This window comes from Actinomadura sp. ATCC 39365, assembly GCF_054392275.1.
Genome location: NZ_CP184335.1, coordinates 2757412 through 2809786, shown reverse-complemented (window position 1 = coordinate 2809786; position 52375 = coordinate 2757412). Strand labels below are relative to the sequence as shown.

The following is a 52375-nucleotide window of genomic DNA, read 5'->3' as shown; positions in this document are numbered from 1 at the left end:
AGCCCCAGCCACAGCGCTGGCTCGCCGGTCACCTCGGAGTTGGGGGTGGTTGTGACGTGGTTGGCCATGACGTCCTCCTAGCTGGCGACGTAGCCGCGGGTGAAGTTGTAGCCCTTGGACTCGGAGACGCCGCCCAGCGTGATCCAGACGGTCTCCCAGGGCGCCCAGCGGTTCGCGCCGGGCCCGTTGTTCAGGTGGTGGCCGTGCAGACCGCAGCGGTCCGGCATGTCGCGGAACAGGATGTGCAGCTCGCCGTCGACGCGGGCCGTCCCGGCGCCCATGTAGACCCGCAGCGTGTGTCCGGCCGGGAGCACGTCGGCGGGCTGGCCGTCGGCGACGGGGAGCGCGCCCGCGGCCAGCGTGGTCGTGTTGCACCGGGTCGTCCTGTTGTTGCCGTGCGCCCACGAGTCCTGGATCAGCAGGCCGACGACGGGCACGCCCGCCGCGCTGTCGTTGACGACGTCGACGAACTCAGCGTTCCTGTTGGCGGCCACGTCCGGGCCGTACGCGTTGTAGCCGATCGCGCCGATGTGCAGGCCCGGGATGTCGGCCGCAGCGGACGCCGGGTTCGAACCGGCCAGCCCGGCGGCGATGAGGACAGCCGCGAGGGTCGCGAGGATGCGTTTGAGCATGAGGTAGCTCCTTGGGTTGGGGGCCCGCCCGCGGCGGGAGAACGCGGGCACGAGCCCGCGAAAACAGGGGTAGGCGAACGCCTACGAGCGGTGCAGCAGGGCCTTGAACGCTGACGCGGTCTCCAGCACCACCTGGCCCGCGGAGGCGTGCCGGATGCTGACGCGCGCGCGGCTGGTCGCCGACAGGCTCAGGTGGGCGGCCAGGTTGACCTCGGCGCGGCCGTCCGCCGTGGCCAGCAGCCGGGCCGGCCTGTCGATCGGCCAGGCCACGTTGACCAGCTTGCCGTCGGCGTCGTGGCGGGTGATGGCCACCTCGACGGGCTCGCCCGCGGCGAGGCCGCGCAGCGCCACGTAGGCGACGACGTCGGCCCACACTGCGGCGTTGGGGGCGATGGACTGGCCGCCGGACGGGTGCCAGCCCGCCGAGTCCTTCCACTCGACGGTCCACCACGGCTGGAAGTCGACGCCGGACGGGACGACGATCTCGTCCTCCAGGCCGACGGACACGATCTCGGGCATGCTGTCCTCCGGTTCGGGCTGGCTCGGTGACGGTGGGGGCGCGTCGGGCAGCGGGGCGCCGGCGCGGACCCACGGGTAGATGGAGGGGCCGGGGCAGTCGGTGGAGTAGCCGTCGCGGTGGCCCTTGATCTCGGGCCCGGCGTTGCCGTGCTCGCGCAGGTAGGCGCGGGCGGCGTGGAATGCCCGCTTCATGCTGGCGGTGACCTCGGTGACGCCGGATGTGCCGACCAGCAGGAGGATGGCGTAGTGGCCGGAGTTGAGGCCGGGGCCGTTCGCGGCGGGCAGGACGTGCGGGCCGCGGCCGACCATGGCCCGGTCGTGGTCGCAGACGATCATGCTGTAGCCGATGTCCGCCCAGCCGTTGCCGTCCATGTGGCCGCGCTGGATGCCGCGCACGGCCGCCCTGCACGCCTCGTGGTCGGTCAGGGTGGCCGGGTTGACGTGCCCGCCCGTGTAGTGGGCCTTCACGCCCCGGGTGGAGCCGAGGTAGGAGCTGGAGCGTGGACGGCGGGCGTCCCACGCCGCGCGGCTCTCGATGATCGTCACTGGTCACGCTCCTAATCGGTTGGTTCGCAGCGGTAGGTGGCCGAGCCGGCCTCGACCGGCCGGCAGGTGTAGGTGGCACCGAGCCAGGTCCACGACAGAGAGCTCGGCGCCGGGCCAGGCTCACCAGGTGGCCCCTGGGGACCACGCTCGCCCTGTTCCCCCTGCGGGCCGCGCTCGCCGGGCGGACCGGAAGGCCCCGGGGCTCCGGGCTGGCCAGGAGAACCGGATGGACCTGCTCCCCCGGATGGGCCTACTCCCCCGGGTGGGCCGGACGGCCCCGGACTCCCAGGCACCCCATCGCGGCCCGGCGTACCGCGCGGGCCGGGTGGCCCCGCAGGGCCGGCAGGACCCTGCACGCCAGGCTCCCCACGGATGGCCACGGTCGGCGACACCAGCGGCGTGCCCCCGAGACGCTTCACCTGTTCGGCGAGGATCTGCCTGTCACGCTCAACCGCATTGAGCTGGGCGCGCACGTCGAGGATCAGCCACATGATGGCCGCGAGCAGGAGGGTGAACAGCATCGCGCCGAGCAGCGGCAGCCGCCACACCCGCCGCGGAGCCTCTTCCTCGTCGACGTCCGGGGCATCGTCCAGCGGCTCGAAGTCGAAGTCGTGGCGGTGGCGGCCCATCACGTACCGCCCCTCGACGTCAGCCACAGGCTGAGCAGCAACAGCACAAACGGGGCCAGCAGCGACGTGAACACCGACGTGATCAGCAGCTTGCGGTCGGCGAGCTTCTGCTTTTTATCCGCGTCCCACTCCGCGCGGAGCTTCGTGATCTCCTCGTCGTGCTCAGCCTTCAGCTCGGCGATCTCACGCTTGAAGTCGTCGAACTCCCTCTGAACGGCCTGCTGGTGAGCATGAAAAAGATCGGTAGGGACGACACGGTCCAGCCGGGCGTTCAGGTTGGCGAACCCTGACTCCAAGCTTCTCCGCAGGGCTTCCATGCTGCGATGAAGCTCCCATGGCGTTGGTGAATCGGGCACACGTCCCCCTCCGACTCCCGTGATCTGAGGGGCGCTGTCATGGTGCGAAGGTGTGCCACCCGCCTGTCCCCCTCGGCAGCGGGCGGCCCGATCGCGGGTGCGCGTCCAGCGCGATCAGGTGGGGTGCCGCCCCGCCCATCCTCGGAAGCGGGACGGCACGTCAAGAGCGCGACCATGTCCGGATCTGGACAAGCGCGCGATGTCAACCAGGCGCATGCTTGGAACGTCCCACTGCGTCCCCGATCAACGTCTGGAGTCGCTCTATGGGCTACCCGTCCCAGCCGCAAGGACCGTACGGCCAGCACCCCCAGCAGCAGCCCTACGGCTCGGGCCCGCAGTACCCGCAGCAGTACGGGTCCGGACCTCAGCAGCCGTACGGGTACGGCTATCAGCAGCCCACGCCCCCGCCGCCGCCCAAGCGCACAAACGTGGGGCTCATCGTCGCGCTGGCCATCGGGATCCCACTGCTCCTGCTCGGAGGGTGCGCCGCGGTGGTCCTGATCGTGGGAGACACCAGCACAGGCCGCGAAGCGCTGGTCACCACGGCGAGCTCACCGAACGCCGCGATGCCGTCGCGCCTGGCGGAGTCCGCCGCCCCCGAGGCGAGCGCTCCAGAAGCGAGCGCTCCCGCAGAGACGGCCGCGCAGGGCCCGACGACGACAGCGGTCGGCGACGCGCTCACCCTGCAGGGCTCCGACCCGGCGCTGAAGGTAACGGTCACCGTGACCAAGGTGGTGAATCCTGCGACACCCGCCGACGAATTCATGAAGCCCAAGCCCGGAAACAAGTTCGTCGCCGTGGAGCTGACGCTCACCAACGCGGGCACCATCGTCTACAGCGACGCTCCAACGAACGGGGCGCTGCTTATCGACGGCGAAGGGCAGCAGTACAGGACCACGCTCTTCCGGGTGCGCGAGGGACAGTCGCTCAACGGCTCGACGACGATCATCGCCGGGGACACCCGGCGGGGAGTCATCGCCTTCGAGGTGCCCGAGGCGGCGAAGCTGGCCAAGCTCCAGTTCGCGCTGAACAGCGGCTTCGCCGATCAGAAGGGTGAATGGACGCTGCCTTGATGTCCTCCGCCTCAGCGCGCCCCGCCCCGCCATCGGCTAGGTGCTAGTCCAGGCAACGTCCCAGCGCGCATTGCTGCTGAGGTCCAGCGACACTCCGCTGTTCTGATCCACGATGACTTCCGCGTAGTCGCCGACTGACATGAACACCATGCCGCTCAGATGAGAGACAGCCGCGGTTGTCGGCGACGTCCGGCCGTCCTGGTGGGTGTAGGTCGAACCGTTCAGGCGGAACAGGACGCGCCGATAGCCCGACGTGCTCGCCAACCCCCACTCGTTCCAATGATGGAAGGTGTAGTACCCGGCAGTCGCGGCGGTGTAGCGGGACGTGTTCGTGGACGTGCTGTGCCCGCCATCACGATCAACCTGTTCGGTGGGCCACGTGACCGCTGTGAGCGTGCCGGACGTCACCGATTGGATCCCCGTCTTCGTGAGGACAGCCAACGGCGGCGCCAGCAGGAAGTTCAGGCTGTCGCGAACGTCCACGTTCATCTTGGCCGCCGTCAACAGTTCACCGACGGTCCAGGTGCGCGGCACTGGGACAGTCGCCATCTAGACCTCCTGGCCTTGTTTGCTGCGGCACGCCTCACACAACTCGGCCGCGCCCAGCCGCAGGGTGCACGGAAGGCACGGCCAGCGCTGCAGCATGGACGGCAGACTCTCCAGGTTCGCCGTGAGGCGCTCCATGCCGTCCGGCCAGATGAGGACCGCGGTCAGCCCGAGCCCGCCGCCGGCGCACTCGGTGCACCAGAACCAGGTGGCTCGCTGCGGCAGGTTGTAAGCCGATCCGCACCCCCACGGGCAATCGACGATCCACCGGCCCTCATCCACGCGCGCGTACGCCCGCATTTCCGGGTTGTCGCCAGCGGGCCTAGGCACCAGGCCCTGGTGGGTGGCCGCCCTCCTTGAATCGGCGAACTGCCAGTACGCTTCCCAGGAGGTGAGCGGCTGCGGTGCTGGGATGCATTCCGCAAGGAAGCGCAGGCGCGCACGTACAACCACGTTCACCAGCCCAGATAGTTGTCGTCGAGGGTGCCGTAGGTCGGGTCGTCGAGGATGAACACAGGCGTGTCACGCTTCGGCGAGGTGTCGAACGTGAAGGTCCACGTCCCGTCTGTGATCACGTCCTGCACGCCCTCGCACCACAGGTCAAGAGAGGCGGCGGGAGCCTCCGCCGGCAGGCCGGTGATGGAGATGAGCTGCCCGATCTCGGAACCGAGCATCTCGTCCCAGACCGTTCCGAGGTTGTGAGCGCCCACAGAGATCTGCCCAGCGCGAGGCTGGGGATGGCCGTACGTGCTCAGCGTGTACGAGGCGCGGTCCAGCGCTTCTGCGTCGCTGAAAAGCAGGGTGTCGATGCTCGCGGCGTAGGTGCCGTGGTGCTCATCGATGGATGCTTGATCGATCACGCGCGTGACGGTCTGCCCGCTGCGGGACACCGACACGTCGTTGATCAGCAGTTGGTCGTCCATGGTGAATTGCAGGTCCGCCCCCACCTGGTCCGCGGCCAGGGTGATGGACGCTGCAGGCGGGAACTGGCGGCGGTTGCGGCCATGGAAGGTGGCCACGTCGTCTCCGGACATGAAGAACAGCCCGGCCTCGGAGAACGCTACCTTCTTGAACGCCTCCAGCGGTGATTGTTCCGTGGCCGGATGGCGGTCCATCAGTGACGATCCGGCGTCGATCGCGGTGGCTGTGACTCCCGCCCATCCCGCGATGCGTGCCGCGCGCGCCCCGGAGAGATCTCCAGCGAAGCCGTCGACCGCGTCCGCCATCGCCTGTACCTGCGGTTGCGTCAGTGCCGTGCTCCAGCCGGCCACGTGACTGAAGTGCCCCTGAGCAAGCTCGGGCGGGTCAAGTGCCGAACCGGGCAAGCCTCCTACTCGGAGGCGAGACATGGCCGGCCAAGAGCCTGTGGCTGCCGGGCTGGAGGTGATGGTGAGCGCTCCGTCCACGTACACCCGTAGCTGCAGCTGGCCGGCCGTGTACTGGGCGGTGACGACGATGAAGTGCAGGGTGCCCTGAAGGGCCGTGACAGCGGATGCGGCGAACGCGCCGGTAACCGTGCGAGCCCCGACCGACAGCGTGTTCGTGCTGGTCGAGTAGTTGAGCCTCAGGTGTACGGTGTCGGAGCCGTTGTCGAGGAACATGAGTCGCTCGGTGCTCGCGTCGGATGGCTGTGCACCGATGATGCCCCACAGGCCCACCGAGACGGCCGGCCCGTTGCCGAGAGGCGTGGTCAGCACCGGCACGGTGAGCAGTCGGCCATGCGCGGTGAATTGTGGCGTCAGCTGGACTCCGGTTGAGTTGTCGGGCCCTCCGTCGACCCCATACTCAAGGGTGCCGCCGATGCCGATGCCCTGCTGCGTCATGTCTGGCTGGGCTGTCACTGCGTGGTTGCCGCCCTGAGTAGCCCCCTGCGGCTCCCCCAGCGGGTAGTAGAAGACCGGTCCCGTGGCCAGGGTCTGCTCGGCGAGCGCCTGCCGGACCTTGTCGCGAGACAGCAGCTTCTGTCGGTCAGTGGCGGTGATTTGCGCTGTGCCCAGGACGCCGTTGGTCCAGGCGTGCGGCCACCGGTCGATGAACCCTGTGAAGCGCCTGTACTCGTCGCCTGGAGACGCCCAGGTAGTCGGCGAGGCTGCTCGCTCGAACTGCCACGCCGAGCTGAGCACGGCGGCCGACGTTCCCGCTGTCATCGCCACGAACGTCGGCCGCGCGAACACGGCGTTGGCCGGCGCTGCCGCCGACAAGGAGACAGCCTGAAACGAGGTCGTGAGCGCCACCGTCGAGCCGGTGTTCTCGCTGAGGAACGTGCCGTTCTTGTCGTACCAGCGGATGCGGCAGGCCATGCTCGCGGCGTTGGTCTCCCTGCGTGCCTGGCAGCGCAGGCTGTATGTCGAGCCAGCTACCACGTAGATGGCCTCGTCTGTGGCCGTGGCCGTGCTGGTGGTGCTCAGCCGGATGAAGTCCCCCGTCGCCCACGTCCCGGACCAGCGGATGGAGGACGTTTGTCCTGCGGGTGCGGTCGCGTTCGTGGCTAGCGTGCCCGTTGTCGCGGAGAAGACGGCTGCGTTGGAGCCTTCCGCCTGGCCCTTCAGCAACAGGTTGACGGACCCCTGCCAGCGCGCCCTGATCCGGATCGGCCTGTTCAGGGTGACGTTCGGGTAGTACGGCGAACTCGTGCGCCCGGCGGTGAAGCGGCCGTCGCTGTTGTTCAGGGCGAGCGACAGTGTGCCGGGCTGCACCTCGTCCAGCTCGTGGCTACGCCGCCGCGAGATGCGGACACCCTCCTGCCACTCCACGAAGTCGGAGACGTCCTGCCACAGCGGTGACCCGTCGGAGGAGTCCTTCGTGAACGCGATCTCGCAGATGGTCTGCGGCATGACCGTCATGCGCCCACCGCCCCTAGATTTCCGAGGTTGAAGCCTCTCCCCTTGGCCTCGTTGAGGGCGCTGATGAGCAGCCGGTACAGCTCGTCCCGCCCCATGAGGGCCTGCCCAGACAGGTGCAGATGGAGATCGCCCCCGCCTCTCGGCGTGATGGGAACCATTCCCCCCGCCCCCAGGGCGACCGATGGCGTCAGCGACATCGAGGCGGCCCCCATCAGCCCCTCTGCCGCCTTGGAGACGATCCCCTGCCCCTGCAGGAGGCCCTTGGCCAGCCCCTCGGCCATGCTCTGGCCGGAGAACAGGGTCCAGCCCTTCCCGCTGAACGGGCCTTCCCTGGCCGGCGAAAAGGGGAACAGCGACCTGATCCGGCCGAGGATGTCCGCCGCGGCGTTGTACGCCGACTGCAGCATCGAGTACAGGCCGTTGATCAGGCCCTGGATGATGGACTGCCCGGAGTTGTAGAGCAGGCTGCCCAGGTTGCCGAGCGCTCCGAGGATCTGGCCGGGGATCTGCGCCGCCGCGCCGACCAGTTCGCCGAACTTCTGGACGGCGGCGTCCTTCGCCTTTCCGATCCACTCCAGGAACATGCCGGGCAGGCGACCGATCCACTGGCCGATGCCGTTGATCAGGTCCGGGATGATCGAGTGGCCGATCAACGCGTCGTACAGGTGCTGGAAGATGGCGATGCCACGCTCGATCAGGGGCGCCAGGTCGGCGATCAGCTCGGCGATGGCGAGCCCGACCTTGGCGAACGCCAGCCCGAGTTCCGTGAGCTGCGGGAGCATCGGCAGGATCGCGGGCAGGAGGTCGTGCACGAGCTTGACCGCGAGATCGGTCAGGATCGGCAGCAGGGGCTGCATCTGTCGCATCAGCTCGGCGAAGGCTGGCACGAGCCCGGTGAGCAGCGACGGGATCAGGTTCAGGATCGGCGGCAGCACCTCGCTCACCACCGCCGCCGCGATCTTGCCGAACGCCTCGTAGATGGGCGGCATCAGCGGCGCCAGCACCGTCAGCGCGTTCGAGATGGCCTCCAGCGCGGGCCGCAGGGCGGCCGCCAGCGCCTTGATGAGCGGTTCGAGGACCGCGCCCAGGTCCGTCAGGGCGACCCCGAGGACTTGGCCGACGATCCCGGCGAGCTGGGCCACGACCGGCAGCAGCGGCGCCGCCGCGATCAGCAGTTCGGCGATTCCCTTGCCGATCGCCAGCAGGCCGGCCTGGAGCTCCGGCGATGCGAACGCCTCCGCCAGGTATTGCGCCACCACGGCCAGTCCCGGGCCGAGCGCGGCCAGGGCGGGGCCGAGCGCGTGGATCGCGGCGGCCAGCGCCGGCGCGATCGAGACCGCGATGTCGCCGAGCTGGGGGACGATCAGCGCCAAGGCGCCGCCGAGCTCGGCGAAGATGGAGCCGATCTGGGAGCCGAGCGGCTCCAGGATGGGGGCCAGGGCGCCCAAGCCTCCCGCCAGCGCGGTGACGCCGGCCTCCAGGCCGGGAAGGAGTGCGGCGATGCCCTGGGCGAGCGCCAGGAACAGGGGCTGCAGGCTGGTGAAGACCGCGCCGATGGTCTGCCCGAGCGGTCGAAGTGCCGGGAGCAGGGTGCCGATCATGGCCGAGGCCAGGCCGACCACCACCGGCACCAGCGGCGCCGCCGCGCGCAGCACGCTGCCGACCGCGGCCACCAGCTCGCGCAGCATCGGCAGCGCGCCCCGGATGCCGTTGCCCAGCACCTGCACGATCACGGCGGCGAGTTCGCCGATCGCGGGGAGCAGGGGCGCCACGGCGGTCAGGACAGCGCCGAGCACCTCGCCGATCTTGACCAGGGCAGGGGCCACGGCCGCCAGCCCGGTCGAGAGCGCCGCGACGAAGGCCTGCAGACCCGGCAGCAGGGCGCGCACGCCGACGATCAGCCCGGAGAAGAACGGCTGCAGGACGCTGAGTGCGTCGCTGATCGTCCGGCCGATGGGCGCCAGGGAGGGGCCGAGCGACATCAGGCCGGTCGCCATGGTGAGCAGGAACTGCTGCACGCCGGGCAGCACCGCGGCGATTGCCTGGCCTATGGAGGCGATCAGGGGTCGCAGGGTTCCCAGCGCGGCGCCGAGCGTCTGCCCGAGAGGTAGCAGCGCGGGCGCCAGCGCGTCGACACCGGCCTTGATGCCGCTGATGGCCGCGACGATGCCCGGCACCAGCGCGGCCAGCGCGGGCGTCACCGCCCGAATCGCTGCCGAGAGCACCGGCCCCACCGCAGTTGCCAGGTCCGCGATCCCGGGCGCCAGCGCGCGGACCGCGCCGGCGGCGGCCTCGATCACCGGGAAGAAGGCGGCCGCGGCCCGAGACAGCGACTGAAAGACCGTGACCAGGGTGTCCTGGCCCTGCGCGGAGTCGAGGAAGGTGTGCAACTTGTCGACGGTCTGGCCCAGCACGCCGAGGGCGTCGCCTCCGGCCGTCTGCATCGCCCGGAAGACGGCCTTGGCGATGCCGCCCACGTCGGCGAGAATGCCGCCGAGCTGCTTGAGCACGTCGACGGCGCCCTGCATCCAGCCGAAGGCTCTGCCCGACAGGGCGGCCTCTTCCAGGAAAGCCCCGAAGCGGCTGGCGAGCTGGGCGACACCAGGCGCCAGGTCTGAGACGAACAGGGCGCCGGTCACGGTCAGGGCCCGGAACCCGTTCAGCAGCGGCTGGAGGGCGGGCGTGAGGTCGTCGATGGACCGCTTGGTGGCGTTGAAGACGACCGTGATGGCGTGGATGGTGGCGCTGTCGCGGGCGAACTCCACGAGCTTCAGCGCGGCCCGGCCGAACGCCTGCGCGACCCCGGTCATGCCGTCGTCGACCGCGTTGATGGCCGGCAGCAGGGACCACATCTGGCCGACCAGCGGCCCGAAGACGCCGTCCTGGACGTGGTCCCTGATGCCGAGGAAGGCGGGCGCCATCTGGAACAGCTCGTAGGCGACGTTGCCTGCGGCTGCACCGAGATTCTCGGTGCCCTTCAGGAAGGTCTCGTAGTCGCCCGACAGCGCCGCGGCGAAGGCGTCGCCGACGCCCATCAGCGCGAGCTTGAGGGTGCCCATCCCGGCCGCGCCCAGGGCCAGCGCGCCGGGCAGGGCGGCCAGCGCGCCGGCCGCGGGTGCCAGCGCCACGACCAGTCCGCCCACGCTGGTGGCCGCGGATGCGGCAGCCCCGGCGACCGCGCCCAGCTTGGTGGCCGTGGCCAGCAGGCTCGCGGCTGTGGTGAGGGCCGACGTCGACAGCGACCCCATCGAGGTGGCCAGCTTGGCCACAGGCGACGCCACGGCCGATACGGCCGTGCCGACGCCGCCCAGGCGGCCCGTCAGCCCTCCCAGGTGCCCTCCCAGGCCTGAGATCTGGCCGCCCAGCCCGCCCAGGGCGCCGCCGAGACCGGCGAAGGGGCCCTTGAGGCCATCGGCCGACTTGCCGACCCCGTCGAGGCGCCGTTGCAGCCTCTTCGCCGAATCGCCGACGTCGTCGAAAACGTTCGAGGCGTGGTCGCGAGCGAAGATGTCGAAAGCCATCGAGGAGGCCAAGGAGCACCTCCCGGATGGGGTTACTGCTGCTTATTCAGTTCGTCGACGGCGTTACAGAACAGCTCGAACTCGGCCCACGTGAGCCTTCCGACTTCCCAGGGGCGGATGCCGAAGTGATAGGCGAGGGCGGGCTTGTACTGGGCGAGTTTCAGGTACGGGTCTTCGCCCTTCCTGCGGCCGGCTTGGGCCTGTCGCCGTTTCCCTCTGTGCCCGCCTCTGTGCTCGCCTCCGGGTTGACGAAGTCGCTGGCGAGCACCACGACGCGGCCTTCGCACACGTCCTCGAACGTGACGTCGCTCTTGCCGCACCGGAACTTCACGAGAACCCAGCCGAGGGCGGCGAAGGCCTCCATGTCGGCGACCTTCAGAGCGTCGAGGAACTCGGCCATCCGCTTGCCGGTCGCCTTCTGCAAGGCGAGACCTTCGTGCAGCGGGAGTCCGTCCAGATCGACCTCGATCGTCTGGCCGTCGTGGGTGAACTGGAGCATGAGCACTCAGCTTTCGATCTTGTTGGCGATGTCGTCCATCGCCTTGAGGATGTGAGCCCGCACCGCGGGCAGGTGGCGCTCGATCGTCACCGAGAACCACGGTCGTCCGTGCTGTGTCGTCCACGGGTCGTGGCCGAACGTTGGGTGCCGCCAGCCCTTCACTGAGTCGAGATGCTTGGGCAGAGTGCGCTGGTCCTGCGGCATCTTGGAGGCGTCCACCTCGATCCGCACCCGAGGCAACCGGCTGCCTGTCTTGGTGACCAGCCGCAGAGACCGGGCCACAGTCGCGCGCAGCCCGGCGCCCTTCCGCGCACGCGCCTCGATCTTCGCCCGCTCCTCTTCGAGTTCATCCGAGCCGAGCTCGAAGTCATGCGTCTTGTCGAGGACCTTGCCGAACCGGTCCCGGTAGACCTTGTGGGCCCGCTGCTTGCGGCCACCGCCTCGTGAGCCAGTCACCGGGATCGTCCTGACCGCCTTGCGGGTATCAGCCAAGGCTGGTTTTGCGCCTGCTCGGATTGCCTTGAGCAGTTCCTTCCGGAGCCTCTTGCCGTCGTCGCCTGCATCCTTGAGCCGCTTGGCCAGGGCGGCGAGCTGCTCGGCACCAGTAATGCGGACGTCGACCATCACAGAGACGTGTCAGTGGACACGATCTTGATCTGGATGGGGGCGTTCGTCTCATCGTCGTACGCCTCGAACGAGGTGGTCATCTGCACGATGTCGGGCCCATCGACCGTCGGCGCCGCCTCTTTGATCTTGCAGGCGGGCAGGATGAACGAGATCTGGTAGTTGTTGCCCGACGCGATCAGCGAGCCCGTCATGGTGAACTCGACCGCCGTCGTGGTGTTGTTCTTGAGCAGGTCATACAGCTCGGTCCGGTTGAACTCGGCGCGGAGCGACCCGGTGATCGTGGGGAAGTCGTTCTCCAGCTGCTCGCGCTTGACGCCGCTCTGCCCGATGCCGTACCGCTCGGTGGCCAGTGGGTTCTCGCCCTTGATGCTGATCTCGGTGACCACGGTGGTGACCGCGACGCCGCCGGAGATGCTCATCTCGCCGGACGCCGTCGATGCTGTCCCGCCGAGCTTGAGGACGCCCTGTTGGAAGTTGAACACCTCCGCGCCGGTCGGGAACGATGCGGTGGCCAGGGCAGTGGCGGTGGACTCGTCCCAGCCGTCCACCTCGCACGAGTACATCAGCGTGCCGTCGTTGGAGAGCTTGAACTCCCACGATGTGATCTTGCAGCCGGTGTAGGTGTGCGCCCTCACCGTGCCGCTTGGCTCAGGTCGGCCGACCTGGATCGTCAGCCCCTTACCGACCAGACCGCCCGGCACATGGATCTGCTTGTACGCCGTCGTCGCAGCGATCTGCACAGGCACCGCCGCCGACCCGAGAGCGTGAGCCACCAGCAACCCCATGCCCTTGGTCGCCCACTCCATCTCCATGGAGCCTTCGACCGTCTTGCGGCTCTGCACCAGCCGACTCGCGCGCTTGAACTTCCGGCCCGTGCGCAGGCCGGAAGGTTCGACGAATGACGGCTTCCACGCCAGCGATTCGCTGTTGAACTCCGCGAACTTGGTGACGGTGACCGGCGTGCCGACCACGGTCTCCGCGGCGAACCCGAGTTGGGCGTCAAGGCCCGTTCCCGTCGCCATCGCTACTCACCCGCCTTCTTGCTGCTCTTGGTGTCCTGGAGGTGCTCCCATGTCGCCTTGGGCCACGCCCTTGCCTCATCGCCCTCGCCGACGATGTAGGCGTCGTCGGTCTCCTCGGTCACCTCGACGCCGTCGACGACGGTGACCTTCCCGGCCTCGACGAGCGGCCCGTCGGCGCGGCCCACGCGGCGGTCTTCACCGCTGATGTTCTTGAACCTGGCCACTCGGGCCCTCCCTCTCAAATGCGGGTCTTGACTGCTACCTGGAACGGGATGCGGCAGGCAACGCCGTCGTGCCACTGCGCCTGCTGCAACGAGCCGGCCGCGACTGCCACGACGGTCGGCGGCGGCAAGCCCAGAGATGGGTCGGCTCGGAGCGCGTCCTCGGCCGCGGCCAGCAGCGCGAAGGCCCGCTCCCGTACCGGCCGCACGGCGGTGGAGCCACGCCAGGCCAGCACGGCGCACGTCACGGTGAAGGTCTCGTCCCGTGCTCGCTGGCCGATCGACGCCCACTCCTGCGTGAACTCGACAGCCTGGCCGCCATCGCCGTCGGGGTCGCCGTCGTAGCCGACGAAGACGGCGTCCGTGACGGGGCTCCCGGTCACCGGAGGGCCGTCGAACACCTTGACCCTGTCGAGGGCGGGGGCGGAGCCGAATAGCGCCACCAGGGCGTCGAGGACGTCCGGGACCCGGGACGTGGCCATCAGGCGATTCCCGAGATCTGCTCGCCGAGCAGTTCCTGCGCCCGCCGCGGGATGCTGAACCCGAACCGCGGGTCGTACACCTCGTCCGAGCCGCCGAACCTGGCGCCGCCCATCGTGCCGCGCTGCGTCTCCCACAGGTGCTGCAGGATGATGAGCGCCGCCTGCCGCACGTTCGGCGGGATGCTGGTCCGCCCCGCCACGTACGAGACGGTGAACGGGCCGACCATCCTGGCCCGGTCGAGCCGGCGCACGATCCCCGTCGCGGCGTCGAGGGCGAGGTCTGCCACCGCCTGGTCGGTGCTGCCCAGCTGGATGGCGGTCACCGAGGTGAGCGAGAGCACGGGGGTGTGGTTGAGCGCGATCCCGTACCCGCCGACGTGCGTCTCCACGTGGGCGGCCCGGGTGAGCGCGCCGGCGTGCCGCTCGCAGATCGCCGTCACCGACCGGATGAAGCCTTGGATCTCCTCATCGTCCGCCGTGTCGCCGGGGTCGATGTTGAGCTGCCGTTTCGCCTCGGCCAGCGACAGGATGCCGCTCTCGGCCCACAGGCCGGCGACCTCGAAGACCTCCTCGTCCGCGCCGTCGGGGCCCACGGTGACCCAGCGGGCGATGTGCCGTCCGGCTTGGGCGGAGGTGTAGTCGTAGTGGTAGAGGCCTGTCCCGTCGTTGACGGGGACGAGCGGGCCTGTGGTGGTGTTGTCGGGCAGGAGGATCGTCAGCGTGATGGCGCTGGGGCTGACCAGCGCATCACCGACACGCACCTTGGTGGTCAGCCGGGCCGCGGCGCCGAAGGCGTACGTGCTCACGCCTCACCTCCGAATGTAGCCAGCGGTTGATCGGAACTGGTCAGCGACGCTGCCGGGCCAGATGCGGTGCCCATGCGCACGACGGCGGCGGAGCTGGAGGACAGGATGACCACGCCTTCGATGACCGGCGCGCTGGTCAGCTCCATCCAGCCGGCCGTGATGCGGCCGCGGAATCGCAGGGCCGGAACGCCTCGACGGCCGTGGGCCATCGAGGGCGCATACGGCGGCGGGAGCGGCGGTACCGCTTGCGGCCACGGCGGATGGACGATGCAGTGGCGTCTGCGGGCGACCGCCGACCGGCGCCGACCGGCGAACCGCGGCGGCCGCGGATCGGCGGCCCACGATGGATGTGAGAAGCGGCCGCGACGCGCCGGGCCGGCCGGCCGCCGCCTGGAGACGGGGGCGGGAACGCCGGGCACCGGCGCCGGGCAACTCGCGACCCTGCCGCGCGGCGCGGGAGCGGTCGGCCGCCGCGTGGACAGCATCTGCGGCAGCCACGCCACGAGCGGAGGTGTCGCCGCCGGCCAGGGCGGCGCGGTGAACCGGCCGCGCCGGGCCGCGGCCAGCCGGACCGGCTCCCGGACGACCCGCGGCGGCATCGATGGCGGCGGTACAGGCGCGGGCGCCGGCGGCACCCAAGCGAACCGTCCACGCCTGCCAGCGGGGCAGCGGGTGGCTGGTCTTCCGGTCTCTCGCGGCGGGAGAGGCCCACCCGGAGGGGCGGCGGTGACGCGCGCCGGGCGTCGCGCCCATGGGCCGAGCCGGGCCGCGGCCAACCGGCGGACCACTGCCGGGAGGTACGGCGGCGGGGCGGCCGCTGCGGGGAGGGGAACGAACGTGACCCGTCCGCCGCGGCGGAGCAGCCCGACCCGGGAGCGGGCACGGACGACCCGCGGGGCCAGCGTCGGCGGCTGGGGGGCGGCTGCCGACCACGGCGGGCTGGCGAACTCGCCGCGACGGCTCCTGGGGTGACGCCAGCGCCGCGACATTCAGCCCCCTTCAGTCGAGTGCGTGCACGCCCGCGCAGTCCGACCAGACGGAGTTGACCGTGAACTGGACGTCGCTGTCGGTGCTCGTTGCGGTGATCGCCCCGTTCTGGGCGACCGCCCACACGAAAGTGTCGAGCACCTCGCCGCGCTCGCCGTACCCGGCGGCGGTCAGCACCTTGTAGGCCAGCACCTGCCGCTTCTGGTAGGCGGCTACGGTGAGGCTGTCCTGCGCCTCCCCCGCGATCAGGACGGCTGCCGTGATGGCTGCCATCCGCACGCGGTTGCGGAAGTCAGGGTTCTGGGTCAGAGCGACTTGGTCAGCGAACGCCACCTACTCCTCCCATTCCACGCTGAGCACGTACTTGTGGCTCGCCGGGAGGGCGTTGTCCCGGTTGATGAACGCCAGCCCGTTCGCGGTGCCGAGCGTCACGGCCCACTCCTCCATCAGCTCCCACGGCAAATCGGCGGAGCTCTGCGTGTTGAACGCGATCCGCCACTGGTCGGCCGAGGAGTTCGTCGGGGCCGCCGAGTAGCCGGTGTTCCACACCGCGCCCGCGGCCGCCGAGTTCGGGTCGAGCTTGGCCGGCGTCATGCCCGCGGTGGGCGTGGTGCCCGCGCTGGTCACCCGGTTGATGCCGACGACCACTTGCTGGCTGGTCGGCACGCCGGCACCGGCGACACAGCCGATCGTCACGCGGCGCAGCTTGTAGCCGGTACTGGCGCTGGCCATCAGCCAGGCGAAGCCGGTGTCCACCGCCAGCGCGGCCGACGATTCGACCTGGGCAGCGTATCGAGCCATGGGACTACCTTTCGGGTCAGAAGAAGCCGGCGTACTGGCCGGTGAAGTGGGGGGCCCGGTCGGGGGCGTCGGCTAGGGTGCTGGGGCTGTTGCCGGGGGTGCCGTTCCAGCTCGCGCCTGGTGATCCGCCGTCGAAGTAGCTGCCGAGGCTGGCCGCCTGCTCGATGAGGCACATCGTGTAGTCGGTGGTGTTGACCGCGTAGTTCTCGCCGGTCACGACCAGCCAACAGGATGCGGTCCCGCTCGGCGCGGTGCTGGTCTGGGAGATCCTGGTGATGTTGCCGGCGGGCGCCGAGAAGCCGGAGTTGGCCGTGCCGACGCTTCCGCCGCCGCCGTCGAGGAACTCGATCCAGACGGTGCCGTTGAGTGTGAACGTCTGCGGCCTGAGGTAGACGCTGACGGTGTACGCCAGGCCCGCGCTGGCCGCCCCCGTCGGCGTGGTGATGTACGACCCCGCCAAGTACCGGGCCGCCCACTGGCGGGCGAACCCCAGCACCGTGACATCGGTCCTGGTGGGCGTCCCGTTGCCGCCCCAGCCGGTCGCGTCGTTGGTCAGGCAGGGGTTGGTGCACAGGTTGACCCTGGTGGCCACGGTCCTGCCTCAGACCAGGTCGCCGGTCACGTTGAACGAGAAGCTGGGGGTCGTCCCGGACGGCGCCGCCCACTGCAGCCGGACGTACCGATCCAGCCCCGAGAACGACTTGTTGTCGCTGCTCACAGCGGTTTTCGCGGCGAACGACCCGACCGTGTACCAGCTGCTGCCATCGGCGGACGTCTGCACGTTGACTGTGAGACTCGGCGTTGTGCCCGACACGGCAGTGACGTTCAGTTGCAGTCGCAGCGTGTGCCGCGCGCCCACCTCGACAGCGGCGGTGTTACCGGCCCCGGTGACGCCGGTCTGGGCCGCGCCGAGAACACCGATGCTCCCGGCGCGGACCAGCCTGCCGTCCGTGTTGTACGACACGGCTACCGACCGCCCCGCCGGCCGCGGGGAACTGCCTTCTCCTGCGGCGCGGAGACTGCATTCTCCTGGCCCTCGTGCACGTCCTCGCGGGTGACGCCGAGCCGGCGCAGTTCGGCGTCCACTGCGGCAACGCGTTCCTCGCGGTCGTATCTGGCGTAGCCTTCGCGCTCGCGCAGCAGCGCCTTCACGTACGCCTCGTCGGGGGTGTCCACTTCGATGTGGTCCACGCCGCCCGTGCGGACGCTGCGGACCGGCACTTGCTCAGGCACGGCGCGCTCTCCCTTACTTGCTGGTGTCGGTCTTGCGTCGGGTGACCTTCGGCTTGGCGTCCGAGGTGTCCGGCGTGTCGTCGGATGCCTCGTCGGTCTTCTCTTCGGTCTTGTCGTCGATCCACTCCGTCACGGCCTCGTCGCGGTCCTCGACGGTCTTGCCGGAGTAGTTTTCGGCCCGCTCGACGGCCTTGGCCCGCTCGGCGTCCGGGGTTGGGCCAGGGGTGGCCAGCGGTGCGCCGTGCACCGTTGACCCGGCGGCTGCCCGGTCGGCGGCGGCGCGCCGGTTGTCCTCCAGCTGCTTGATCGACTGGGGGGTGCCGTCGGGGGTGACGTAGCCCTCCTCGCCGGGCCGCGGCCAGTCGTTATCGTTCTGCTGCTCGGCGGCCTTTTCGGGGGTCGGCTGGACGTTGTCGGTGTCGGACATGAGTCCCTCCCACGGGGTAGTGGTGTGGTGCGTGCGAGGTCCCGGCCGGACCTGGGTGGGGTCCGGCCGGTCCGACGGGCCTAGAACGTCGGCGCGATCATGCCGGTGCCGGAGATGACGCTGATCGCCTTCGGGTACCGCTCGGAGTGCAGGGCGGCGTAGTTGTAGAAGCGCAGCAGGACGCTGAGCTGGGCGGCCAGCGGCTCCCGGAACGTCTCCGACCGCGGGGTGCCCTCGAACAGGATCACGTCCGAGCTGCGGGCGATGACGATGCGGTCCTCGTTCGTGCCCGCACCCAGGTTGACCGGGATGTTGGGGTCGACGAAGACGGGAAGACCCTGCATGCTGCCGACGAACCCCTCGGAGTTGACGTCACCCACCGCGGCGAGCACGTTCTGCGGCGCCCCAGCGACGGGGGTGACCAGCGGGCGACCCGCGGTGTCGAGCGCGGACAGCAGCCACGCCCACCGCCGCGGGTGCATGAAGATCACGTCCGGCGGCATGAACCGCTGCGTGTGGATCTGCTGAATCGCGTCCGCGATCTTCGCGTACAGCTCACCCGCAGTCGGGGACGCGTCCGTGTAGGTGACGGCGTTCGCGCCAGACACGTTCAGCAGGCCCCGCTTGTTCGCGGCGTTGTTGCTGATCACGAACGTGTCGAGCTTGACCGCGTAGTCCGCGGCCAGGTCCGCCAGCAGCACATCGTCCATGTTGATCGGCGACTGCTCGATCAGCTGCAGCGACACGACCTGCTGACCGGCGATCGTCGCGACCGCGGCGGTCACGCTGTTGGTGGTCGCGTCGGTGTTCTGCACCGCGGTGTTCTGCGTCGCCTGCTCGGCCACCGCCGTACCGGTCGCCAGGCGCGGCAGATTGATCGAGTCAGTGCCGGTGGGGAGCGCCATCTGCCGCACCCGGTTGGCGATCACACGTGACGCCCGGGCGAGGCCGATGTACTCGTTCAGCATCCACAGCGGCGGCACGAACTCGCCGCCGGCGCCGTCCGTGGTGGACAGGGCGCGCTTCTCCAACTCGGCGGACACCTCGCGGCTGTTGCGCACCAGGCGCTCGGTCGCGTCGCGGCTGCCGAGAAGCTGCGCGCGCACCAGGTCGCGGAAGTAGCTGTTCTGGCCGCCCTTACGGTAGGTCTCCGGCTCGGAGATGACCGTCACGGTGGGCCGCTCACGCTGCTCGCCAGCCTGCCCGTACCGGGCGGCCAGCTCGGCGTGCTTGGCATCGCGCCGCTCAGCCTCTTCCGCCTCGGTGATCCGACCGCGCATCTGCTCGATCTCGTCGTCCTTGGCCTTCACCAGGTCGCGCTTCTCAGCGAACGACGCGGTCTCTTCGTCGTTGAGGTCACGCTGCTCGGCCCGCGGCGCGGTGAGCACGCCGTCCAGGTCGGCCTTCAGCGCGGCCCTCTCCTCCAGCAGCTTCGCGAGCTGCTGCTTCAGGAACTCCAGCATCGGGAGTCCTCCTTCGGATTGATCAATTGCGGTCTGCCGCGCATGGCCAATCCGCAGGTGGACGGCGGGTGGTGCCCTCACGGGCCCGGCGCGCTATCCGGCGTGCGGCGGTGCGAGCGAAAGATGGAAACGCCTGTAGAAGGCTGGTGGGGTCAGGCCGACTTGCGCTGTCTGCAGTTCAGGCAGGTCGGTCCATCGCCTCCGGGCCTATCGCCACAGGAAACGCAGGGGGCGACGCGACGCAGATGCCTTGGGAGCTCGTACCATGCACGTTTGCGCGCCTTCAGCGAGGCGTCGCCGCTGTATGTCTGGAGCGGTCGGCCGATGTTGGCCGTCCGCTCCTCGATCGGTTTGCCACGGTCAGGGTTGTGCTGCTGGTTGAACGGCGGCCGGAATCTGCGGATGAGATCGGCCTCACGTGCCAGCGCCTCGTCGCGGTTGGGGTAGTGCTCGATAGTGCAGCCAGTGGTCAGCGGCCACCAGGGCTTGGATTCGGCGTGCTCGTGAGTGCGTCGGATGCCTCGGTCGGTCACCCCGATGTACAGCAGGGCGCCGCCTGCGCCGAAATACTGGTAGACGCTGGTGGCACTCATCCGAGGAGGGTGGCCTCGGCCTCGTACAGCGACAGCGGGTGCCGCCGCTGCGGAGTCTCAGGAACGGCTGGCGCGGGCGCGAAGCGCTTGCCGAGCCGCTCGTACAGGGCGCGGGCCTCGTCGTCGCCCATCCGGTCCAGGTCCAGCCCGCGCATCGCCACCGACGTCTCCGGGTTGGCGCCGAAGTTCACCACCGACACGTCGCCACGGTGCAACGACACCTCGGTGATGTCGCGCTGGTCATAGTCCGGGGACCACTGCTGGCGTACCACCCTGAACGCGAACGACATCTCGTCCACGGCGCCGTCCTCCAGCGCGGTGAGCATGTCGCGCACGTCGCTGCGGACAGGGTTGACCTCGGCGCGCATGTGCAGGCCGTGCTCGTCCTCGCCGAGCGCCAGCGTGCCGGCCTTGGTGTAGGCCATCGACAGGCCGCCGTGGTTGAGCAGCAGCTGCACCTGCGGCTGCTCCGCCAGCGTCTTGGCGAACGCCCCGTTGCGCACGACCTCGGTGTAGGCGCCGAGCATGTCCCACATCTCGTAGCCGGCCTCGGTGATCGAGGCGTATCCCTCGACCACGGTCGGGCCGCCGGCCTGGGCCCGGACTTCGAGCTGGACCGGGAAGGCGCGGCGCTCGGGGCCGCGCGACTTGGCGCGCTCGCTGAGATCCACGTCTACTCCTTGGTCATCGGGTCGTCCACGGCGGTGCCGTCGAGCTGTTGAAGCTGGTCGATCTGGCGGGGGGTGAGCGGCGGCCGGTCTTCGAGCTCGCGCGCCTCGTCCTGGGTGCCGAACTTGGCTCTGATGGCGATGGCGTGCGCCCGGTACCGGGTGAGCAGGTCCGTGCGCAGCAGCGCCCCCCGGTTGAACTTGACCCGCTGCGGACGGGGCAGCAGCCCGGACAGGGCGCGCTCCAGCCTGGTCAGCCACGGGTCCAGCGCGTAGATGAGCAGCTGCAGGTTACGCTGCTCGATGTTCTGATAGGTCAGCGATCCGCCGGTCTCATAGCCGAGGATCTCAGCGATGCCCGGCCCGAAGATGCGGCAGCACTCCGCGCTGGTCATGTTGTTGGTCTCCAGGAACTGCGACTCGTTCGGCGCGATCTGGATCGGCTGATACGCCCAGCCGCCGCCGAGCGTCACCGGCTCCCGCCGCCCCTGCAGCGCGGCCATGAACCGGGCCTTCGCCGTCGTCGCCTGCCCCTGGTCGATGTCCTTGTCCGTGGTCAGGACGCCGGTCGGATGGGCGCCCTCCTCGAACCACTGGGCCCCGAACCGCATCGCGGCGATGCCCGTTCCGATCGTCAACGCCTGGAAGGCCACCGGGCTGAGCCCCTGCAGCCGTCCCGGGATCGAGAACACCCGCTTGTGCCACATGTCGGCCGTCGGGACCTCCTGGCCGGCGGCCCGCCAGTGCACGGCGCCGTTCTTGACGTCGCGCCAGCCCTGGACCATGTCCGGGTGCTGCAACACCAGCTGGGTCGGGGTTCCGCGGCGCGGGTCCCGCTCGCCGACCAACCCGTACACGTTGCCGCGCAGCAGGCTGGAGGCCATGTACTGCCAGATCCAGTCCTCCAGGCCGTACCCGTCGCCGCCCAGATCGGCCATCCACGACGGGATCGGCCTCTCCTGCTTGTCCGGCCCGTCGCCGGTGTAGTTGTCCAGCGGCAGCATCGCCGCCGTCCCCGCCAGCAGGCTGACGCTGGCCCACACCGCGACCTTCTGCAGGCTCGCCTCCGCCTGCGACAGATCCACCCGCGCGTACGACGTGCCCAGCGACGAGTTCGGCGGGATCGGCGGCTCGACACCCCACGCTCGGCGCTCCGGCCGCCTCGGCGCCCCGAACAGCAGGCTCACGACCGCTCCCGTCCGGCCCGCGCCTGCTCCCACACCCGGTCGGCCAGCAACAGCACGCCGGCCGCGATGAACCCCGCCGGCCGCCACCACAGCCACGCCCCGTACGAGACGAGACCGAGCCCGGCCAGGCCCGGCAGCACCTGCCCGACCGTCCGCAGCATCGCGCCCGCAAGTTCCGCCACGACTCCGGCCACGCGAGAGAGCGCGCTACGCATGCAGCCCCCTCACCAGATGTTGTCCAGCGGATTCGACTCCGGAGGTGCCGTCTCATAGCCCCACAGCGCCAGCGTGAGCGCCACCAGCGGGCTGATGTCGACGTGCACGCCGCGGCGCGCCCACGCCCACGCATCGCCCAAGGTGCGCTTCTCAGCGCCGGCCAGCGCCGTGTTCACCGGCGCCTGGTCGAGGTGGCGCAGCTTGGTGGCCCAATCGTCGTCGGCGTCCTTCGGCTTCACCACCGCGTCGTACAGGCCGCCGCACGCCTGCGCGTGCTCGCGCGCCGACACCGCGGTGACGGTGACGCCCGCCGCCTCCAGCGCGGTGATGAGCGACCCGGCCGGGCTGGCCGGGTCGACCACGAACGCGACCGGCTTCCACGCCTTCACTAGTTCGGCGGCCCGGGCCACCACCCAGTCCGTGCCGGGCCGGTGGTCCAGCACCTCACGGCCGGTGATCTCGGCGTGCAGCAGGCCATCCGGCCGCCGGCCCGCCGCGGCGATCGCCGCATACTCCCGGTCCGGGGCGACGTCGAGCGCGAACGCCACCCGGCCAGCGATCTGCGACACCGGATCGGCGACCGCCGTCCAAGCCGCCTGCGGGATGACCGTCCACTCCGGTGTCAGGTCCGGCACGTGCTGGCACAGCACCTCGGTGCGGAAGATCGGCTCCGGGTCGGTGGCCAGGGCCGAGGCGATCGCGTCCTCGGTGATGGTGTAGCCCAAGGACGGGTTGGCCTGCGCCCACGCCGTACGGTCCTGCAGGCGACAGTCCAGCAGGTGCTGACCATCAAGGCGCCCGCAGGTGCACTTCACATCGTCCGGCGCCGACCATTCGAAGTGGCCGAGCGCCAGGTCGGCGCCCGGCGTCTCGGCGGCCGCCCGCCCCTGCTTCTGCAGCTCGTTCAGCACCACCGACTTGTCGTCGCCGGCATTGGAGAACGCCCACACCTGCGGGTTGGGCCTGGCCATCGTCGTCTTGGAGACCGCCCCCCAGGCGTCCCACGTCTGATGCTCACGCAGCTCGTCCAGGTTCACGTCATCGCCAGACAGGCCACGGCCGCCCCGCCGCGACGCCGCCGCGATCTTCCACCGGGAGCCGCCGGCCAGCCTGATCGCCTTCTTGCCGTTCGTCCGGTCGACGTGCGCCACCTCGGCCGCGAGCTCCGGCGTACCCTCCACGATCTCCACGGCCCTGTCCCACGACTCTTCGGAGATGTCGAGGTTCTGCGCCGTCCCGATCACCAGGCCGACACCGAGAACGAACATCTTCCACAGGTTCTTGACCTCGACGATGGTCGTCTTGCCGTTCTGGCGGGCAATCAGCACCAGCACGGTGCGGAACCGGAACTTGCCGTCCCAGCGCAGCTCGTGCGCGTGGATGAGCAGCCACCGCTGCCACGGCAGCGGCCGGATCCCGATCACGTCCTGGCCGAACTCGACCGCCGAGAACCCGCTCGAAGTGGCCGGGGTGAGCGCGCACCCGCAACCGCACGGCCCAGGAGGGCCCGTCACGAGCGGCGGCGTCCAGATTCTAGGGGTCGTGCTCCCCAGCAGCACCGGCGCGGAGCTGTGCAAGACGCCCCCCGATCGGCTTGTCACCCTTCATCGCCTTCCGCGCCGCCGGCGTGCCCCCGAGGTCGCGCAGCACGCCCTGCAACTGCGGCCCCAGCCAGCCGACCGTCTTGGTGACGTCGCACATCGCCTCCAACGCGGCCAGCCGCCGGTAGATCGACACGTCATCGGCGCCGGCCGCCTCCCGCCGGACCTCGGCGAGCTCGTCCGCCCGCTCGATCGCCTTCTCGATCTCCTCCGCCTGACGCAACGCAAGCGCCTTGATCGCCTGATCGGTCGGCGTGAGCCAGTCCATCGCCTCGACGGCCACCTTGACCGCGTCACGCAGGTCAGGGGCGCGCTCGCGGGGCTCCGGCGACGGAACGGCGGCGAGCTTGCGTCGGCGAGGGGGCACGCGGGCACCTCCGGCGGGGGTACGGGGCTCTGCGGGGGGAGAAAAAGGGCGCCTGTGCGCGGGGTCTCCCGGCTGGTCTGATCAAAAACTGTTGCCGCAGGTCAGAGCACTGCTGCCGCGTTTTCGCAGGTCACCAGCGTCTTGAGGTGGGCGCCTGCGGCTGCGCTGCGCGCGCGCCTTTGACCTGGTTGCACTTGATGCCGCAGGTGGGGCAGCCCTGCACCCCGTGGGCGGGCTTGAGGTATCGCTTGTCGCGCGGGTCGAGGCCGAGCCGTTCGAGTTCAACGAGCGGCGGGTCGTGGTCGACGTCGCCTGCCTGGTCGTGTCCGCACAGCCAGCATGTGGTGCTTGCGGCCAGCACTTGGGCTCGTACTCTGCGCCATGGCCTGCCGGTGCGGCCCTTGCTGCGGGGCATGTGCCCTCCAGGCCCGTACATGGCGAGGCCCGGCGCTCCGGCCGGGCCGCTTCTCGGGTTGACGGGCCTGGGCCGTGGGGTGGCTGAGGCGACACGTCAGGTGAGTTATCACTGAGGATGGGCCATTATGGGCGTCTTTGGCAAGCGGCCGGTTCCGCGCTGGTCTGCCAGCTGGTCGAGTTCGTCGCAGTCCCACAGCAGGTTTCGGCCATCTCGGTGGACGGTGATTCGGCCTTCAGCATGCCAGCGGCGGATGGTCCGGGCGGGGATCTGGTAGAGCAGGGCGGCGTCGGCGGTGCTGATTCTGGCGTTCATCTGCGCCCCGTCCTCCTGCGGCGTCGCCGCGCGTACTTGCTCTTCATGGTGCTTCGTAGCTGGCGGTCGGCTTCGGCGACCTCCTGCATCTGCGGGGCGATCCGGGCGAGAGCCTTGAATGCCTCACCCACGTTTCGCATCGCCTGCTCGAAGGCGGGCGTCATCGCGTTCAGGTACGTCCGCATGTGCTCGCCGAAGATCAGGCTGGCCTGCTGCAACCTCTCGACGTCGATCGACGCCATAGCGGGCGGCCTGGGTGGTTCGGCGGTCCATGTCATGGAGTCCTGGCTGCCGTACCAGGTGATCACGTCGTCGATCTCGGTGAGGATGTCTCGGCTGCTCACCCGGCCATCCTCCCTCGCTGGAGGCGCCGCCCGTACCGGTGCCACTGCGTTGTGTCGAGTTCGAGATCGCAGCCGTCGCACCAGATGACGGACGGGGTGGGGTCGTCGTCGCGCCGCACGGTGGCGCGCAGGATGCCGCCGCACGGCTCGTCGTCCACGGGCTCGATGCACCGGACGGGCAGCACGAGCGGCAGCCTGGCGGGGTCGATGATGCTGTACGCGCGGCCGACCTGCTCGGCGAACATGTCCTTGAACGCTCCCGCGTTGGGGTGGGCGGCGAGCCAGTCGGCGTGCCGTTCCAGCCACGCGCATTGGGCTCCGGGGTTGGGCGGCGGCCCAGCAATGCCTCGCTCTACTGAGACGAGCGAGGTGATCGATCGCAGGTCGTGGCGCGTCTGCGCCAGCCAGTCGCCGGCGCGGGTGTTGTAGGGGAGCGGCGGGGTTCGGCTGCCGGTGACGGGCGGCGCCGCGGTGTCGCGGCCGGTGGGGAGTTGGGCCAGTACGTCGGCGTGCAGTTCGGGCAGGTCGCGGATGTGGCGACCGAGCGCTATCCGGCATCCGGGGCACAGGTTGAGGCCGTCGGCGGCGGCGCGGGGCCGGTCGGGCTCGTGGCGGTGGCGGGCTTGGCAGAGGACGGGCTGGGCTGGGCGGCGGGTCATGGAGCCCTCCGGTGTCGTGCTGCTCGGCTGGTGCTATCCGTGGTAGTCGGGGTTCTGTTGGTCGATGACCCACGCCTCGTACTCGTCGGCGGTCATCTCGTCGGTGTCGGGCGTGCGGGTCATCTGACGCGGGTCCTGGTCTTGGGGCACTTGGTGCACTGCTGGGTGATGACGCGGCCGATCCGTTCGATGGTGCGCCAGCGGTGCCGGAGGTGGATCACCGTGACACCTCCGCCATGACCCCGAGACGATCACCGCTTTGCGGCCGTTCACTCCGGAACGCTCCGGCAAGAACAGGAGAGAACCCTCCAGGTGGCCCCAGGATGCACGCTGACGGACTTTCGACCCCGTTCGGGAGTCTCTGGACGCCCCTCCCCCACGAAAGGCCGTCAGAGACGATTTCAGCGCTTCGCCCCGCATCCATCAGAGGCCCTTCGTCGGAGACCACGCCATGTCCACGAACCGGGAGTAGTGGAGCTGGTGCGCCACTGTGATCGTCGCGACGGGCCCGTTGCGATTCTTGGCGACGATCAGGTCTGCCTCGCCAGCGCGAGCCGACTCGTTGTCGTGGGCGTCCTCACGGTGCAACAGGATGATCACGTCCGCGTCCTGCTCGACGGCGCCGGACTCGCGCAGGTCCGACGGTTTGGGCCGGCCGTCGCTGCGCTTCTCCGCCTCCCGGTTGAGCTGCGACAGCAGCACGACCGGGACCTCGAACTCGCCTGCCAGGAGCTTCAGGCCGCGCGACAGCATGGCCACCTCCTGCTCGCGGTTCTGCGCCTTCGGCGGCGTCATCAACTGCAGGTAGTCGATGACCACGAGCTTGGCCCCGCCCTGCCGTGACAGGCTGCGCAGCGTCGCCCGCACGTGCTCCAGCGAGCAGCCCGACCGGTCGTCAACGACCAGCGGCGCACCGGAGATGCGCGTACCGGCCTCCACCAGCCGCTCCAGGTGGCCCTGCTCCACCCGGTTGGCGCGGATCGCGTGCAAGCTCACCCCGGCCTCGGCCGACGCCATGCGCTGCAGGACCTCGCGCTGGCGCATCTCCAGCGTCATCAGCACGCTGAGCTGACCGTCCCGGATCGCCGCCTTCCGGATGATGTCGACCGCCAGGGTGGACTTGCCCACCGACGGCCGCGCACCCACCACGATGAGCTGGCCGGGCTGGAAGACCGTCAGCAGGTGCGCCAGGTCCTGGAACGGCGGCACCACGCCGGCGGGCGCGGGCGGCGGGCTCTCCAGGTCGTCCAGCAGGGCGGCCATCTCGCCGCTCACGTCGAACTCAACCCGGTCTCCCGGCCGCACCGCGGCCTCGTCGATCAGCTTGCGGATCAGGTCCGGGTCGGCGTCGTCGTCCCACGCCGGGCTCTTGGTCACCTGCTGGCCGCGCTGGCACGCCAGGTGGAGGCGTCGCCGCCGGGCGTCGGCCGCCACCCGGCGGGCGTGGTACCGCCACGAGCCCCCGACGGCCGCGTGCTGCATCAGCGTGTGCAGGTACGCCCCCGAACCGACCCGCTCCAGGTCGCCGGCGGCGGCGAGCACGTCGAGCACGGCCGTCGGGTCGAGCGGGCGCCCGTCGTCGGCCAACGTCGCCGCGGCGGCGTAGACGATCCCGGCCGGGCTGTAGAAGTCCTCATGCGTAACGATCTCGGCGACGTCGTCGAGGGCCTCGCGCCACTGCATGGCCGCCCCCACGACGGCCATCTCGGCGGCCACGATCCCCGGCGACGGCGCCCATCCGTCCACGGTCAGCTCGTCCGCGGTCATGCGGTCCTCCGGCGGTCGGCGCCGGCCATCTGCACGATGGTGACGTGGTCGGACATCCGGGAGGAGACCCGCTCGCCCACCAGGGACCGCAGATCGAGCTGATTGCTGGTGAGGATGGTGGGCCGCTGATCCTCCCACCGCGGGTCGAGCAGGGCGCCCATCTGGTCGGAGTCCCAGTCACCGATCCGCATCGAGCCGACGTCGTCGATGGCGAGGATCCCGGCGGCGGCGAGCCGGTCGAGGGCCGCCCAGTCGACAGGCGGCGCGACGAGCCGCTGCAGCCGACGGGCCGGCACGATCTCGACGCGGCCACGGTATCCGGCGGCCACCATGCGCTCGGCGAGCGCCCACACCGACCAGGATTTACCGACCCCGGTGTTGCCGACCATCACGAGGTTGCCGTACTCGCCGACGGCGACCTTGTCGGCCCAAGCGGCGATTTCAGGGTGGAGTTCGCCCGGGTTGGCATAGGCGGGTGGCCGGGCGGCGCGCAGCTTGGCGAGGCGGTGCTGGGCCTGTTCGGCGAGCCACTGCTCGTAGGGATTGCTCATAGGATGACCTGCCCATTTGCGATGTCGTCGGCGGTGGGGAGGGGGGCGCGGGATCCGCTGCCGGGCGCGAATCGGCCTCCGCTCGGGTCTTGGCTCGTGGTGCTGCTCATGCGCAGCAGCTCGCGCGGCAGGTCAGCGAACCGCTTGCGCCCGGCCGCGGTGGCGGCCTCGATCAGCCGCTCGGGGTCTTTGCCTTCGTCGAGGAGTTCGCGGGCCTGCCGCCCGATCTGGCCGATGAGCCGGCTCGCGGGTCGCTCGCCGGTGGCTGCTTGGACGCCCTCGATCCAGGCGGCGACGACATCCCCCGCGTTGGCTGCCGTCTCGCGCTCCGGCGCGGCAGCGCCCGCCGAAGGCGGAACGGGAAGGGGTCTAGGGGGAAGGGGAACCACTACCTTCTCACCGTAACTACTCCCCTTTCCCCTGGGCTCGCTCGGAACCCGCTCGGAAGGGGTTCGCGAACCCCTTCGGGAACCCTTACGACCTGCGGCGATAACGGCTTCTCCAGAGGAGGCGTTACCTGACACGCCGAGTGTCGAGTCCTGACTGCCACCATGTGGAGTCGCGGTCTCTTCCGAGGCCCCGGAAAGGGGTCTGTAAGGGGTTCCGTTACCCCTTCCGGAAGGGGTTGGCGAAGGGGTTCCGTCGCCTGTTGTCTTCGCCAGATCGCCAACGAGCTCCTCGTGCACCCGCCGCGAATCCCCCTTTATCTCAGCGACGGGGAGGCGGCGCAGCTCGTCCAGTAGGACCGCCTTGATGACCGGCGACGACAATGCCCTGATCTGGTCGGCCGCCGCCTTGAACACGTTGGGCTGGGCGTACACCTTGTCCCGTCGCATCAGGGAGCGCACCAGCAGTTCCTCGGTCTCGTCGTCGATGACGACGAACCAGCGCTCGGCTAGTAGGTCAAGGTCGGCGCGCACATCCTCGACGGTCATGCCGGCGGCCCCGCGCGACCAGCGACGCTCCCGCAACGCGATCACTCCGCAGTGCTGCAGATCCTGCTGCGAGATCAGGAACATGTACATGCGCTGCGGCCTGGGCGGGAGCGCGAGGAAGTCGTCGTCGTTCCAGATGGATGCGAAGAGCCGGGCGTGATTGCGGGCCATCTGACCTGCTCCAGGGGGTCTAGTCGTCGGTTCTGACTCGGAGCGGGGCCTGTATTCGGTGGAGGGTCATCGCCTCTTCCTCCGCCCGGTCTTGCGCCCCAGGTGCCCGACGTGGTGGCCGCCACAGAACTCGCAGACGTACGCGTTGAGCCGGGCCCGATAGGCGCCCTGCGCGACGAGCCTCGCGATGGCGGCGAGCGCCTGCTTGAGGGTGTCGTAGCGGCGTTTGCCGTCGCACTTGCGGCCCTTCGTCTCGGTGCTCATGCTCGCCACTCCCGGACTTGGATTCCGGCAGCGCGTGCCCGGCGGGTGCAGTCCGTGGCGCCGCGGGAGTTGTTGCGGATGAACGCGAGGAGGATGTCGGCGCCGAGGTCGACCATCTGCTGGTTGCGGTGGTGCCCGGCAAGGGGGCAGTAGGTGAAGCCGGCGCGGCCGTTGCGCCGGTGGGGCCCGGGTGGGCAGGCGGGGCTGCACCTCGCCCAGTCGGCGGGGTAGCGCTCGACGGCCAGGACCTGGTTCGCGTTGTCGCGCCATCCCGCCTGGTCTGCACAGTAGAAGTCGGCGATGGCGTCAGCGCCCCGTGGACAGTGGCCGTGCACGACGACGAATTCGTGCTCACCATTGGCGGCGGCCTGGTCGATGGCGTGGGTGATGGCGTCCCAGATGATGCGCTCGTCGCTCCAAGTGCGTGAGCCGGTGATGAGGATGCGGTAGGTCATGTCGCCTCGCTCAGCAGGTCGGTGTCGATCGCGAGCACGATGCCGGGGCCGAGCTGGACGAGCGGCGGCCCTTCCTGGTGGGCGCGGGCGGTTCTGGCCGCGGCCTCGACGGTGAGGCCGGCGCGGACGAGGCGCCGCATCAGGTCGGCGACGCGCAGCTCAGTCTCGGGCCACACGTAGGTGCCGCTAGGGCTGGGGGTGGTGTGCACGAGGCCGCGGCGGGACCATTGGGCGAGCGTGCGGTAGGCGAGGCCCCGCTTGAGCACTTCGTCGAGGGTGATCGGCCGACGGCTGTTCATGACACGGCCTCGCCGACGTCGAACAGGGCAGGGATAGCCATCTCGTGCTCGGCGGTCCGCAGGTTGGCCACGGCCGTTTGCCAGTACGACGCCTTCAGCTCCACGCCGGCGAACCGGCGGCGTTGCTTGAGCGCGACGTAGCCCTCGGAGCCGATTCCGGCGAACGGGCTGAGCACGAGCTCCCCCGGGTTGGACCACAGGCGCACGCACCGCTCGATGAGGTCGAGCTGCAGCGGGCAGATGTGCCGCTCGTCGGCGTCCTCCTTGGCCACCTTCGTGTTGAGCGTGTGAGTCTCGCGAATGTCGTACCAACACGGCCGGGGCATCGCGAGCCCCAACTCCTGCATGGCCTCGATCGCCTCAGCGTCGCCGACGCTGGGCCAGATGGGCCGAGCCCACGCGATCCACTCCTCGTTGGTGACGTCAGTCTTGACGGGGACGGCGTTGTCGCCGGGCGCGCGGAACAGCAGCACATAGTCGGCGAGGGCGGGCCGCAGGTTGGAGGCGTCGCGCTCCTTCGTGACGAACATCAGCGCGTGGGCCTTCGTCCGGATGGCCTGAGCCTGAGGGTCCTTGTCGACGGTGATCTCGCCGTGGAAGATCCACCCCGCCTGCTCGAACGCGGTGATGACCTGGCCCCGGAAGTCGGTCAGCCCGATCACGCCGTTGAGCGCCTTCTGCAAAGTCACCTGCTGGACGTGCACACAGGCCAGCCGGCCAGGCGTGGTCACGCGCAGCTGCTCACGGATGATGTAGCTGTAGTGCTCGAAGAACTCGGCGCGGTCGCGGCTGTTGGACAGGTCGCGCGGCGAGGGCGAGTAGTTGTAGAGCTGCGCGAACGGCGGCGAGCAGACGGACAGGCCGACGCTGCCGGTGTCGATCTCAGTGAGGCGCTCGCAGGCGTCGCCGAGCATGAGGTGCCAGCCGTCGCCGCGCGCGTCGTCGGTGACGTATCCGGGGTCGATGTCTGCGGTCACGAGGCGCTCCAGGTGGCTGAGGCGCGCATCTCGTCCACGAGCCCGCCTGTGATGGCGGCGGCTTCGCGTTCCTTGCGCGCGACGTTGGTGGCGATCTGTCCTTCGAGCTGGGACAGCACGATGTGGGCGTGGACGGGCCGGGTCTGGCCGTAGCGGTGGCAGCGGCGGATGGCCTGGTAGTACTGCTCGTAGGAGTCGGACAGGCCAACGAACGCCATGCGGGCGCAGTGCTGCCAGTTGAGCCCGTACGCGGCGATCCCCGGCTTGGTGATCAGGTAGCGGATCTGTCCGTCGGCGAACGCGAGCAGCAGCTCCGCCTTCTCCTCCGGCTTCATCGACCCGTGCACGTTGACGGCGCCGGGGATGAGCTTGGCCAGGAGGGCGGCTTCGTCGTTGAGTCCGCACCACAGGATCCACGGCTCGTCGGGCTCGGCGGCGACCAGTTCGGCGGCGCGCTCGCACCGGGCGTCCATGGTGGCCTTGCGGACTTTGGCCCGACCGCCGATGCCGCCTAGGTCGACCGCGAACAGCTGGCCTTCCGGGACGACGTCGACGGGCAGCAGGTGGGGGCGGATCTTCAGGCCGGGCAGGTTGTAGCCGGTGTCGTCTCCGCCGATGTCGGACGGTCGGCGTACGGCGATTGCCCACGACGACATCCACCGGTACATGGGGGCGCGGGCGTGGCCTTTCACCCGCCAGCCGGCCTGGTCGTGCACGAAGTAGGTGCTGAGCATCTCGCGGCGGGTGGCCACTCCGAGGAACTCGGCGTGGTTAGCGAGCTCGGCGACGTCGTTCGGGGCGGGCGTGGCGGTGCACGCCAGCTTGCGCGGCACGTTCGCGAACTCTGCGATCATCCGGTCGCGGGTCTTGGACGTGAAGTCCTTGAGGATCGACGACTCGTCGAGCACCACCGCGCCGAACCCTGCCGGGTCGAAGTGGGGCGTCATCTCGTAGTTGGTGACCCAGAGCCCCGGCCCGGCCGCGTCGCTCTCGGAGCGGACGTACCGGACCGTGATGCCGAGCTTGGCCGCCTCGCGAACGGTTTGCTGGCACACCGCGAGCGGCGCGACGATGAGCGCCCGTTCGGCGGAGTGCCGCGCCCACTCGGTCTGCATGAACGTCTTGCCGAGGCCGGTGTCCGCCCAGACGGCAGCCCGCCCGGTGCGTACCGCCCATGCGACGATCCGCCGCTGCCACTCGTGCAGGGTGGGGTGGACATCGGCGGTGTCGACGGCGGGGCCGGTGGCCCTGGCCCGCTGCTGCTTGCGGGCCAGGAAGTCGGCGTAGGTGGCCGTGCTCATGCCTGCCTCAGCGACATGGCGAGGTAGCGGTAGGACGGGTCGTCGCCGGTCACCAGCACGGGCTTGTGGGCTTCCAACATCGAGATGGTGGCCACGTCGCCCTGGACGCCGTGGAGGCCGTCCACGATGAACTGGGGCAGGAACGACACCTGCACCTCGGCAGCGCCGTCGAGGGTGCACGGCAGGGCCTCGCTGCCGCGGCCGAGGTCGCCGCCGCCGGCTGAGACTTCGACCTGCTCGCCGGTGAACGCCAGCCGTACGGCGGTCATGCGTTCGGCCACCAACGTCACGCGTTTGATCGCTTCGATGAGCGGGGCCTTGTCCACGCGCGCAATGTTCGGGGCGTCGACGCCGCCGAACGCGGCCCGGTAGTTGATGAATTCGCTGTCGAGCAGGCGCGTCACCAGCTGACGCCCTCCGGAGGTGAGGGCGAACTGGCTGTCGTCGGCGCCGATGTCGACGGGCCCGTCGGCGAACCCCTTTCCGGCGTCCTTCAGCGTCTTGGACGGGACGAGCACCCCAGCGGAGGCCCCGTCGACGGTGGGCTGGAACGGGATCTTCCTGGCGGCGATGCGGTATCGGTCGGTGGCGGCGAGTTCGAGCCCGTCGGCGTCGATGTCGACGCGGACGCCGGTCAGCATGATGAGCGTCTCGTCCGGGGATGCGGCGGGGACGACCTGCGCGAGCGCACTCCGCAGGAGGGGGGCGTCGACCTGCCCGAGCGTGGCGGGCGGCTCGGGAAGGGCAGGGAAGTCCTCGACCGGCATCGTGGCTAGCCCGAACTCGGCGGTGCCGCACCGCAGCTCGACCTCGCCCCCGGCCAGCGCCAGTTCGACGGCCTTGTGGGGCAGGCTCTTGGCGACCTCGGCGAGCAGGCGCCCGCTGACGACGACGCGGCCGGGCTCGGCGACGTCAGCCTGGACGGTGCACTTGGCGGAGATGTCGTAGTCGAACGCGCTGACGATGAGGGTGTCGTCGCCGGTCGCTTCGAGCAGGAGGCCGGCGAGGATGGGCACCGCGGGCCGCTGGGGCAGGGTGCGGGCGGTCCAGGCGACGGCGTCGGCGAACACGTCCGCGGGCAGGCTGAGCTTCATTTCTTGTCGTCCTCTCCGGTCAGCGCGTCGTACAGGTCGGGGGCCTTCTCGCGGAGGCAGTCCTCGCAGACGTCACCGGTGCGGGGGTCAAGCCAGCCGGCGCCCTCGCGCGGGTACGGCTCGACGCGCAGCAGCTCGGGGCAGTCGGCGTCGAGGTGGCCGACGATCTGCCCGGTGTGCACGTTGACACCGGCCGGGTACCAGGGCCGGAGCCAGTAGGTGGAGTCGCTGGAGAGCTCGATCTTGGTGGTCGTGCTCACGCTCATGCTGCTGCCCTTCTGGAGAGGAGCTGCCGTCGCTGCTCGGGGGTGGTGCCGCCGTAGATCCCGTGCTCGATCTCGCCCTGGTCGAGCGCGTACCGCAGGCAGGCGGCGGAGAGGGGGCAGCGCCCGCATACGCCGACTGCCTTCTCGATCTCTCGGGCGTACGTCTCGCTGTAGCCGGCCGGGAAGAACAGTTCGGGGTCTTCGTCTTGGCAGGCGGCTCGCGTGGGGAGCGGGTTCTCCTGGTGGTCGCCCGGCGTCCGGCGCTGCGGCTTCACCCGCTTGGCCGAGGCCGGCGCTGCGGCGATCCTGTGCACCGTCTCGGCGAGCTGCCCGCTGCCCTGGCAGCGGGTGCTGTCGTTGAGCTTCATGCCGGGGCGCGGGGTGTGGGAGACGAGGGTCCGGTCGAGCCGGATCGCGATGCTTGGCCGCCCGCAGGTGGCGCAGCTACCGTTCGGGACTCGCCGGTGGCCCAGCTCGGTGTAGGTGGTCTTCAGGTCGGCTCCGCCGAGGCCGAGCATGTCGAACACCTGCTGCAGCTCGGCGGCCGGCGCTCCGAGCTGGGCGGCGGTGTCGCGGAGCCGCTCGGCCGCGGTTCGCCGCTGCGCGGGGGTGAGGGGGTGAGCCGGCGCGGCGCGGCGATGTTGGTGCTGCGCTTCTTCGGCTTCTGGCTGCGGCGCTGCTTCTGAAGGATGCCGTCGCTGTGGAGCCGCTCGCGCTGGAGGAGCCATTCGGCGTCGTGGTCACGGACGCTGTACCTGGTGTCGCTCATGCGGCACGCTCCAGCGACTCGCCGGTGACGCACTCGACCAGCGCACTCACGATGATCTCGGCGATGGGCGGGGTGACGGCGCCGCCGTACTGGCGGACCTTCTGTCGCTTGTTGCCGACCACCACGTAGTTGCTGGCGAAGGCCATGCCCCGGCCAATCTCGTGGGGTTCCAGCATCCGGAACTCCACCTCGTTCACGTCGAGCGCGGGGCCGGCCAGGCCGTACCGGTCGACAGTGGTCAGCGTGCCGACAGGTTCGGTCACCGGCCGGGCGTCGCTGCTGCTGTAGTAGGGCACGAGCAGGTGCTGCTCCTCCCAGGTGACGAGCCCGTGATGGTTGCCGCCGGCCGTGACGGCGTGCATCGCTGTCAGGTCGGCGCGGCGCGCGCGCTCCTTGTCGCCGCCGCCACGCATCGGGATCATCAATGGTGGGAACGCGATCCCCGTCTCGTTGCGGGTGGTCTGGGTGCGGATCGGCTCGCAGCCGGGCGCTGCGGCCTTCCCCTCGCGCCCTTCGACGGGGACCATCAGGGGCGGCAGGGCGAGGCCGTCGTTTTCCGAGGTCGTGCGCGTCGGCATCGGCACTGTTACCGGGATGGCCCGGTCGCGCCAGGTCCCTCCGGCCGGGACCAGAAGCGGCACCCAGTACTGCTCCATTCCGGCCTTGATCCGCGCGATGGTCGCCGGTGCGTACGGGGTGAACTTCTTGCCGGGCTTACCGTCGCCGACCTTCCTGGTGGGCAGCGAGAAGTCGATTGCGGTCGTCGCGGGCAGCACGGCGGGTTCCACGACGGCGTTGCGGCAGGTGACGCGCGGGCAGCGGTAGAGGTACTGCTGGCGATAGCGGCCCATGTCCTTGCGCGGGTTCTTGAACACCTGGATCGCGGACACGACCTCGTCGCAGCCGGGGCACCACGCGCGGGGGCGAAGCCACTTGTCCCAGTCCGGGTCGCGGCCGAGGCTCTGGTGCCAGTAGGCGACGTACAGCCGGTCGCGAGACTGGGGGGCGGCCAGGGTGCGTACCGGTTCGGCGTGCATGGAGTTGAAGGCGATGACCCGGGTGTTGTAGCCCAGGATGCGGATGTCGTTGAGCCACCGGTCCCACTGGTCCCATTCGCGTTCGTCGATGACGTTCTCGACGACGCCGGCCAGGACCAGACCGCCTCGACGGCGTACCCCGGCGAGGTACTGGGGCACCTCGTTCATCAGAGCGCGGGAGCGCTCCTCCTCCTCTTCCTGCGCGGTCTTCCGCCGGGGGATGAGCTCGTCCTGAAGGCTGCGGTGGAAGGTCCGCTTCTTGCCACGGGCCAGGCTCCACTTGGTGCACTCCGGGGAAGCCCAGAACAGGTCGCACACCGGCCAGCGGTCGACGGGGGCCTCGCGGATGTCGCCTTTCCAATGGTCGGTGTGGGGGAAGTTGGCGGCGTGGGAGGCGATCGCCTTGTCCCAGTGGTTGGCGGCGCGGGCGACCTCGACGCCGGGTACGGCGTGCGCTCCTTGGGAGCTGCCTCCGGCGCCGCAGAACCAGTCCATGAGGGTCAGCACGACGCGGCCTCCTTGATTTCGGCTCCTTGCCGGGCGACGTGGTCGACGGCCCAGATGGCGAATGCGGCGATTCCGAGCGCGCTGAGCCGCCGGTTGCGCCGGAGCTGCGCGGTGAGCGTGCCGTCGGTGGGGGCTTGCCGGAGCGCGGCGAGTTCGATGGCGGCGAAGCTGCCGAGGACACCGGCGGCCCAGCACGCCCAGGCGCGCGGGTAGATGTTGGTGCTCGCCGTCGTGCCCGGGGGGAGCACGGGCACGACGGCGGCGATCTGGGGGGCTTCACCGCGCGGCCCTCCGTCGGGGGTAGCGGATGTGGAAGGCGCCGCACCGGCATTCCGAGACGCGGGAGCGTCGCGCCCGGTCGCGGGCGAGTTCGGCGTCGGTGCGCGTCCCGTAGCCGGTGAGGTGGGGCCGGGGGCAGTCGATGACGTACCGCCACTCGCAGACGGGCCACAGCCGCGTCTGCAGGTCGGCCAGGTCGAGGTCGGTGGTGTCGATGCGCGGCGTCCAGTGCTCGGGGTGGCCGGCGGGCACTCGGACTTCGCCGAGCATCTCGGCGGGCTCTCGGGTGCGGCGGGGCCGCCGGTCTCGGAGCCGGTCGCGGATCTCGTACGCGGCGATGATGGCGGCGGCCGCGATGAGGATGGTGGCGCCGGTGGCGAGTTCGGGGTTCATGTGGGCCGCCTTTCGAGGACGGCGTCGGCGTGGGCGAGGGCGGCGTCGAGGTCGCGGGCGTCTTCGTCGGCGGCGGCGGTGAGCAGCCGCTGGAGGGCGTCGCGGTACGGCTTGCCTGCGGTGGTGGCTCCGAACCAGGTGCCGCCGGTGAAGGCGGCGGCGATGGCGAGCCAGGTGAGGATCAGGTCAGGCATTGCTGGCCACCGCCTCGGCGATGGCCTGGCTGACTTTCGGGGCTACGTCCGTCTCGGTCGTGGTGCCCGGTGTCAGACGCTCGACAGCCGCGATGAGGTCGGGCAGGTCGGTGCCGATGAGCCAGGCGAGGGTGCGCCGGTCTTCGCCGCGTACGCACACCTGGTCGCCGGGGAGGCTGGCCCCCGCGCCGGCGAGCCAGCGCAGAGTCCAGAGCCGATCCTTGATCCGCTCCAGGTTCGGCGGGGTCGAAGTGCTCACGGTTCGAGCACTTCCAGCGCGGCGTTGCGCAGCTCGCGCACCACCGTGGCCGCGTCCCGCTCGTCCGACCACGCACCGAGGGACTCGGCGTACGTGTCGTCGTGCGAGAGCGCCAGGAAGTCGATCAGCATGTCGGCGGTGTCGAGCACCAGCCGCCACGAGCGCCCGGCCTGGCGGTCGTCCTCCCAGGTGTCCGGGTCGTGGCCGCACACGACGGCGATGGCACCGGGCACGTCGACGGGCGCCTGGCGCGGTGGCAAGCCGGCCGTCCCGTCGTAGAAGTCGCCGTCGGCCTTGCCCTGCCGCTCGATCAGGTCGGCGGCGGCCAGCGCCACAGCAGCGGGCGTGAGTGTGATGGTCATCGTGGTCATGAGGTCTCCGCAGGTGAGGAGGAGGCGGTGGGAGGTGTGTGCTCACCGTGCTCGGCCTCCCGCTGCAGCCGGTCGATGACCTTGCTGGCTTCGGCGCGGGTGAGCTCGGTGCGGGACGTGATCTGGTTGTCGTCGGTGCGCTGCAGCACCTCGTTGACGAGCGCGAGCGCGCTGTCCCGGTTGGTGATGCCGTGCTCGCGCATGAGCGCGCCCATCTTCTGCTGTTGCGCGTCGGTGATCGCGGTTTCGGCGGGCAGCGCAGGTGCCGTGCGGGAGCGCTGAGCGGTGGGCGCCGGTGTGCCACGGCCTGGGGGCGATGACCTCGGTCGGTGGGCGCGCTGGGCGGTCCGGCCGTCGTACGCCTGCGCGTCGTCGTCCTCGTCCTCGGCGGCGATGCCCGTGATGGCCAGCAGCACGTACCGGCGCGCGTATGTGATCGCGCTTCCCATCTGCATGGGGTTCTCGGACAGCTTGAGCGGGTACTCGCCGGACTCCTCAGTGCCGGAGGCGACGTGCTTCAGGCTGTACCGGAGTACGAACTTCGGGTCGTCGGGCCGCATCGTCGGCTTGGTGGTGTAGACGCAGCCGAGGGCGTTCAGCCGCGACAGGACGACGGCGTTGACCTGGACGAGGTCGGCGTACTTCGTCTTCTGGTTGCCGACCTGGCCCTGCTTGTTCTTCTCCAGCACGGGCGGGTCGGCCTGCAGCATCAGCAGGGCCTCGTCCAGAGACTTCGGCGCGGGGGTCTCGGCGGCCATCAGAACAGGGCCCCTTCGTCATCGACCTGGGCCACCCTGCTCAGCACGTACTGCGATGCCGTCGGCGGGACGATCGGCTCCCCGACCAGGTCGCGCAGGCCGGCGACGATTCGGGCGACCTCCTTGACGTACAGGAAGTCGCGGTAGACGTCCTTGTCGCACGCCAGCGGCACGAACGAGTAGCCGTCGGGCCGGAGGTGGATGCCGGCGCAGAAGTCCACCGGCGGCATGTCGATGACCTCACCGTCGGGGAGGATCAGGTACTCGGAGTGCCGGTACGGCGCCAGTTGCAGCGCCTCCTCGCCGAAGATTCCGGACCGGCTGGTCTTCCAGTCGAACAGCCCTCGGCAGTATCCGCCGCCATCGCGCGGGATGTGGTCGTACTCAGGCATGTCCGGCAGGAGCACGTCGGCGATGAGGTCGGTGGTGCCGACGTGCCGGTGGGTTTCGGAGTAGACGACCGCTTCGACGTGGACGGCACGCACCTGGAAGTCGTCGAGGAACTGGACGCACGACTGGACGTATCCCGCGAGGCCGTCCGGGATGGTGACCTTCTCGCCCGCGATGAGCCGTTCGGCGAGCTTGTGGACCTGGGTTCCCCGGTTGGCGGCGGCGTCCCGCTTCTCGTACCGACCGCCCTTGATCTTCTTGAAGCGTTCGGACAGCGGCAGCGTGGCCAGCTCGTCCCAGTTGTCGAGAACGTATTCGGCGGTGGCGTCTCCGGCCCAGTTGAGCAGGGCGGGCTTGGGGAGGCCGTTGCCTTTGATGGTGGTGACGCCTGGGACGCGTTCGCCGCCGGCGTCTTCGTCGATGTACCAGTGGTTGCGGCCGTTCTGCTTTCTGGCGATCTTCACTGCAGGTCACCGCCCTTCTTGGGCAGGTCCTTCTTGAGGAAGGCCGCCCAGACGCAGACGCGCACGCCCTCGATGTGGCCGATCACGCTCGCGCTGCCGCCGGTGCGCTTCCCGTACGGCGTGCTCACGATTTCGGCACCGAGAAGGTCAGCCCACCTCTGCAGTCCGTTGAGCTTGATGTCCGCCGGGGTTTGCATGAGGGCCATCTGGCCGTCGAGGGCGGGAGCGCCGTGCTCGCTGATCCTCCAGGTGACCTCAGGCAGGTCCTCGTTGAGCAGGGCCACGAGCACCCGGGCAGCAGCGAGTTGCCTCTGGCGGGCGCTCATGCGGCAGGGGTCGTGACGAAGGTGGCGCCGTACGTGCCCGCGATGCCGCGCGCCAGGTCCTCGATCGTCACGCTGTAACCCCACGAGGCGTAGTCGGCGACGTCCACGTCCGTGGTGCTGCACACCTTGGCCAGGCGGCCGGCGTGCCGCTCGACGACCACGAGCGTGGCGCTGTGGGGCAGCTCGCTGACGCGCCGCAGCTCGGGCGTGACCGGTTCGACGGTGATGGAGTGGGGGATGTGCGTCAGGTCGGCGCGGGTCCCGTCGGACGTGAACGGCGGCAGCGTGGGGGGCTGCGTCTGCTCGGCGTCCTCCATGCGGCGTCGCGCCTGGACGATCAGGCGGCCGGCCGCGGCGGGCGCCTGATTGATGGGCAGGTGCGGCCAGGCGGCGCGGATCGCGGCCAGCAGGGCGGAGCGCAGAAGCTCGCCGCCGGGCTGGCCGTCGTGCTCGATGGTGAGGGCGGCCAGGGTGATCAGCGCCCGAGTGGCGGGCGCGTTGTCGAGCTCGACGGTCGGCGCCAGCGTCGGGATCAGGTCGTTGTCGCTGACGGCGGGCAGCACCGTGAGCAAGCTGTGCAGGAGGGTGGCGGCGGAGTCGTCGAGCGGCAGCGGCTTGCGCTCGTCCAGCACGAGAGCGATCAGGTCGATGGCGGCCTGGTCGAGGCCGGGCCAGACGGCCAGCTTGGAGAGGGCGCGGCGGTCGGTTTCGGTGAGCGAGGCGTAGTCGTCGCGCCGCACTGTCCAGATGGTGTGCCGGATGGTGACGATGTCGCCGGGCGTGTAGCCAGCGGGGAGGTCTGCGAGGATGGTCATGGTCTGCTTTCCCTTGCTTGAGGAGGGATGGCGGGTCGGAGCGGGCCCATCCGGTCGAGTCGGGTGGGCTCGCGGCCTGTCAGGGGTGGCCGTCGATCGGCAGCCCCAAGCTGTCGAGCAGGGCCGACTTGGGGACGCGGTAGGCGTTGCCAACGCGGATCACTCGGACAGGGAACTCGCCGGCCCGGGCGAGCTCGTGCGCCTTGGTGCGGCCGATGCCGTACGCGCGGCCGGCGGTCACCAGATCGACGGCGGCGGGGAGGGCGAGCACTTCCTCGGTGGTGAGCGGCCGGGTCCTGCGGTTCCTTCTGGCGCTGGTGTCGGCGGTCATGACGCCTGCTCGCACGCTTCGTCATAGGTGAGGTCGTCGAGCGCTTCCAGTGTGGGAGGGTCGCGCAGGATGGAGCGGATGTCCACGACGAGGACGGCCTTGAGCCGGTAGAGCACCTCGTAGGAGGCGTCCTTGTGCTCGTTCTCGATGTTGGCCATGTGCGGGGGCGAGATCCGGGCCTGCTCGGCGAGTTCCCGGCGGCTCATGCCGGTCTTCTTGCGGAAGTCGCGGATGGCGCTGCCGTTCTGCCTGGGCTTTGCCGGTGCTTGCCGGTTCTCTCCTGCTCGCATGGGGCGAGACTAGGAATAAGCAGGAATACAAGTCAAGAGCGAATAGGCAAGGTCAGGCAAACCGTAACCGGGCTGTGACTGATCGTTCTGAAGGGCCAGGTCCAAAGCGGGATTACGGTAGTTGCGACGATCTGTCAGGGTGCTGTTACGTTGCTTGATTGTTCCTGTCTATTCCGAGACGATGTGCGGCATGGGCGGCGAGGACCTGGATCGGCTGGCGAAGTACGTAGTGCGCCGGCGCGTGCAGATGGGCTACAAGACCCGCGAGGAGTTCGCGAGCGCGGTAGGCCTGTCCGTCCGCACGCTCGGGGACATCGAGCGGGCCCGGCGCGCCGTCGGCGACGCCTCGGTGGCTGCCGTCGAGCACGCCTTGGGGTGGCGGCCAGCCTCCTTCGAGGCCATCCTCAGCGGGCGCGAGCCGGAACTGGAGTCCCCGGACAAGAGTGAGCCGCCCGACCAGCTCGGCCACGTCGTCGGCGATGATCCCGAGATGCGCGCGATCTGGGTCGGATTGCAGGCGATTTCGCAGCTCACCCACCAAGAGCGCGTCCACATGGTGACGCTGGTCAAGGCGCTCCGAGGGACAGCGGGCGGAACCGCGTCACAGTGGGACACCGACACCCAGGGCGGCGGCAACCGCCACACGGGTTGACACAAAGTCACATTTTGTGACAGAACTAACAGTCCGATAACGCGTGTGCGGACCCATTGTCATCGGGGTATGGGGACGTGCTGAAGAAACGAGCGTTGGTGGGGGACGTTCCTCAAGGAACTGCTGACGTTATGAAGGTGCACGCAAAAAATGTCCACGCCTCACCCCGAGGAAACCCCGGCGAGTCTCGCCCTTGCACGCGTCCGGGGGCGCGTCCAACGGCTCACCTCGCTGCACGCCTGGCATGAGCAGGCGTTACGTCGAGAACAAGAGTTAGAAATCGAGAACGCCAGGCTGCGGGCCCAGCTCGCGGCCAGCCAACACCTGATCCAGTCCTACCAGTTCGTGCTCGGCCTCGACCCGGCGCAGGCGCCTCCGCCTCAGCTCGTCATCGCGTGGCACACGGCCAGCGCGCATGACATCCCGGTCGTCGTCGAGGTCGACGGCGCACTCTGGGCGATCGTCGTGGACGGGGCCCCGAGGACCCCGAACCCGGTCGCGGAGTACGAGGACTGGCAGCGCATGAGAGCGATCTACGGTCGCATGGACCGGCAGATCGCGAAGCTGAAGGAGCAGATGGAGGGGTAAGTGGTCCCGATCGTCGCCTACGAGGAACTGCCGGAAGGCATCAAAGTCATGATCCGCGAGGAGGGCGGCCACGAGGTGGTCGTCATCGACTCCCGCTTATCGCGAGTGGAGCGTGCCAAAGCACGCGAGCTCGGCAAGGCCATGCTGCGAGAGCGGCATCAGCACGTGTTCCTGCACCTGGGGATCCTTGGCGAGTGGGGGCAGCAGCGCTTACGGGACCTGGCGCCCGTCTGCCGGGGCTCGGCAACGGCGGTAGCCGGCGGCGCGCTGGCCATGACGATGGTGGTCGGCTCGGACATCGTCGTCGACAAGCGGATCGTGCCGCCCTCGTACGCGGAGTCGCCGACCATCGCCGCCGACCGGATGTCCGAACCGCGCCGGTTCGCTCCGATGGAAAGGATCGGCGATCATCCCGACCCCGCCGCGGTTGGGAGAGTGCCGGTGCGGCCGGCCAACGCGGCACCGCCCATGATGCTTGTGCCCCCGGCGCGGCCGTCGCAGGAGCGCGAGACTACTCCGCCGCGGCGTCCAGAGCAGGACCAGATCCAGGAAGCCGTGCCCGAGCGCGCGGGGCGTCAGCACACGACGTCGTACGCCACTCCGGCGCCGGACGTCACCAAGGCGTCGCAGCGCCCTGCAGCGGACGCGGCAGACGTGCAGGGGCCCTCCACCAAGAGCTCTACCGCCTCGCCGCCGGCCTCCAGCCCGCCGCCCAAGGACACCCCGACTCCGGAGAAGACGTCAACGCCGGAGAAGACGCACGCGCCAGACGTCAAGCTGCCCGGGGTGGAGGTAGACCTGCCCGACCTCACACCGTCATCCCTGGGAGACACGGTGAAGGAGGTCGAGGAGACGGTGAAGGACACCGTGAAGAACCCCGTCGGCGTCGGCAGCGAATGTGATGGACTCGTGAACGTCGACGTGAAACTGCTCCCCAAGGTGTGCGTCGGCGGCTGAGAAGGGGTGGCGGCGGCCATGATGACGGGAAAGCGCTGCAAGTGCCGGGAGGACGGCCACGAGCTGGGCGCGACATGCCCGCGGTTGCGCCGTAAGGACGGCTCCTGGAACCCGAACCACGGCACGTGGTACGGGAAGTCCGAGGTGCCTCCCGGCCCGGACGGGAAACGCAACCTCCTTCGGGCGGGCGGGTTCAAGACCGAGACGGACGTGGAGCTGTTCTACTCCCAGGCCCATCGGCTGCTCGACATCCCGGACGCCGGGCCGGACGGCCACGAGGCGCGCATGGAGATCCTGGAGATGATCCGGGCCGCGCACAAGAAGCAGGCGCCGCTCCCGTCGTACGAGGAGCTCCACCGCAAGTTCAAGGCCGGCCAGCCTCTCCAGTCCATGAAGTTCGGCGAGTACTGGACAACTTGGGTGGCCAGGCGCAAGCGCCTGCGGGACATCCGCGAGTCCACGCTGGTCGGCTACATCAGCCACCATGACGCGCACTTCGGCGAGGTGCTCGACGACGTTCGGCTGGACAAGCTGTTCGCCCCGGTCGTGGAGCGGGTGTTCGAGCGGATCGACGAGAAGAACGACGCCATCCGCCAGGCCCTCGCCTCCGACGATCCTGCTGTGCGGGCCTCGGCGCGTGGCAAGCGCATCACCGGCCCGGCGACGAAGCAGAGGATCAAGGCCACCATCAGGACCGTGTTGGCCGACGCGGAGCGGGAGCACCTCGTCACCTTCAACGCCGCGGCGCTGGTCGCCCTGGAGTCAGCGCCGCGGCCGAAGGGTGTGGTCTGGACGAAGGCGCGCGTCGAGGCATTCAACGAGGCGTTCAAGGCGCGGCTGACAGCGGTACGGGCCGACCCGCACCTGCCGTCCACCTCCGCGGTGGCGGTGTGGAGTGCCACGGACCTGAGGCCGTCGCCGGTGATGGTGTGGACGCCGGTCCAGCTCGGCGCGTTCCTGGATCACGCCGCCGGCGACCGCCTGTACGCCCTCTTCCACCTCATCGCGTTCCGGGGCCTGCGCCGAGGCGAGGTGTGCGGGGCCCGCTGGGTGGATCTCGACGTCGACGACGGCGTGCTGTCGGTGTCCAGGCAGCTCACCATCGTGGGCCGCGAGGTGAGGGAGGGCAAGCCGAAGACGGCCGCCTCGGATGCGCCGGTGGCGCTCGACCAGGCCACGCTGGAACTGCTGCGGTTACACCGCAAGCGGCAGAAGGAGGAGAAGCTCGCGTGGGCCGGCTCGTGGACGGAGACGGGCCGGATCTTTACCCGCGAGGACGGCACCGAGTTGAAGCCTGACTGGCTGAGCGAGTACTTCGAGAGGCTGGCGTTCGCGGCCGGGCTGCCACCGATCCGGCTGCACGACCTCCGCCACGGGGCGGCCACGCTGAGCCTCGCCGCGGGCAACGACATGAAGACGACCTCGGCGATGCTGCGGCACTCGTCGCTGTCGATCACGTCGGACACGTACACGAGCGTGCTGCCGGAGTTGGCGCGCGCGGCGGCGGAAGCGAGCGTTTCGCTGGTCCCCCGGGCTGTGGTCGTGGGTGACCCGTCCGAAACTGACGGTCTCCCTTCGGTCTCCCCGATCCGCCCGAATGACCCATCGGATTCTCGGTCTCCCAGGATCCGCAGGTCCAAGCCCTGAGAAAAGCGCGCCCTGCAGGATTCGAACCTGCGACCGTCGGATTAGAAGTCCGGTGCTCTATCCAGCTGAGCTAAGGGCGCTCCTGCCTTATTGTGCATGATCCGGCGACTTGTCACGCACACGTTCTGGTCGTGTCAGGCCGACAGGGCGATCACCAGCCACATGAACAGGGTTCCCGTGACCGTGGCGGCCAGGGTCCAGCCGGTGGCGCGTCTGGTTGTGTGGGCCTCCGGGAGGATGTCGGAGATGGCCAGGTAGAGGAGGAATCCGGCGAAAAGGCCCAGGTAGGCGGTCAGGATGTGGGCCGGGATGGCGATGAGGAACGTCAGGGTGGCGCCGAGCACGGGGGCGACGGCGTCCAGGGCCAGGAGGGTGAGGGCGCGGCGGCGGGCGTTTCCGTACAGCGACGTGATCGTGTACGTGTTGAAGCCGTCGGTGAAGTCGTGGGCGATGACGCCGATGGCCACGGCGACGGCGAGCGAGGCGTCCGTCTGGTAGGAGGCTCCGATGGCGGCGCCGTCCAGGAGGCTGTGGATGACCAGGGCTGATCCCGCCGTGACGCCTACGCCGGCTCGGGCGTGGCGATGGGCGGCGTAGTCGCCTTCGTGCGCGTCGTGCATGCCCATGGAGCGTTCGACGATGTGGATGCCGAGGAACGCCAGGGCGAACATGAGCATCGGGAGCGGGACGCCGAGCACGTCGACGACGTCCCGGGTGAGGGCTTCGGGGAGGAGGTCGAAGGCCACCACGCCGAGCATCACGCCCGCGGCGGCGCCGAGCACGAGGTGGCGGTTGTTCTTGACGCGGTCGGCGACCAGCCCGCCCAGCAGCGTCATGAGGAAGGCCGCCAAGGAGAGCAGGATGGGCACGGTTCCTCAGGCTAGGGGGTGGCTGGGGGGCGGGGGCGGTACGACACTCGGCCGCGGGATGCGAGGGGCACCGCGCCTTCAGGGACAGGCTCGCGAGGGGCACGGGTTCGGGGACAGGTCGAAGGGGATGATCCCGGTACAGGGGGCCAGGACGGCCCGCCGTACCGGGAGAAGGACGTCCCGAAAGCAGGGCAAGGACGGCCCGAAAGTAGGGGGGAGGGCGGCCCGGAATCGGGAGAAGGGCGGCCAGGTGGCAGGGGAAGGGGAGGACGGCGGGGCGGGAGGGGGTGGGGTAAAGGGCAGGCGGCGGTGGGGCAAATGGGGCTAAGCTGTTGTGGCATGGTCGCGACGCTCCTGCATGAGATTCCCCTGCAGGGCGGGGACGTGACAGACGGGGTGGTGCGCGTCGGTGACACGGTGCGCAGGCCGGTCGGTCCGGCCACGCCCGCCGTGCACGCCCTGCTCAGACACCTTGAGGCAGCCGGGTTCGGGGGTGCGCCGCGGGTCCTGGGAACGGACGGCTTAGGGCGCGAGATCATCACGTACGTCCCTGGGCGGAGCGGGTTGTGCCGGGCCGGTTCGACCGATGCGTTTCTGGTCGACCTGGCGCTGCTGGTGAGGGAGTTCCACGACGCGACCGCCGGGTTCCCGCTCGACGCCGGCGGATGGGAAGGCGGGTCGAACGACGACCGCGCGCCGGAGGTCATCGGGCATTGCGACCTGACGCCGGACAACGTGATCTTCCGTCACGACACCGGCACCGGCGCGGCCACCCCCGTCGCGCTGATCGACTTCGACCTGGCCCGGCCCACCACCCGGCTGTTCGACATCGTCACCACCCTCCGCCACTGGGCCCCGATCGCCGACCCCGTCGACCGTCACCCTCTCCAGCGCGACGCCGACGTGGGAGCCAGGATCCGCCTGTTCTGCGACGCCTACGGCCTCGCGCCCCGCGAACGCCGGCGGTTGCTCGAACTGTCCAGGCTCCGCTTCCACCGGTCCTACGACGTCATGCGCACCCGCGCCCGGGCCGGCGGTAACTGGGCCAGGATGTGGACCGGCGGCGCCGGGGAACGCATCCGCCGGGCGGCAGCCTGGCTGGATGTGCACGAAGATGAGCTTCATGCCCATTTGGTATGACCCGCTAGGTCTCGCGCTCGGTGTCGCACTCGACCAGGTTCTCGGTGATCCGCGCAGCTCAGCCCACCCCGTCGCCCTGTTCGGACGGGCGGCGGCGAAGCTGGAGGAGTCGTCGTACGGCGACACGAGGTGGCGTGGGGTGGTCCATGTCGGGATCTGCGTCGGAGGCGCGGCCGCCCTGGGCGTGCTGGCCCAGAGGAGCGGCGACCGGGCCGTCCGTACGGCGGTGACGGCGTTCGCCACGTGGGCCGTGCTCGGCGGCACGACCCTCGCCCGCGAAGGGGTGCACATGGCCGAGGCCCTGGAGCAGGACGATCTCCGGCGGGCCCGGGCCAGGCTCCCCCACCTGTGCGGCCGCGACCCCGCGGGGCTGGAGGCGCCCGAGCTGGCCAGGGCGACCGTGGAGTCGCTGGCGGAGAACACCTCCGACGCCGTGGTCGCCCCGCTGCTCTGGGGCGCGGTGGCGGGCGTGCCGGGGCTGCTGGCCTACCGGGCGGCCAACACGCTGGACGCCATGATCGGCCACCACTCCCCCCGCTACGAACGGTTCGGCTGGGCCGCGGCCCGGCTCGACGACGTGGCGAACTACGTACCGGCACGCGTGACGGGACTGCTGACGGCGGCGCTGGCCGACGACCCCGTCCGGGCGCTGCGGGTGCTACGTAGGGACGGCCACCGCCACCCCAGCCCGAACGCGGGCAGGTGCGAGGCCGCCTTCGCCGGCGCGCTCGGCGTCACCCTCGGCGGCACGAACGTGTACGGCGGCAGGACGGAACACCGCCCCACGATGGGCGACGGCCCCAAGCCGGACGTCAAGGACATCCGGCGCGCCGCCCGGCTCACCCGCGCGGTCGGACTGGCGGCGGCGGGGCTGGCCGTGCTCACCGCGTGGGGCCTGCGCCGCCGCCATTCCGGATAATCGCGGTAATCAGTCGACGGCGGTCAACTCATTATCCGATTGAGATTGATCGCGAGCCAGATGACGAATGCCGCGACGGCGGTGACGGCGACCAGACCCTTCACCGCGTGGTGCGCGGTCTCCCGCCGCACCGTCACCTGCCGCTGCGTCTGCTTCCAGACCTGCCTGAGCATGATCATGTTCTGGAAGCGGCGTCCGAGCGCGAACAGGGCAAGCCCGATGAGGACGAACAGGATGACACGACCATCGGCAGGTTCCACGACACGGCCCCCTTTTTCGGTCTTGAAGAAGAAGCGTGCCCCCGCACATTTGGTTACTCACGATACTCGTCTGGCAGCTGTTTGTTGATTAATTTATCGGGGCGAGATCCACCACGATGGGAGCGTGATCCGAGGGGCCTTTCCCCTTGCGCGCCTCGCGGTCGACGTACGCCGCCCGCACCCGGTCGGCGACGTCGGCGCTGGCGTAGACCAGGTCGATCCGCATGCCCTTGTTCTGGTGGAACATCCCGGCCCGGTAGTCCCAGTACGTGTACGGGTGGGGTCCCTTCATCGGCGTCGGCACCACGTCGCGCAGGCCGAGGTCGAGCAGCTCGGCGAGCGCGCGGCGTTCGGCGGGGGTGACGTGCGTGGAGCCGGCGAACAGCGCGGGGTCCCAGACGTCGGCGTCGGTCGGCGCCACGTTGTAGTCGCCGCAGGCCACCAGCGGCGAGCCCGCCTCCTCGGCCAGCGCGTCCCGCAGCGCGGCGAACCACTGCAGCTTGTAGGCGTAGTGCGGCGAGTCGAGCGCGCGGCCGTTCGGCGCGTACAGGGACCAGACCCGCAGGCCGCCGCAGGTCGCGCCCAGCGCGCGGGCCTCGGGACGGGCGGCGCCCACCCCGTCGAGCTCGGCGAAGCCCGGTTCGCCGGGGAAGCTCCGCGTCACCTCCTCCAGCCCGACCCTGGACAGCACGGCGACGCCGTTCCACCGGCCGTCGCCGTGGGCGGCGGCGGCGTAGCCGAGCTCGCCCACCTCCGCCACGGGGAACGACTCCGCGGGACACTTGGTCTCCTGCAGGCAGACGATGTCGGGCTCGGTCGCGGCCAGCCAGTCGAGCAGGCGCGGCAGCCGTGCCTTGACCGAGTTCACGTTCCAGGTCGCCAGGCGCATCCTCCTAGCCTGCCACGGCCGGGCCCGGCACCCGAGGTCAGACCGCCTTCATGAGGGCGGCCGAGGTCTCCCGCAGGAAGCCGCCCGTGCCCGCGTCGAGCGCGGCCTTGGCCTGGCGCACGGCGTCGAGGACGTTCCCCGCCGCGCTCGGCGAGTCCTCCACCACCATGCGCAGCTCGATCTCCAGCGGGGAGCCGCCGAACCCCTCGCCCTCCAGCCGGATGAACGCGATCTTGCGGTCGTCGAGGAAGGGCAGGTACTGGGCGCCGACGTGGGTGGAGGTGCCGGCGCCGGTCGCTTTGGTGGCCCGCTTGCCGGCCATCCTGGCCGGGTCCTGGAGGTTGACGAAGTCCATGTTGCCCCCGGCCAGGAGCTGGTGGCCGTCGCGCAGCCGCACCCCGCTCGCGGTCAGGGCGTCGACCAGCGCCCGGTGCACGAGCGTGGCGCCGAAGGAGCTCTTCAGGTCGTCGCCGAGCAGCGGCAGCCCGGCAGCGGCGAAACGGTCGCGCCAGCGCTCGGAGCGGGCGAGCACGGCGGGCATGCAGTTGACGAACGCGCAGCCGGCCTCGATCGCGGCCTCGGCGTACAGCTCGGCGGCGCGCTGGGCGCCGGTGGGCAGGAAGTTCACCACGACCTGGGAGCCGGTCTCGCGCAGGTGGGCGGCCACGTCGGCGACGGTCGCGGCGCCGCTCGGCTCGACCAGCTCGGCCGAGCCCTCCCCCACGCCGTCGGCCAGGATGCCCTCGCGCACGGGCACGTCCAGGTGGGGCACGTCGGCGAAGCGGCGGGAGTTGTTCGGCCGCGCCCAGATCGCCTGCGACAGGTCCAGGCCGAGCTTGGCCCGGCCGACGTCGAAGGCGGCGGTGAACCGCACGTCGGAGACGGCGTATCCGGCGCACACGGGGTTGAGCAGGCCGGGAGCCTCGCCGTCGCGGTAGTACTCGACGCCCTGCACGAGGGACGACACGCAGTTGCCCACGCCGATGAGGGCGACGTTCACGGTGGTCATGCCGCAGTTCATATCAGGCCGGTCCGGCGGGCGACGGCGGCGGCCTCCACGCGGGAGGCGGCGCCGAGCTTGGCCATGATGTTCGACACGTGCACGCCGGAGGTCCTGGCCGAGATGTACAGCCGCTCGGCGATCTGCCTGTTGCTCAGGCCCTCGGCGACCAGGCCGAGCACCTCCAGCTCGCGGGCCGACAGCCCCGGCGTCGCCGACAGCGTCACCCGGGCGGTGGCCGCCGCCGCCTCCGCCTGCCGGCGCAGCGGCTCCGCGCCGAGCGCGGCGGCGATGGCCAGGGCCTCGCGCAGCGGCTCGCGGGCCCGCGCCGGGTCCCGCTCGGCCGCGCCGACCAGCGCCCGCCCCAGCCCGTACGGCTGCCCCACGGCCCGCCAGGCGGCCACCGCGTCCGCCCACGAGCCGCCGAGCTCGGCCTCGAAGGTGGCCCGGTACGCCTCCTGCAGCCGCCCGACGGTGGGCAGGCCGGCCGGCGCGGCGCGCACCCGTCCGATGCGGGCCGCGAGGGCCAGCAGCGGCCAGGCGTAGCGGCGGCTGCGGGTCAGGTCGTGCTCCGACAGCACGTGGTCGACCAGCCGGCGCGCCCGGTCCAGGTCTCCCCCGGCCTCGGCGAGGCGGCATTCGAGCAGGTCGGGCTCCAGGCAGGAGTCGTAGCCGCGCGAACGCCCGCGCATGAGCGGTCTGACCTGCGCGAGCAGCGCACCGGCCGTGGACAGCGAGCCCTCCCACACCGCGACCGTGCCGAGCACGAGCAGGATCCAGGCGCGGTAGATCGGCGGCGGGTCGAGCGCGAGCGCGGGGGCGGCGACCTCGCGGGCCTCCTTCCAGCGGCCCAGCGAGGCGAGCGGCTCGGCCAGGTTGGCGGCCAGGTGGGCGCCGCGCGAGCGGGCCAGGCCCAGCCGGGCGGCCTCGGCTATGCCGCGCCGCGCGACCGCCTCGGCCCTGGCGTGCTCGCCGGCGGCCTCCAACGCGTCGGCCTCGCCGGCGTAGGAGACGAGCAGCGTGTCGTCGTCGGGCGCGCTGATCCGGGCGCGGGCGTACAGGGCGGAGGAGGTGGCGAGGTCGCCGTCGAGCGCGGCGAGCGCGGCCAGGGTGACCAGCGACCTGGCGTCGCCCAGCGCGTACGCCTCCTCGGCGCGGGCGCGGGCCTCGTCGTCCTGGCCGTGCCAGGCCAGCGTGCAGGCCAGGGCGCCGAGCAGCCTGGACTCGCGGGGGGCCAGCCGGACGGCCTCGCGCAGGTCGTCCAGGCCCTCCTCGCCGTGCAGGTCGCGGATGGCGACGCGCAGCTCCAGCAGGTGGGCCGCGCGCAGCGGGTCGGCGACCTCGGCGAGCGCCCGGCCGGCCAGGTCGTCGGCGCGGTGGGCGTCGCCGTCGCGCAGGGCGTCCCTGGCGGCGTCCTCGAGCACCTGGGCGTGGTCCTGGCCGTCCGCGTGCGCCCACAGCTCCAGCACCAGGTCCCATCTCGGGCCCGCCAGGCGGCCTCAAAGGCGCGCGGCCCGTCGCCGGCGGCGTGCCAGTGGTCGGCGGCCAGCTCGGGCTGGGCCGGGGCGCAGCGGGCGTGCAGGCGGCGGCGTTCGCCGGGGAGCAGGTCGTCGTAGACGGCCTCGCGGATGAGCGCGTGCCGGAAGACGTAGGCGTCGCCGTCCACGAGCAGCAGCCGAGCCCGTACGACCGGCCGCAGCGCCTCGTCGAGCGCGAGGTCGTCGAGCCCGGCGACCTGGCGCAGCACCTCGTGGGGCGTCCTGCGCCCGGCCACGGCGGCGATCCGCAGCACGTCGAGACCGGGCCCCGGCAGCTTCTCGGCCCCGGCGAGCAGCAGCTCGCGCAGCGAGGCGGGGGTCGTGTCACCCGCCTCGGCCAGCGCCTCGGCGAACAGCGGGTTGCCCTCGCTGCGCGCCACGATCACGTCGACGTCGTCGCGGCCGAGCAGGCGGGCCACCTCGTCGCGGCCGAGCGGCGGCACCCTGACCACCTCGGCGCCGGGCAGCCGCAGCGGCTCGCGCGAGGTCGCGACGACCATCGCGCCGGGCCGCGTCAGGTTGCGCAGCAGGTACGCCAGCAGGTCGCGGGCGGCCTGGTCGGCCCAGTGCAGATCCTCCAGCACGATCACCAGCGGACGGCGCTCGGCGGCCCGCTCGACCAGCAGCAGCACCTCCTCGAACAGCCGGGCCCGGCCCAGGTCGGGCGTGTCGTCCAGCTCCCCCAGCTCGGGCAGCAGGCACGCCAGCCCCTTGCGTCCGCCGCCCGGCACGAGCCCGGCGCCGTACTCCCTGACCAGGCGGCGCAGCACGGGCACGAACGGCGCGTACGCCGGCCCGCCCGGATCGGCCCCGCCCTCGGCCACCAGCGCGTCCACCTCGCCGGCGAACCGCCCGACCAGTCTGGTCTTGCCGATCCCAGCCTCGCCCACGACCAGCACCGCACTCGGGGTACGGGCCCACGCGGCGGTCAGCCGGCCCAGCTCGGCCTCACGTCCCACGAACACACCCCTCATTATGAAGAGGCGGCTACGCATCATGCCCGATCCCGCCCAAGGCGGGATTCGTCATCGTCGAAGGCATGATGTCGCGTTCGT

General features: G+C 70.5%; 70 protein-coding genes and 1 tRNA gene (2 of these 71 running past the window's edge). 8 read left to right on the top strand and 63 right to left on the bottom strand.

From position 1 onward, the window contains the following. From ACNF49_RS14210 to ACNF49_RS14195, 4 genes are all read right to left on the bottom strand, one after another. Positions 1-68: the 5' end (the start) of a hypothetical protein gene (locus ACNF49_RS14210; RefSeq protein ID WP_482943959.1), read on the bottom strand. It extends 337 nt beyond the left edge of the window; 68 of the gene's 405 nt are visible here — the first part of the coding sequence; its start codon is at positions 66-68; its stop codon lies off the left edge, out of view. 9 nt (positions 69-77) lie between these two features. Next, positions 78-632 carry a hypothetical protein gene (locus ACNF49_RS14205; protein WP_482943958.1) on the bottom strand — a complete coding sequence of 185 codons (555 nt, stop codon included), beginning with the start codon at positions 630-632 and terminating at the stop codon, positions 78-80. A gap of 81 nt (positions 633-713) precedes the next feature. Next, a complete protein-coding gene (locus ACNF49_RS14200; protein ID WP_482943957.1) occupies positions 714-1697 on the bottom strand; it encodes a hypothetical protein in 984 nt (327 codons plus the stop codon). Between the two features lie 628 nt (positions 1698-2325). After that, positions 2326-2643, bottom strand: coding sequence for a hypothetical protein (locus ACNF49_RS14195; RefSeq protein ID WP_482943955.1), 318 nt, complete (start codon positions 2641-2643; stop codon positions 2326-2328). Between the two features lie 467 nt (positions 2644-3110). On the opposite strand from ACNF49_RS14195, the gene ACNF49_RS14190 reads away from it, so the two are divergent. Continuing rightward, entirely contained in the window at positions 3111-3755 is a 645-nt protein-coding gene (locus ACNF49_RS14190; protein ID WP_482943954.1) for a DUF4352 domain-containing protein, read from the top strand. 36 nt (positions 3756-3791) lie between these two features. Here ACNF49_RS14190 and ACNF49_RS14185 read toward each other — a convergent pair whose 3' ends face one another. The 52 genes from ACNF49_RS14185 to ACNF49_RS13930 form a co-directional block, all read right to left on the bottom strand. Further along, on the bottom strand, positions 3792-4304 hold the full coding sequence (locus ACNF49_RS14185; protein WP_482943953.1) for a hypothetical protein: 513 nt from the start codon (positions 4302-4304) through the stop codon (positions 3792-3794). Continuing rightward, positions 4305-4760 (bottom strand): hypothetical protein, encoded by a 456-nt coding sequence (locus tag ACNF49_RS14180; protein ID WP_482943952.1) that lies wholly within the window; start codon positions 4758-4760, stop codon positions 4305-4307. It lies immediately after the preceding gene. Then, on the bottom strand, positions 4757-7144 hold the full coding sequence (locus tag ACNF49_RS14175; RefSeq protein WP_482943951.1) for a LamG-like jellyroll fold domain-containing protein: 2388 nt from the start codon (positions 7142-7144) through the stop codon (positions 4757-4759). The genes ACNF49_RS14180 and ACNF49_RS14175 overlap by 4 nt, the downstream gene beginning before the upstream one ends. Continuing rightward, entirely contained in the window at positions 7141-10665 is a 3525-nt protein-coding gene (locus ACNF49_RS14170; RefSeq protein WP_482943950.1) for a hypothetical protein, read from the bottom strand. Before ACNF49_RS14170 ends, ACNF49_RS14175 begins: the two co-directional genes overlap by 4 nt. Positions 10666-10825: 160 nt before the next feature. Next, a complete protein-coding gene (locus ACNF49_RS14165; RefSeq protein ID WP_482943949.1) occupies positions 10826-11164 on the bottom strand; it encodes a hypothetical protein in 339 nt (112 codons plus the stop codon). 6 nt (positions 11165-11170) lie between these two features. Beyond that, a complete protein-coding gene (locus ACNF49_RS14160; RefSeq protein WP_482943948.1) occupies positions 11171-11788 on the bottom strand; it encodes a DUF885 domain-containing protein in 618 nt (205 codons plus the stop codon). Further along, on the bottom strand, positions 11788-12813 hold the full coding sequence (locus ACNF49_RS14155; RefSeq protein WP_482943947.1) for a phage tail tube protein: 1026 nt from the start codon (positions 12811-12813) through the stop codon (positions 11788-11790). Before ACNF49_RS14155 ends, ACNF49_RS14160 begins: the two co-directional genes overlap by 1 nt. A 2-nt stretch (positions 12814-12815) precedes the next feature. Next, the gene (locus ACNF49_RS14150) at positions 12816-13037 is read right to left on the bottom strand and encodes a hypothetical protein (RefSeq protein ID WP_482943946.1); all 222 of its coding nucleotides are present in this window, start codon (positions 13035-13037) and stop codon (positions 12816-12818) included. Positions 13038-13051: 14 nt separating this feature from the next. Next, positions 13052-13516, bottom strand: a complete 465-nt coding sequence (locus ACNF49_RS14145; RefSeq protein WP_482943945.1) for a hypothetical protein — start codon at positions 13514-13516, stop codon at positions 13052-13054. Next, positions 13516-14322, bottom strand: a complete 807-nt coding sequence (locus ACNF49_RS14140; protein WP_482943944.1) for a head-tail connector protein — start codon at positions 14320-14322, stop codon at positions 13516-13518. Before ACNF49_RS14140 ends, ACNF49_RS14145 begins: the two co-directional genes overlap by 1 nt. After that, positions 14319-14468: a hypothetical protein gene (locus tag ACNF49_RS14135; RefSeq protein ID WP_482943943.1), complete on the bottom strand. Its 150-nt coding sequence runs from the start codon at positions 14466-14468 to the stop codon at positions 14319-14321. Before ACNF49_RS14135 ends, ACNF49_RS14140 begins: the two co-directional genes overlap by 4 nt. 853 nt (positions 14469-15321) lie before the next feature. Next, entirely contained in the window at positions 15322-15582 is a 261-nt protein-coding gene (locus ACNF49_RS14130) for a hypothetical protein (protein WP_482943942.1), read from the bottom strand. A 60-nt stretch (positions 15583-15642) separates the two neighbouring features. Then, the gene (locus tag ACNF49_RS14125; protein ID WP_482943941.1) at positions 15643-16110 is read right to left on the bottom strand and encodes a hypothetical protein; all 468 of its coding nucleotides are present in this window, start codon (positions 16108-16110) and stop codon (positions 15643-15645) included. A 16-nt stretch (positions 16111-16126) separates the two neighbouring features. Continuing rightward, positions 16127-16702, bottom strand: a complete 576-nt coding sequence (locus ACNF49_RS14120; protein WP_482943940.1) for a hypothetical protein — start codon at positions 16700-16702, stop codon at positions 16127-16129. Positions 16703-16711: 9 nt separating this feature from the next. Beyond that, on the bottom strand, positions 16712-17074 hold the full coding sequence (locus tag ACNF49_RS14115; RefSeq protein ID WP_482943939.1) for a hypothetical protein: 363 nt from the start codon (positions 17072-17074) through the stop codon (positions 16712-16714). 2 nt (positions 17075-17076) lie between these two features. After that, on the bottom strand, positions 17077-17343 hold the full coding sequence (locus ACNF49_RS14110; RefSeq protein WP_482943938.1) for a hypothetical protein: 267 nt from the start codon (positions 17341-17343) through the stop codon (positions 17077-17079). Between the two features lie 13 nt (positions 17344-17356). Continuing rightward, positions 17357-17770, bottom strand: a complete 414-nt coding sequence (locus ACNF49_RS14105) for a hypothetical protein (protein WP_482943937.1) — start codon at positions 17768-17770, stop codon at positions 17357-17359. Positions 17771-17850: 80 nt separating this feature from the next. Next, complete coding sequence (locus ACNF49_RS14100; RefSeq protein WP_482943936.1) at positions 17851-19233, bottom strand: phage major capsid protein; 1383 nt, start codon at positions 19231-19233, stop codon at positions 17851-17853. Positions 19234-19385: 152 nt separating this feature from the next. Beyond that, a complete protein-coding gene (locus ACNF49_RS14095; protein ID WP_482943935.1) occupies positions 19386-19826 on the bottom strand; it encodes a GIY-YIG nuclease family protein in 441 nt (146 codons plus the stop codon). After that, positions 19823-20497: an HK97 family phage prohead protease gene (locus tag ACNF49_RS14090; protein ID WP_482943934.1), complete on the bottom strand. Its 675-nt coding sequence runs from the start codon at positions 20495-20497 to the stop codon at positions 19823-19825. The genes ACNF49_RS14095 and ACNF49_RS14090 overlap by 4 nt, the downstream gene beginning before the upstream one ends. A gap of 2 nt (positions 20498-20499) precedes the next feature. Then, a complete protein-coding gene (locus ACNF49_RS14085) occupies positions 20500-21681 on the bottom strand; it encodes a phage portal protein (RefSeq protein WP_482943933.1) in 1182 nt (393 codons plus the stop codon). Beyond that, a complete protein-coding gene (locus ACNF49_RS14080; RefSeq protein ID WP_482943932.1) occupies positions 21678-21896 on the bottom strand; it encodes a hypothetical protein in 219 nt (72 codons plus the stop codon). The genes ACNF49_RS14085 and ACNF49_RS14080 overlap by 4 nt, the downstream gene beginning before the upstream one ends. A gap of 9 nt (positions 21897-21905) precedes the next feature. Further along, on the bottom strand, positions 21906-23411 hold the full coding sequence (locus ACNF49_RS14075) for a terminase large subunit domain-containing protein (RefSeq protein WP_482943931.1): 1506 nt from the start codon (positions 23409-23411) through the stop codon (positions 21906-21908). Between the two features lie 19 nt (positions 23412-23430). Continuing rightward, complete coding sequence (locus ACNF49_RS14070) at positions 23431-23865, bottom strand: terminase small subunit (protein WP_482943930.1); 435 nt, start codon at positions 23863-23865, stop codon at positions 23431-23433. A gap of 130 nt (positions 23866-23995) precedes the next feature. Then, complete coding sequence (locus tag ACNF49_RS14065) at positions 23996-24280, bottom strand: hypothetical protein (RefSeq protein ID WP_482943929.1); 285 nt, start codon at positions 24278-24280, stop codon at positions 23996-23998. Positions 24281-24388: 108 nt separating this feature from the next. Beyond that, the gene (locus ACNF49_RS14060; protein WP_482943928.1) at positions 24389-24595 is read right to left on the bottom strand and encodes a helix-turn-helix domain-containing protein; all 207 of its coding nucleotides are present in this window, start codon (positions 24593-24595) and stop codon (positions 24389-24391) included. After that, positions 24592-24939, bottom strand: coding sequence for a hypothetical protein (locus ACNF49_RS14055; protein ID WP_482943927.1), 348 nt, complete (start codon positions 24937-24939; stop codon positions 24592-24594). The genes ACNF49_RS14060 and ACNF49_RS14055 overlap by 4 nt, the downstream gene beginning before the upstream one ends. Beyond that, positions 24936-25598 (bottom strand): hypothetical protein, encoded by a 663-nt coding sequence (locus ACNF49_RS14050; protein ID WP_482943926.1) that lies wholly within the window; start codon positions 25596-25598, stop codon positions 24936-24938. The genes ACNF49_RS14055 and ACNF49_RS14050 overlap by 4 nt, the downstream gene beginning before the upstream one ends. A gap of 423 nt (positions 25599-26021) precedes the next feature. Further along, positions 26022-27365: a replicative DNA helicase gene (locus tag ACNF49_RS14045; protein WP_482943925.1), complete on the bottom strand. Its 1344-nt coding sequence runs from the start codon at positions 27363-27365 to the stop codon at positions 26022-26024. Then, on the bottom strand, positions 27362-27916 hold the full coding sequence (locus tag ACNF49_RS14040) for an ATP-binding protein (RefSeq protein WP_482943924.1): 555 nt from the start codon (positions 27914-27916) through the stop codon (positions 27362-27364). The genes ACNF49_RS14045 and ACNF49_RS14040 overlap by 4 nt, the downstream gene beginning before the upstream one ends. Next, positions 27913-29022, bottom strand: a complete 1110-nt coding sequence (locus ACNF49_RS14035; RefSeq protein ID WP_482943923.1) for a hypothetical protein — start codon at positions 29020-29022, stop codon at positions 27913-27915. The genes ACNF49_RS14040 and ACNF49_RS14035 overlap by 4 nt, the downstream gene beginning before the upstream one ends. Positions 29023-29088: 66 nt before the next feature. Next, on the bottom strand, positions 29089-29286 hold the full coding sequence (locus ACNF49_RS14030) for a hypothetical protein (RefSeq protein WP_482943922.1): 198 nt from the start codon (positions 29284-29286) through the stop codon (positions 29089-29091). After that, positions 29283-29741 (bottom strand): SLOG family protein, encoded by a 459-nt coding sequence (locus ACNF49_RS14025; protein ID WP_482943921.1) that lies wholly within the window; start codon positions 29739-29741, stop codon positions 29283-29285. The genes ACNF49_RS14030 and ACNF49_RS14025 overlap by 4 nt, the downstream gene beginning before the upstream one ends. Next, positions 29738-30040, bottom strand: a complete 303-nt coding sequence (locus ACNF49_RS14020) for a MerR family transcriptional regulator (RefSeq protein ID WP_482943920.1) — start codon at positions 30038-30040, stop codon at positions 29738-29740. The genes ACNF49_RS14025 and ACNF49_RS14020 overlap by 4 nt, the downstream gene beginning before the upstream one ends. Beyond that, positions 30037-31017: a DNA-methyltransferase gene (locus tag ACNF49_RS14015; protein WP_482943919.1), complete on the bottom strand. Its 981-nt coding sequence runs from the start codon at positions 31015-31017 to the stop codon at positions 30037-30039. Before ACNF49_RS14015 ends, ACNF49_RS14020 begins: the two co-directional genes overlap by 4 nt. Further along, positions 31014-32318 carry a helicase-related protein gene (locus tag ACNF49_RS14010; RefSeq protein WP_482943918.1) on the bottom strand — a complete coding sequence of 435 codons (1305 nt, stop codon included), beginning with the start codon at positions 32316-32318 and terminating at the stop codon, positions 31014-31016. The genes ACNF49_RS14015 and ACNF49_RS14010 overlap by 4 nt, the downstream gene beginning before the upstream one ends. Then, a complete protein-coding gene (gene dnaN / locus ACNF49_RS14005; protein ID WP_482943917.1) occupies positions 32315-33412 on the bottom strand; it encodes a DNA polymerase III subunit beta in 1098 nt (365 codons plus the stop codon). The genes ACNF49_RS14010 and dnaN overlap by 4 nt, the downstream gene beginning before the upstream one ends. After that, positions 33409-33678, bottom strand: coding sequence for a hypothetical protein (locus ACNF49_RS14000; protein ID WP_482943916.1), 270 nt, complete (start codon positions 33676-33678; stop codon positions 33409-33411). Before ACNF49_RS14000 ends, dnaN begins: the two co-directional genes overlap by 4 nt. Further along, the gene (locus ACNF49_RS13995) at positions 33675-34196 is read right to left on the bottom strand and encodes a WhiB family transcriptional regulator (protein WP_482943915.1); all 522 of its coding nucleotides are present in this window, start codon (positions 34194-34196) and stop codon (positions 33675-33677) included. Before ACNF49_RS13995 ends, ACNF49_RS14000 begins: the two co-directional genes overlap by 4 nt. Then, a complete protein-coding gene (locus ACNF49_RS13990) occupies positions 34169-34447 on the bottom strand; it encodes a hypothetical protein (RefSeq protein ID WP_482943914.1) in 279 nt (92 codons plus the stop codon). Before ACNF49_RS13990 ends, ACNF49_RS13995 begins: the two co-directional genes overlap by 28 nt. After that, the gene (locus tag ACNF49_RS13985; RefSeq protein WP_482943913.1) at positions 34444-35991 is read right to left on the bottom strand and encodes a DNA cytosine methyltransferase; all 1548 of its coding nucleotides are present in this window, start codon (positions 35989-35991) and stop codon (positions 34444-34446) included. Before ACNF49_RS13985 ends, ACNF49_RS13990 begins: the two co-directional genes overlap by 4 nt. After that, positions 35985-36245, bottom strand: a complete 261-nt coding sequence (locus tag ACNF49_RS13980) for a hypothetical protein (protein ID WP_482943912.1) — start codon at positions 36243-36245, stop codon at positions 35985-35987. The genes ACNF49_RS13985 and ACNF49_RS13980 overlap by 7 nt, the downstream gene beginning before the upstream one ends. Before the next feature lie 22 nt (positions 36246-36267). Then, positions 36268-36663 (bottom strand): hypothetical protein, encoded by a 396-nt coding sequence (locus ACNF49_RS13975; protein ID WP_482943911.1) that lies wholly within the window; start codon positions 36661-36663, stop codon positions 36268-36270. Beyond that, on the bottom strand, positions 36660-36857 hold the full coding sequence (locus ACNF49_RS13970; RefSeq protein WP_482943910.1) for a hypothetical protein: 198 nt from the start codon (positions 36855-36857) through the stop codon (positions 36660-36662). Before ACNF49_RS13970 ends, ACNF49_RS13975 begins: the two co-directional genes overlap by 4 nt. Beyond that, positions 36850-37116 (bottom strand): hypothetical protein, encoded by a 267-nt coding sequence (locus ACNF49_RS13965; RefSeq protein ID WP_482943909.1) that lies wholly within the window; start codon positions 37114-37116, stop codon positions 36850-36852. The genes ACNF49_RS13970 and ACNF49_RS13965 overlap by 8 nt, the downstream gene beginning before the upstream one ends. Further along, positions 37113-37478, bottom strand: coding sequence for a DUF6197 family protein (locus ACNF49_RS13960; RefSeq protein ID WP_482943908.1), 366 nt, complete (start codon positions 37476-37478; stop codon positions 37113-37115). The genes ACNF49_RS13965 and ACNF49_RS13960 overlap by 4 nt, the downstream gene beginning before the upstream one ends. A 5-nt stretch (positions 37479-37483) precedes the next feature. Beyond that, the gene (locus ACNF49_RS13955; RefSeq protein WP_482943907.1) at positions 37484-38245 is read right to left on the bottom strand and encodes an ERF family protein; all 762 of its coding nucleotides are present in this window, start codon (positions 38243-38245) and stop codon (positions 37484-37486) included. Then, entirely contained in the window at positions 38245-39099 is an 855-nt protein-coding gene (locus tag ACNF49_RS13950) for a hypothetical protein (protein WP_482943906.1), read from the bottom strand. The genes ACNF49_RS13955 and ACNF49_RS13950 overlap by 1 nt, the downstream gene beginning before the upstream one ends. Further along, complete coding sequence (locus ACNF49_RS13945; RefSeq protein ID WP_482943905.1) at positions 39096-39425, bottom strand: hypothetical protein; 330 nt, start codon at positions 39423-39425, stop codon at positions 39096-39098. Before ACNF49_RS13945 ends, ACNF49_RS13950 begins: the two co-directional genes overlap by 4 nt. Continuing rightward, complete coding sequence (locus ACNF49_RS13940) at positions 39422-40240, bottom strand: hypothetical protein (protein ID WP_482943904.1); 819 nt, start codon at positions 40238-40240, stop codon at positions 39422-39424. The genes ACNF49_RS13945 and ACNF49_RS13940 overlap by 4 nt, the downstream gene beginning before the upstream one ends. Before the next feature lie 79 nt (positions 40241-40319). After that, positions 40320-40571 carry a helix-turn-helix domain-containing protein gene (locus tag ACNF49_RS13935; protein WP_482943903.1) on the bottom strand — a complete coding sequence of 84 codons (252 nt, stop codon included), beginning with the start codon at positions 40569-40571 and terminating at the stop codon, positions 40320-40322. Next, positions 40568-40861: a helix-turn-helix domain-containing protein gene (locus ACNF49_RS13930; RefSeq protein ID WP_482943902.1), complete on the bottom strand. Its 294-nt coding sequence runs from the start codon at positions 40859-40861 to the stop codon at positions 40568-40570. The genes ACNF49_RS13935 and ACNF49_RS13930 overlap by 4 nt, the downstream gene beginning before the upstream one ends. Positions 40862-41051: 190 nt before the next feature. On the opposite strand from ACNF49_RS13930, the gene ACNF49_RS13925 reads away from it, so the two are divergent. The 4 genes from ACNF49_RS13925 (at position 41052) to ACNF49_RS13910 (ending at position 44705) form a co-directional block, all read left to right on the top strand. Further along, positions 41052-41513: a helix-turn-helix domain-containing protein gene (locus ACNF49_RS13925; protein WP_482943901.1), complete on the top strand. Its 462-nt coding sequence runs from the start codon at positions 41052-41054 to the stop codon at positions 41511-41513. Positions 41514-41663: 150 nt separating this feature from the next. Continuing rightward, positions 41664-42101 carry a hypothetical protein gene (locus tag ACNF49_RS13920; RefSeq protein ID WP_482943900.1) on the top strand — a complete coding sequence of 146 codons (438 nt, stop codon included), beginning with the start codon at positions 41664-41666 and terminating at the stop codon, positions 42099-42101. Beyond that, positions 42102-43058 carry a hypothetical protein gene (locus ACNF49_RS13915; RefSeq protein WP_482943899.1) on the top strand — a complete coding sequence of 319 codons (957 nt, stop codon included), beginning with the start codon at positions 42102-42104 and terminating at the stop codon, positions 43056-43058. Positions 43059-43076: 18 nt separating this feature from the next. Beyond that, positions 43077-44705 (top strand): tyrosine-type recombinase/integrase, encoded by a 1629-nt coding sequence (locus tag ACNF49_RS13910; RefSeq protein WP_482943898.1) that lies wholly within the window; start codon positions 43077-43079, stop codon positions 44703-44705. 6 nt (positions 44706-44711) lie between these two features. On the opposite strand, the gene ACNF49_RS13905 is transcribed toward ACNF49_RS13910, so the two are convergent. Next, positions 44712-44785: transfer RNA gene (locus ACNF49_RS13905), tRNA-Arg, on the bottom strand. A 54-nt stretch (positions 44786-44839) separates the two neighbouring features. Beyond that, on the bottom strand, positions 44840-45574 hold the full coding sequence (locus ACNF49_RS13900) for a ZIP family metal transporter (RefSeq protein ID WP_357978189.1): 735 nt from the start codon (positions 45572-45574) through the stop codon (positions 44840-44842). 339 nt (positions 45575-45913) lie between these two features. Between ACNF49_RS13900 and ACNF49_RS13895 the strand changes: the two genes are divergently transcribed. Beyond that, positions 45914-46714, top strand: a complete 801-nt coding sequence (locus tag ACNF49_RS13895; protein WP_482943897.1) for a phosphotransferase — start codon at positions 45914-45916, stop codon at positions 46712-46714. Next, positions 46698-47633, top strand: a complete 936-nt coding sequence (locus ACNF49_RS13890) for a cobalamin biosynthesis protein (protein WP_482943896.1) — start codon at positions 46698-46700, stop codon at positions 47631-47633. Before ACNF49_RS13895 ends, ACNF49_RS13890 begins: the two co-directional genes overlap by 17 nt. A 23-nt stretch (positions 47634-47656) precedes the next feature. On the opposite strand, the gene ACNF49_RS13885 is transcribed toward ACNF49_RS13890, so the two are convergent. The 5 genes from ACNF49_RS13885 to ACNF49_RS13865 form a co-directional block, all read right to left on the bottom strand. Continuing rightward, the gene (locus tag ACNF49_RS13885; protein ID WP_357978197.1) at positions 47657-47893 is read right to left on the bottom strand and encodes a hypothetical protein; all 237 of its coding nucleotides are present in this window, start codon (positions 47891-47893) and stop codon (positions 47657-47659) included. An 88-nt stretch (positions 47894-47981) separates the two neighbouring features. After that, complete coding sequence (locus ACNF49_RS13880; RefSeq protein WP_482943895.1) at positions 47982-48782, bottom strand: exodeoxyribonuclease III; 801 nt, start codon at positions 48780-48782, stop codon at positions 47982-47984. 37 nt (positions 48783-48819) lie between these two features. Further along, entirely contained in the window at positions 48820-49791 is a 972-nt protein-coding gene (locus ACNF49_RS13875; RefSeq protein WP_357978203.1) for an inositol-3-phosphate synthase, read from the bottom strand. 8 nt (positions 49792-49799) lie between these two features. Beyond that, on the bottom strand, positions 49800-50768 hold the full coding sequence (locus tag ACNF49_RS13870; protein WP_482943894.1) for a helix-turn-helix transcriptional regulator: 969 nt from the start codon (positions 50766-50768) through the stop codon (positions 49800-49802). Then, positions 50714-52285 (bottom strand): ATP-binding protein, encoded by a 1572-nt coding sequence (locus ACNF49_RS13865; RefSeq protein WP_482943893.1) that lies wholly within the window; start codon positions 52283-52285, stop codon positions 50714-50716. Before ACNF49_RS13865 ends, ACNF49_RS13870 begins: the two co-directional genes overlap by 55 nt. A gap of 74 nt (positions 52286-52359) precedes the next feature. Between ACNF49_RS13865 and ACNF49_RS13860 the strand changes: the two genes are divergently transcribed. Then, on the top strand, positions 52360-52375 hold the start of the coding sequence (locus ACNF49_RS13860; protein ID WP_482943892.1) for an MFS transporter. 1088 nt of this gene lie beyond the right edge of the window; the window shows 16 of its 1104 coding nt (coding positions 1-16); the start codon lies at positions 52360-52362; the stop codon falls past the right edge of the window.

Bases quoted from the DNA above. Each gene is read 5' to 3' on its own strand.
- ACNF49_RS14205 (WP_482943958.1), bottom strand. From the start codon at position 632: ATGCTCAAACGCATCCTCGCGACCCTCGCGGCTGTCCTCATCGCCGCC.
- ACNF49_RS14195 (WP_482943955.1), bottom strand. From the start codon at position 2,643: ATGGAAGCCCTGCGGAGAAGCTTGGAGTCAGGGTTCGCCAACCTGAAC.
- ACNF49_RS14185 (WP_482943953.1), bottom strand. From the start codon at position 4,304: ATGGCGACTGTCCCAGTGCCGCGCACCTGGACCGTCGGTGAACTGTTG.
- ACNF49_RS14175 (WP_482943951.1), bottom strand. From the start codon at position 7,144: ATGACGGTCATGCCGCAGACCATCTGCGAGATCGCGTTCACGAAGGAC.
- ACNF49_RS14170 (WP_482943950.1), bottom strand. From the start codon at position 10,665: ATGGCTTTCGACATCTTCGCTCGCGACCACGCCTCGAACGTTTTCGAC.
- ACNF49_RS14165 (WP_482943949.1), bottom strand. From the start codon at position 11,164: ATGCTCCAGTTCACCCACGACGGCCAGACGATCGAGGTCGATCTGGAC.
- ACNF49_RS14160 (WP_482943948.1), bottom strand. From the start codon at position 11,788: ATGGTCGACGTCCGCATTACTGGTGCCGAGCAGCTCGCCGCCCTGGCC.
- ACNF49_RS14155 (WP_482943947.1), bottom strand. From the start codon at position 12,813: ATGGCGACGGGAACGGGCCTTGACGCCCAACTCGGGTTCGCCGCGGAG.
- ACNF49_RS14145 (WP_482943945.1), bottom strand. From the start codon at position 13,516: ATGGCCACGTCCCGGGTCCCGGACGTCCTCGACGCCCTGGTGGCGCTA.
- ACNF49_RS14135 (WP_482943943.1), bottom strand. From the start codon at position 14,468: ATGGAGCTGACCAGCGCGCCGGTCATCGAAGGCGTGGTCATCCTGTCC.
- ACNF49_RS14130 (WP_482943942.1), bottom strand. From the start codon at position 15,582: ATGGCAGCCATCACGGCAGCCGTCCTGATCGCGGGGGAGGCGCAGGAC.
- ACNF49_RS14125 (WP_482943941.1), bottom strand. From the start codon at position 16,110: ATGGCTCGATACGCTGCCCAGGTCGAATCGTCGGCCGCGCTGGCGGTG.
- ACNF49_RS14105 (WP_482943937.1), bottom strand. From the start codon at position 17,770: ATGTCCGACACCGACAACGTCCAGCCGACCCCCGAAAAGGCCGCCGAG.
- ACNF49_RS14100 (WP_482943936.1), bottom strand. From the start codon at position 19,233: ATGCTGGAGTTCCTGAAGCAGCAGCTCGCGAAGCTGCTGGAGGAGAGG.
- ACNF49_RS14095 (WP_482943935.1), bottom strand. From the start codon at position 19,826: ATGAGTGCCACCAGCGTCTACCAGTATTTCGGCGCAGGCGGCGCCCTG.
- ACNF49_RS14080 (WP_482943932.1), bottom strand. From the start codon at position 21,896: ATGCGTAGCGCGCTCTCTCGCGTGGCCGGAGTCGTGGCGGAACTTGCG.
- ACNF49_RS14065 (WP_482943929.1), bottom strand. From the start codon at position 24,280: ATGCCCCGCAGCAAGGGCCGCACCGGCAGGCCATGGCGCAGAGTACGA.
- ACNF49_RS14060 (WP_482943928.1), bottom strand. From the start codon at position 24,595: ATGAACGCCAGAATCAGCACCGCCGACGCCGCCCTGCTCTACCAGATC.
- ACNF49_RS14050 (WP_482943926.1), bottom strand. From the start codon at position 25,598: ATGACCCGCCGCCCAGCCCAGCCCGTCCTCTGCCAAGCCCGCCACCGC.
- ACNF49_RS14045 (WP_482943925.1), bottom strand. From the start codon at position 27,365: ATGACCGCGGACGAGCTGACCGTGGACGGATGGGCGCCGTCGCCGGGG.
- ACNF49_RS14040 (WP_482943924.1), bottom strand. From the start codon at position 27,916: ATGAGCAATCCCTACGAGCAGTGGCTCGCCGAACAGGCCCAGCACCGC.
- ACNF49_RS14035 (WP_482943923.1), bottom strand. From the start codon at position 29,022: ATGGCCCGCAATCACGCCCGGCTCTTCGCATCCATCTGGAACGACGAC.
- ACNF49_RS14030 (WP_482943922.1), bottom strand. From the start codon at position 29,286: ATGAGCACCGAGACGAAGGGCCGCAAGTGCGACGGCAAACGCCGCTAC.
- ACNF49_RS14025 (WP_482943921.1), bottom strand. From the start codon at position 29,741: ATGACCTACCGCATCCTCATCACCGGCTCACGCACTTGGAGCGACGAG.
- ACNF49_RS14020 (WP_482943920.1), bottom strand. From the start codon at position 30,040: ATGAACAGCCGTCGGCCGATCACCCTCGACGAAGTGCTCAAGCGGGGC.
- ACNF49_RS14010 (WP_482943918.1), bottom strand. From the start codon at position 32,318: ATGAGCACGGCCACCTACGCCGACTTCCTGGCCCGCAAGCAGCAGCGG.
- dnaN (WP_482943917.1), bottom strand. From the start codon at position 33,412: ATGAAGCTCAGCCTGCCCGCGGACGTGTTCGCCGACGCCGTCGCCTGG.
- ACNF49_RS14000 (WP_482943916.1), bottom strand. From the start codon at position 33,678: ATGAGCGTGAGCACGACCACCAAGATCGAGCTCTCCAGCGACTCCACC.
- ACNF49_RS13995 (WP_482943915.1), bottom strand. From the start codon at position 34,196: ATGCTCGGCCTCGGCGGAGCCGACCTGAAGACCACCTACACCGAGCTG.
- ACNF49_RS13990 (WP_482943914.1), bottom strand. From the start codon at position 34,447: ATGAGCGACACCAGGTACAGCGTCCGTGACCACGACGCCGAATGGCTC.
- ACNF49_RS13975 (WP_482943911.1), bottom strand. From the start codon at position 36,663: ATGAACCCCGAACTCGCCACCGGCGCCACCATCCTCATCGCGGCCGCC.
- ACNF49_RS13970 (WP_482943910.1), bottom strand. From the start codon at position 36,857: ATGCCTGACCTGATCCTCACCTGGCTCGCCATCGCCGCCGCCTTCACC.
- ACNF49_RS13960 (WP_482943908.1), bottom strand. From the start codon at position 37,478: ATGACCATCACACTCACGCCCGCTGCTGTGGCGCTGGCCGCCGCCGAC.
- ACNF49_RS13955 (WP_482943907.1), bottom strand. From the start codon at position 38,245: ATGGCCGCCGAGACCCCCGCGCCGAAGTCTCTGGACGAGGCCCTGCTG.
- ACNF49_RS13945 (WP_482943905.1), bottom strand. From the start codon at position 39,425: ATGAGCGCCCGCCAGAGGCAACTCGCTGCTGCCCGGGTGCTCGTGGCC.
- ACNF49_RS13940 (WP_482943904.1), bottom strand. From the start codon at position 40,240: ATGACCATCCTCGCAGACCTCCCCGCTGGCTACACGCCCGGCGACATC.
- ACNF49_RS13935 (WP_482943903.1), bottom strand. From the start codon at position 40,571: ATGACCGCCGACACCAGCGCCAGAAGGAACCGCAGGACCCGGCCGCTC.
- ACNF49_RS13930 (WP_482943902.1), bottom strand. From the start codon at position 40,861: ATGCGAGCAGGAGAGAACCGGCAAGCACCGGCAAAGCCCAGGCAGAAC.
- ACNF49_RS13925 (WP_482943901.1), top strand. From the start codon at position 41,052: ATGGGCGGCGAGGACCTGGATCGGCTGGCGAAGTACGTAGTGCGCCGG.
- ACNF49_RS13920 (WP_482943900.1), top strand. From the start codon at position 41,664: ATGTCCACGCCTCACCCCGAGGAAACCCCGGCGAGTCTCGCCCTTGCA.
- ACNF49_RS13910 (WP_482943898.1), top strand. From the start codon at position 43,077: ATGATGACGGGAAAGCGCTGCAAGTGCCGGGAGGACGGCCACGAGCTG.
- ACNF49_RS13895 (WP_482943897.1), top strand. From the start codon at position 45,914: ATGGTCGCGACGCTCCTGCATGAGATTCCCCTGCAGGGCGGGGACGTG.
- ACNF49_RS13890 (WP_482943896.1), top strand. From the start codon at position 46,698: ATGCCCATTTGGTATGACCCGCTAGGTCTCGCGCTCGGTGTCGCACTC.
- ACNF49_RS13880 (WP_482943895.1), bottom strand. From the start codon at position 48,782: ATGCGCCTGGCGACCTGGAACGTGAACTCGGTCAAGGCACGGCTGCCG.
- ACNF49_RS13875 (WP_357978203.1), bottom strand. From the start codon at position 49,791: ATGACCACCGTGAACGTCGCCCTCATCGGCGTGGGCAACTGCGTGTCG.